Raw genomic sequence first — 57671 nt, 5'->3', positions numbered from 1 at the left:
GCGAATCGCCGTCGACGGCTAGAGCATGGGTCCACCATCAAACGATTGTTTTAGGGATTCATGATTCGAAACTACCTTTTTTAACAGAAGGACTGCAATACCTGGAGCAGCAAGGCTATCAATATATTGTTCGCAATTCAGGTGGTTTAGCAGTAGTTCTTGATGAAGGGGTATTAAATTTAACCCTCATTTTTCGAGAAATGGAAAGAAAAATAGATATTGATAGTGGCTATGACGCTATGTGGCAGCTCGTAAAGGAAATGTTTAAGGACTTCAATTGCAACATTGAAGCGCGGGAAATTACGGGTTCCTATTGTCCAGGAAGCTTTGATCTAAGCATCAATGGCCAAAAGTTCGCGGGTATATCGCAGCGTCGATTACGGAATGGCGTCGCTGTTCAAATTTATCTTTGTGTAAACGGGAGTGGGAGTGATCGGGCGAAGCTAATTGATAACTTCTATTCGATTGCTAAAAAAAACCAGCCTACGAAATTCACTTATCCTGACATAAATCCAGAGGTTATGGCTTCCTTATCGGAGCTGTTACAAGTAGAACTTTCAATTCAAGATGTGATGCTGAGGTTTTTGACGACTTTAAAAAATCATAGTGAACAAATTTCAGCAGGAATGTTAACATCCTATGAAATCACTTTATTTGATGGCTATTTTAAAAGAGTAGTGGAAAGAAATGCGAAAATGCTGAATATAGAATAGCTAAAAGGGACTGCCGTTAAATGGCAGTCCCTATTTTAAAGGATGTTGCTAAGTTTCTCTCTCCCAAAAAATGCTTTTCTATTTATTCAGCAACCTTTTCTAAATTACCATTTCGGTCCATTTTGAATTTAGTGGCTGGGCGTTCTTCTTCTTCAAAAAGAACTAGTTTTCTAGCGCGATTCATGATTTTCATTAATGTTTCGTAATCTTCTTGAACCATGTCTGTTTGCTGCTCTAATTCGTTCACTCTAGCTTCTAATTCGGCATTACGTTTGCGCAATTCTGCAATTTCTAATTGCAATCTTCCATTCTCACTTTTTAGGGCATCCCTTTGCAAATTGGATTGACCAATATTTTGCAAGAAGCTAATAACCCTATCCATTGTAAGAGTAGAAGAATCGCGAGGTTGTGGCATGTATTGTGGCTGTGTTACCTGCTTTGGTTGGCTAATTTGATACATAGGAACCTCGGTTGGTATGTTAACGTCCTCAGCTTCTACCATATTAAGCTCACCAATCTCAACCATTGTCTCTAATTCTTCTAAAGGAGTAACTGGAGGAGTATATAATAGTTTCTTCTTTCCGCCTTGATCCTTGCCAAGAATACGATTCTTTTGCTTGCGTTGCTTTTTAGAAAGGGATAAAGCCTTTTCATAACGGTGTCGAACTACTGCATTCCATCGAAAACCACAGGCTGCAGAAGTCCTGTTTAACTTGTCTCCTACTTCTTCGAAGGCGTTCAGCTGTGTGCTTCCTTCTCTAACATGCCTTAAAACCGTTTCTGCCAACAATAAATCATCTTCATCTGTCCATGCATCTTGTCTTACTTTCATTTTTTTCAACTCCCTAAATTTGTTAAAATTAATATCTTTCAAGAAACCCCTATTGTTAAATTGGTAATCTAGTGGGTTAACGATTTTTCACTCAAGGTTTCTTTAACTATAGTTTCAGCATCACCAAGTTTTTTAGCTTTTATACTAAGAAACTAAGTAATTTAGCAAATTAAGCAAAAAAACCAAGTCTTTTAGCTTTTATACTAGAAAAACGAAGTAATTTAGCAACTAAAGCTAAAAGACCAAGTTTTTTTGCCCTTATACTAAAAAACGAAGTAATTTAGCAAATTAAGCTAGTAGCCCTAAAAGGATAATAGATTTTTTTGAAAAGTGAGATTGGTATGTTGTTTTTTAGTTGGGTTGCAATGACTGGCGATAAGCGGTAAAATCAGCTTTAGCATGTACATTTATTCATGGAAAATTAGGTGCAGTGAATATATTTTTTAACCGAAAGGGTTGTAATAGAAATGGCAAACGAATTCCGTGTTTGCGATGACTGCCAGGCGGTCAATTTAAAAACACTTATCCCTCGTTTAGAAAAATTGGATCCAGATGCAAAGGTAGAGATTGGCTGTCAATCCTACTGTGGACCCGGACGTAAAAAGACGTTTGCATTTGTAAATAATCGTCCTGTCGCAGCGTTAACCGAAGAGGAACTGATCGAAAAGGTTCAAAAAAAGCTGAAATAACTCACCATAAATCACCTTTGTCTGAACTTGGATAGGTGATTTTTTTACTCTTAAAAAGTAGAAATTTGGCGAAATTTGGCTGTAATTAGCGAGGATTGTAGGTATAATAAGGATATAACTCACGAAGTGAAAGAGGGGAAAGGAATGGGATACGGGACAGAAAAGCTTATGGAAGAAAAGGTATTTAAAGATCCAGTGCATCGATATGTCCATGTTCGCGACCGGGTCATTTGGGATTTAGTCGGAACAAAAGAGTTCCAAAGACTGCGTCGAATTAAACAGCTTGGGACAACGTATCTTACCTTCCATGGAGCGGAGCATAGTCGCTTTAGTCATTCGCTAGGAGTTTATGAGATTATCCGTCGCATTATCGATGATGTATTTAAAGGGCGGCCTGAGTGGAATGAAGAGGAACGGTTAGTATCTTTATGTGCGGGACTTCTTCATGATCTTGGGCATGGTCCATTTTCACATAGCTTTGAGAAGGTATTTGATTTAGATCATGAAGAGTTTACACAAAAGATTATTTTAGGGGATACCGAGGTAAATGCGGTTCTAATGAAAGTAGGAGCTGATTTTCCGAAAAAGGTAGCCGAGGTTATCGCAAAGACGTATTCCAATAAACAGGTCGTCAGTTTGATATCGAGCCAAATTGATGCAGACCGAATGGATTACCTTCAGCGTGATGCCTATTATACGGGTGTTAGTTATGGGCATTTTGATATGGAGCGGATTTTACGTGTGATGCGGCCGCGTGAGGATCAGGTGGTTATTAAGCAGAGCGGCATGCATGCTGTTGAAGACTATATTATGAGCCGCTATCAAATGTATTGGCAAGTCTACTTCCATCCAGTTAGCCGCAGTGCCGAAGTGATTTTGACGAAAATTTTACACCGAGCAAAGCATTTGCACGAAAAATACTATTCTTTTAAACAACATCCAATTCATTTTTATTCTCTATTTGAGGATGAGACAACTCTTGAGGATTATTTAAAATTAGATGAATCGATTATTCTCTACTATTTCCAAATGTGGCAGGAGGAAGAGGATTCGATTTTAAGTGACCTTTGTCGTCGATTTATGAACCGTAATCTTTTCCAATATGTTGAATTTGACCCAGCAAAAGAGTATAAAAAAATGGCTGAGTTAAGTTTATTATTTAAAAAGGCTGGAATTGACCCAGACTATTATTTAGTCGTCGACTCCTCCTCTGATTTACCGTATGATTTTTACCGTCCAGGGGAAGAGGAAGAAAGGCTACCGATCCAACTTTTAATGAAAAATAACGAAATTCGTGAGCTTTCAAGAGAGTCAGCGATTGTGGATGCGATTTCTGGAAAAAGAAGAACGGACCATAAGCTCTATTTTCCTGCGGATTTCCTTTCTGACTATACTTCAAAGAAAAACGTCAAAAAACAAATTCAAGCTTTATTAGATAGATAACCTGTAATAATTGATGTGGGAGATGACGAGCATTGCTTAAGGATCACGCTAAACTTATGTACGCGATTGAAGCGACCGGGGAAATCACGGGGCGAAAGAAGCTTCAAAAAATTATCTACATTGCCAAAAAGCTATCGTTTCCATTCCAAGAAAGATTCCAATTTCATTTTTACGGCCCCTATTCAGAGGAGCTAACACTACGCGTCGAGGAGCTTAGTAATTTGGGCTTTGTCGAGGAAATTAGGGAGAAAAAGGGTGGATATTTTCAGTATCGTTATTCGTTAACAGATTCTGGGAAAGAGTTTTTAAGTTTAAATGAAGTTGAAATGCCTTGTTTGCCAGATTGTTTGTTGGATATGAATGAGCAGAATGCTAGATTCCTTGAGCTTGTGTCAACCGTGCTTTATTTTGAAAATCTGTCACGTGAAGAAGTGGCGGAGAAGGTTTTTACGCTTAAGAGTAAGCAGAAGTATACACTGGAAGAAATTTCGGATGCGTATTCTTATATTGAATCATTGAAGGAGAAAGCTAAGTCCTTGGTTTAGGGACTTAGCTTTTTTTAGTATTAAAAAGGAAATACTACAAATGAACGGCAAAGATAAAGTAGTTATTGTTTTCGTCGGAGTAGAGCTCGTCTACAGTTCATTCGGTTGATTGGGCTGCCTGCTCACTTTGTACCATATTTACATTCGAAAGCGCCTGTGTGATTTCATTGTTCGCTTGCTTGATTGCTTCTTGAGCAAGCAATGGATCAGAGGATGCTTTTTCTATTGCTTGACTTAACAGTGTTTGGCAAAGAGTAACGTTTGCTTTTGCTTGGTTTAGTTTGTTTACATCAATTTGTTGTGGCATGTAAATCACTCCTAAATGGTATTGAACTACCTACATATCATTAGCATATCGGTTGGAAATATGATTTGATAAATTATCCTTTTAAATAGGAAAAACCAGGCTATTGGCCTGGTCGATCATTATAAATTAGATTGGTAGCAATAATAAATTTTTTTGATCTTTACTCTTCGTCGCTTAATCTTTTTCCAGCAACAGCGTAGTGGTTTTTAGACATTTCTTCAATGAAAACAACAATTTTCTCAGCTGGTGCACCCGTTGTTTCACTTACAGCAGCAGTTACTTTTTCGGCTAGCGCCTTTTTTTGCTCTTCAGTACGGCCCTCAAGCATTTTTACGGTAACGTATGGCATAAATGGTTTCCCCCTTTGATTGAAATAGCGTATGTAAAACGAATACGCTTTCATGATTCTTTTTGTAGTCTTTCATATCTCGACAAAGAAATCAAGGTCAAAAATAGTACACCTTCTCTAAATTTCAATTCGGTCGAGATTTCATGTATACTTTATTTAAATAGCTATTAAAAGGAGCGCGATCGAGTTGGAAGGATTGCAAGGTTTAACAGGATTTTTAGCCTATCCATTGAATAAAATACCATTTGTCGCCATGACATTAATGATTGCCTTTACCCTTCATGAGTTTGCGCATGCCTATGTGGCTTACAAGTTCGGTGATGACACGGCCAAAAAGCAAGGGAGATTAACGCTAAATCCGATTCTGCATCTTGACCCTATTGGTACATTATTAATTTTTATTGTAGGGTTTGGATGGGCGAGGCCTGTTCCAGTAAACCGTTTTTTCTTTAAGAATCCGCGTCTTGCTGGAATCCTTGTTTCTATAGCAGGACCGTTGAGTAATCTATTGTTAGTTTTAATCGCCTTTTTGTTCTGGTACATTTGTATTGCCACTGGAATCGCCCAACAATTACCGTTAACGGTGATCGATTTTTTAAATATTTTTATCGACTTAAATCTTGTTCTATTCATATTTAACCTCTTGCCACTTCCTCCTTTAGATGGGTATCGCATCATCGAGGATTTAGCACCAAATCGAATTCGGGCAAGGATGACTCAATATGAAGCCTATGGATCGCTAATCTTTTTAATCTTAGTTTTAACGCCATTAGATAAATATACGATTACTCCCATTTTTCAAACAGTATTGCCGTTTGTCGCTAATGGAATCAATGAATTTTTTGCTCAAATTTTTAGTGTCTAAGGAAGGAGTTTTTTTATGGAAGAGAAAAAGAAAAAAGTTGGCTTTAATATCATTAAGAATGATTCGACAGATGGTCACGGTGGCTTTGGTGTCGGAACACTAAGTTTGAATAATGTTTCTCCTGTTATCATTGATGTAGAAGCGGGAACAGCCTCGATTGAAATTGGTGCAATGCATGCTCGTACAGATGTGGAAAAAGGAATTAAATTTTTACCAAATAAAGCAGAAGTACCGAATGGGAAGCCATACTGGCTAATTTGGGTGACGATTGACCGTCGAGAAGAAGGCCCTTATTATGCAGGTGTAACAGCCTGTGAGATGACGGTCGATCGCAGTATTCGTAGGGGATACAAGTCGCTTCCAGAGCATGTAAATAATTTAGATAAGTCGATTAAGCGTAAAATTATTGTGGAGCACATGGATGATGCTTCTAAAAAAGTTTTAGGAGAATTTTTGAAAAATCATAATGAAGAGATTTGGAATAATTCATCTGAAGAATTGAAAACTTCACTTAAAGTAGAATAATGAAAAAGTTTTTCTAGAAAAATATAAGTACTTGATGATTTCATTAAAAAAAAGTAAACTTAAAGCAGCATGGACTAAAATAAGTACATGTAGAACTAGGACACGAAAAGTCTCGGGAGTAGACACCCGAGGCTTTTCATTTTGTCTATTATCAAAATCCCCATAGTTTTTTATACCATGGTTTTTTCTTTTCTTTTTCCTTTGGTTTTTCTTTAATGATTGTATGATTTAGATGGTCTGTGCAATATTCAGTTGGCTCTGTACCTGTGACAAAATAGGTAAAGCGCTTGACTGGACAATCGGGAGAAGCAAGCTTTCCATTTGCCGGATTCAGATATACGCCTACGACACCTTCTTTAGGACGTTTAAAATTTTTAATGGGCTCGTCCTTTAGAGCGCCTTCCATAAATCTAAGCCAAATATTTTTGGCATACATTTTTTCCACTGTTCGTTCAATTGGTTTGCCCACATCATAGCCAGTCCAAACAGCTGAGACCAATTGAGGGGAAAACCCAACCATCCAGCTATCAGAATCAGTAGATCCCGATTTGCCAGCGTATGGTCTTGTCATATGATTAATTAATGTATTTCCTGTCACGCTTGTATAACCATTTAGTTTAGGGTCAAAGATGCCGCTTAGCATATTCGTCATGACAAACGCTTGTTTTGGATCAAGAACGGTTTCATTTTCGGTTTCATGCTTATAAATGACATCACCTTTATAGTTTTCGACGCGAGTAATGAAGACTGGCTCGACTTTTTTTCCACCATTAGCAAAATGGCTATAGGCATTCGCGATTTCAAGCACGCGAACTCCTGATGTTCCAAGGGCTAAGGATGGTACTTTAGCCATTTTGGATTGGATGCCAAAGCGTTTGACCGTGTCGACAAGCACTTCTTCGCCTAGAAAAAGATGTGTTTTAACGGCAATCACATTGTCCGAAACGGCTAGCGCTTGTGCGAGGGTAATTTCCTCGTTCGCATACAGACTGTTAAAGTTATGTGGCGAATAATCTGGTCGCTCATCCTGAAATTTAAAGGTAGTTGGCTCACTGCGCATCATGGTTGAAGGGGTAAACCCTTGTTCAAGTGCTGCATAATATAAAAGCGGCTTAATAGTTGAACCTGGATGACGAACCGCTTGAATGGATCGATTGAACGGACTTTTATCATAATCTCTGCCACCGACCATGGCTTTGACATGTCCATTTTTCGGATTCATCGCCACAAGTCCAACTTCAATTTCGGATTCTTTAGAAATCAACATAGCGACAGTCTCTTCGGCCACCTTCTGTTGCTCAGTATCGAGAGTGGTATAAACCTTTAAACCACCGAGTTCAATGGTGCGATCATCAATATTTAATTGGTTTTTTAAGGCGTTCCGAACCGCATCCTGATAATAAGGGGCGATTTCTTTTCTGGCATGTGGATATTTTCCAATAAATTTGAGTGGTTCTAATGCTGCTTTATTTGCCGTTTTTTTATCTATCATATCCTGTTCAACCATCATATTTAAGATGATTTTTTGACGTTGCTTCGCTTTTTCAATCGAAGCAAAAGGGGAATAAATGCTTGGACCCTTTGGAACGCCAGCTAATAATGTGGATTCTGCTAAGGTAAGTTGGTCTGCATCTTTTCCAAAAAAGTATTGGCTGGCTGCTTGAATACCGTAAGCACCGTGGCCATAATAGATTGTATTTAAATAACCTTCAAGTATTTCTTCCTTTGTGTAATTCATTTCGAGACGCATCGTGTAGAAGGCCTCCATTAATTTACGGCTCCATGTTTTATCATGAACAAGGTAGAGGTTCCGTGCGAATTGCTGGGTGATAGTACTAGCCCCTTGAACCTTCGCCAATGCCTTAATGTCAGCGAGAACGGCACCAGCAATCCGTTTATAATCAAACCCATTATGGTCATAAAATTTTCGGTCCTCAATTGCGACAGTGGCTTCCATTACAGGTTTTGCGATTTTGTCAGATGGAATCCAGTAGCGTTTTTGGCCATTATTACTTTCCCCAATGATGTTTCCATCAGCGGAATAGTAAAGGGTTGATTGAGGTATGGCAAGCGGTGGTGGCCCTAGTATTTTGGCGTAAATTAAGACACCTGCGATAAATAGAAACGCCAAAGTCAAACCAATCATACTGATAAAAAATAAGGCCCGCAAAACTTTAAGCGTCCTTCTAAACCGAGTATCCGTCATTAACTCCATAACATACCACCTCCATAGTAATAGTATGAAATATTTGGCAGAGTTTTAAACATTTACCGCACGAGAAAAATTTTTCTTGCATTTTCGTTGTGTTCCTTTATACTTTTCTTCGTGTTTGTATTTTTACAATTAGGGAAATATTATTGAAGATGGTTAAAATTCAATTAACAATAAAATTGCTTTTTTATTAGGAAAGGAAGAGGGAAAAATGAGCATTTGGTTTACAGAAAAACAGACAGAAAACTTTGGTATCACGATGAAAGTGAACCGTACTTTACATACAGAGCAAACTGATTTTCAAAAGTTAGATATGGTGGAAACAGCAGAATGGGGTAATATGCTTCTATTAGATGACATGGTTATGACATCTGAAGTCGATGAGTTTGTCTATCATGAAATGGTTGCACATATTCCTTTATTTACGCATCCAAATCCTGAAAATGTATTAGTTGTTGGTGGTGGAGACGGTGGCGTTATCCGTGAAGTGTTAAAGCACCCTAGCGTGAAAAAGGCGACTTTAGTAGATATCGACGGAAAAGTAATCGAGTACTCTAAAAAATTCTTACCTTCCATCGCTGGAATGCTAGACGATCCGCGTGTAGATGTACAAGTGGATGACGGCTTCATGCACATCGCTAATAGCGAAAATGAGTATGACGTAATTATGGTTGATTCTACTGAGCCTGTTGGACCAGCGGTTAACCTATTTACAAAAGGCTTTTATGCTGGAATCGCGAAAGCGTTAAAAGAAGATGGAATTTTCGTTGCGCAATCGGACAACCCTTGGTTCAAAGCGGATTTAATTCGTCAGGTTCAAAAGGATGTTAAAGAAATCTTCAATATTACGAAGCTTTATATTGCCAACATTCCAACGTATCCAAGTGGCATGTGGGCATTCACATTAGGTTCTAAAAAGCATGACCCGCTTCAAGTAAGCGAAGAGCGTTTCCATGAAATTGATACTAAGTACTATACAAAAGAGCTTCACAATGCAGCTTTTGTTTTACCGAAGTTTGTGAAGGATTTAGTGGAGTAATTAATTGGTTAGAAAATAAAGGGAGTCACTTTTTGATAAAAGTGGCTCCGCTTTTCGTAAATAAATACATAAAAGTGAGGGAATTTACATGCGTTTTGATGAAGCCTACTCAGGTAATGTTTTTATAAAAAGCTTTCCAAACTATGAAGAAAGCCAAGCGGTTCTTTACGGAATGCCAATGGATTGGACAGTGAGCTACCGTCCTGGTTCACGTTTCGGCCCTGCTAGAATTCGTGAGGTATCGATTGGTCTTGAAGAGTACAGCGCGTACTTAGATCGTGAGCTAGAAGAAGTGAAATATTTTGATGCTGGCGATATTCCATTACCATTCGGAAATCCACAAAAGAGCATCGATATGATTGAAGATTATGTAGATAAAATTCTAGCAGATGGCAAGTTTCCACTTGGAATGGGTGGGGAGCATTTAGTTTCTTGGCCTGTTATGAAAGCTGTTTATAAAAAATACCCTAATTTAGCGATTATCCATATGGACGCTCATACCGATCTTCGTGAAAACTACGAAGGCGAGCCGTTATCACATTCTACTCCAATTCGTAAAATCGCGGAGTTAATTGGACCTAGCAATGTATATTCATTTGGGATTCGTTCTGGAATGAAGGAAGAATTTGAGTGGGCTAAAAAGGTCGGCATGCACATTTCTAAATTTGATGTCCACCAACCATTAAAAGAAATTCTACCGACATTAGCAGGGCGTCCTGTGTATGTAACAATTGATATCGACGTATTAGACCCAGCACATGCACCTGGAACAGGTACAGTGGATGCGGGTGGAATTACCTCAAGAGAGTTATTGGCTTCTATTCATGAAATTGCCAAGTCAGACGTAAACGTAGTCGGAGCTGACCTAGTAGAAGTCGCACCAATCTACGACAACTCCGAACAAACAGCCAACACAGCAAGCAAACTCATCCGTGAAATGATCCTTGGCTGGGTAAAATAATAAATTGCTTTAACGCTTTAATGTACCCGGGGACAGTCCCCGGGTGCGTTAATACGTTAAAGGGATGGGGGACAGTCCCCATGTGCTTTAATGTGGTGAAGGGTGTGGTTTTTGGATGGGGCGTGTGGTGGCACTTGAGATGCCGGTTAAGGTTGTGGTGCGGACGACGATTTCGCAGGGGGATGAGTCGGAAGTTTTTGAGTTGGTGACTTTTGGTCGCTTTTTTCATAAGGGGAGTGCTTTTTATCTTTTTTATGAGGAAGAGCTGGATGTGGGGAAAATCAAGACTTCTGTTAAGTTTTCTGATGAAGATGCAGTCATTATCCGCAGCGGTGCGGTGAATATGCGTCTTGCTTTTCATCTAAATCATCAAATGAAGGGTCATTACGAAACACCTTATGGTACGATGGATACGATGACAGATACGAAGAACCTAACCCATCAGCAAACGAGTGGCAAAGAGGGGAAGCTCAATCTTCTATATGACTTTAGACTTCAAGAGGACCATGCTGGTACATACCAATTAGAAATTAGCTATAAGAAGGAGGGAACCGCAAATGAACATAGTTGAGCAAGTCCAAAATAAATTAAAGCAAGAAATCAAGGACGCCGTTATAAAAGCACAGCTTGCCACAGAGGACCAAATTCCTGATGTGATTTTGGAAACTCCGAAGGATAAGTCGCATGGCGATTATTCGACGAATATGGCGATGCAGCTTGCACGCGTGGCGAAAAAGGCCCCGAGAATGGTGGCAGAAGCACTAATTGAACACTTCGATGTTACGAAAGCATCAATTGAAAAGTTGGAAATCGCGGGTCCTGGCTTTATTAATTTTTATATGAATAACCGTTATTTAACGGATCTGATTCCGGCTGTATTAGAAGCAGGCGAGAAGTACGGCGAAACAACAGTTGGAGAAGACCAAAAAATCCAAGTCGAGTTCGTGTCGGCGAATCCAACTGGTGACCTTCATTTAGGACATGCTCGTGGGGCAGCGGTCGGGGATTCTCTATGCAATGTTCTAGCCAAAGCGGGCTATGATGTGAGCCGTGAATATTACATAAATGATGCGGGAAACCAGATTAACAACCTAGCTCGCTCTGTTGAAGCGCGTTATTTTCAAGCATTAGGCCTTGATCGTGAAATGCCGGAGGACGGCTACCACGGTGAAGACATCATTGGTATTGGGAAAAAGCTCGCAGAAGAATTCGGTAAAAAGTATGTGGAAGTGGATGAGCAGGAGCGTTTCGACTTTTTCCGTGAATACGGATTAAAGTATGAAATGGCAAAACTGAAGCAAGACTTAGAGGATTTCCGAGTGGGCTTTGATGTGTGGTACTCTGAAACATCTCTTTATCAGAATGGAAAAATTGAAACGGCCCTTGCGGCTCTAAAAGAAAATGGCCATATTTTCGAAGAGGGTGGAGCAACTTGGTTCCGTTCTACTGAGCTTGGTGATGATAAAGATCGTGTTTTAATTAAAAATGATGGCTCATTCACGTATTTGCTGCCGGATGTTGCCTACCATAAGGACAAGCTAGAGCGCGGTTTTGAAAAGCTGATCAACATTTGGGGTGCGGACCATCATGGCTACATTCCACGTATGAAAGCAGCCATCCAGGCGTTAGGTTATGAGCGTGATGCGTTAGAGGTTGAAATCATCCAGCTTGTTCATTTGTATAAAGATGGCGAGAAAATGAAGATGAGTAAGCGGACAGGTAAGGCTGTCACGATGCGCGATTTAGTGGATGAGGTGGGGCTTGATGCGGTTCGTTACTTCTTTGCAATGAGAAGTGCGGATACACATATGGACTTTGACCTTGATTTGGCTGTTTCACAATCGAATGAAAATCCGGTATTTTATGCTCAGTATGCCCATGCGCGGATTTGTAGCATTTTGCGTTCAGGAGAAGAGCAAGGGTATACATTCGAGCAGCAAGCTGATTTCTCCATGATCGAAACGGAAAAGGAAATCGATGTCTTGAAAAAGCTTGGCGAATTCCCACTAGCGGTTGGTGAAGCGGCTGTGAAGCGGATGCCACATCGAATTACTAATTATATTTTTGAATTAGCAACGGCTTTCCATAGCTTCTATAATGCCGATAAAGTATTGGATGCAGAAAATCCTGAGCGTACGAAGGCACGCCTGAGGCTCATTAAGGCTGTACAAATTACCTTAAAGAATGCATTAGCCTTAATCGGAGTTTCAGCACCGGAAAAGATGTAATTTTGGTCCCCTTTTTAAGGGGATTTTTCTTTTTTAAGGCTCTTTTCGTAAATCTTGTTGCTAATCATATAAAAAATAAGCGAATAAAACAAAGATTCTTGCACACTAAACTTAAAAAACAGACGAAAAGATGCCACGAAACCTTATTGAGTACGGGTGAAACATTGTTTCGAAAAAACCACAATTTTTGCGAAAATAGCTTTTTAAGATAGGCATAAAGTTCCACTAAAAACAAATAATAGGTTATGAAGTTTTTTAGGAGGAATGAAGGATGAATGTCGGTCGCGCAAAGGAAATTCTTGAGTCGATGGACATGGTGAATGTGACGTACGATGGTACGCCTGTGATCATTCAAAATGTCGATGAAAAAACAAAAATGGCTAGAATTTATTCGAGAGTAAAGCCTGATGATGAGCTTGATGTACCTGTGTTGAACTTAATTGAGGAATAAAAAAATGGATGGTGCCAGTAAAGGTACCATCCTTATTTTTATTCACAAAAGAAAACCCGATTTTCTAAAGGTTGACGAGGAATAAGGGAGAAAAGTGCTCCTTTTTTGGCACCTTCTATTTAATTTCGACTGTTCCACCACTAATACGCTTCACTCCGCGAATCTTACTAATATCAGCAATCAATTGGAGCATGGCCATGTCCTTCTTTTTTGCTTCAATCATAAAATCAACATCCACCTTTAATTCCTTAAGAGCTCCAATTAACGGCATCAGAAATTCGACATCAACAAAATCGGCATGGGACCTGAACGCCTTTTCCGATTTAGGGGAGGACACATGGATTTTTGGCGGAAGGCTAGTTTTTTCCCAGGTAGCAACTGTTCTTGAAAGAATTTCCGGTAACAATAATTCTCCAAGGTTGGCCATATGATGATGGTAATCAAAGACGAATCGGATGGATTCCTTTTCACAGGCTAGTAGCGTTTCATCGGCATTATAGGTTTTATCGTCATTTTCTAGGGTCATGACTTCTTTAATTGGAGCGGGAAGCTTTTTTAAATTTTGATGAAAACGTTGAATTGTTTCCACTTTATCTCCATAAGCTCCGCCTATATGGATGTTCAAGGCTGAGTTTTCTTCTGCACCCATCGCTTCAAGCATCCGATAGTGATACTCCATATCAATAACCGCATTATCGGTTATTTTATCTTTAGGAGAAGTGAACAATGTAAATTGATTGGGGTGAAAGCTTACCCGTAAATGATTCCCGCGAATAATGTCCCCAAGCTCCTGCCATTCTTTTTGAAAGGGTGTAACAAAGTCCCACATCACTTCAGGATGGGTCGCAAGGGGAACAATTGAGCTGGACAATCGATACAATTCGATTTCATGGGCGATATTGTATAAAAGCATTCGGCGAGTGCTTTTTATATTTTCAGCGGTCAGCTCTAGTAGTTTTGCTGATTGCTCCTTCTTACTTAATTGCTGATAACGGGTAAAAGTGATTGTTCTTGAAGGTGAAGCCTCCCAAAGACTGATGGCAGTAGAAACATAGCCAAATCGGATTTTCATCGGTATGCTCCTTCTTTATAAGGTTGTTTTCGCTAAGATTGTTGTTTTTCAAACTAAGTTTAAACCCGTATTTATTAAGGCTTCGGGGCATCTTTTCGTCATTGTCTTAAGAATTTATGTGCTGTATTTTTGTTTTGTTTGTTTTTTCAGTAGCAATAGCAACAAAGTTTACGAAAAGAGCCTTTATTTAAAATTCGAAAAAATCGATGCAAGCTTTTCTTTCGTGCTGCGCCAGAGATTCGGTTTCGTTAGCTCTTCTAATGAGAGAAGCTTAGAGTCCTTTATATCCTTTTCTATCGTTTCTTTTGCGAGTTGGATAAAATTTTTATCGTACATATAACAGTTGATTTCATAGTTCAAAAAGAAGCTCCGTTTATCAAAATTGGCGGTTCCAATATCACAAACTCGGTCATCAATCAAGAGTGTTTTAGCATGGTAAAATCCTTTACTAAATTGATAAACTTGCACCTTTTCCTTTAATAACCTTCGAAGGTAAGGGAAGGATGCTTCTTGAACGAGTATATGATCGGCATTTTTGGGTACTAGTATTTTGATGGCTACACCTCTTTTTATAGCCTTGAGTAAAGCATGAAAGATTTTCGGACTCGGAATAAAGTAGGGGGTGCCAATCATAATGGTTTCCTTCGCTGAAGAAATCAGATTCAAAAACGTATTTTCCTGTATGGTTGCTTCAGCTGGAATAATTTCATGCTCTATTGGACCAGGTTCCGTTTCAGGAAAATAAGCTTTATTTTGAAGTAGATTGATTTTCGTATTTTTATGCCAATTCGTTAATAACTCTTTTTGAAGGTCTATAATCCCCTCACCCTTAATTTTTAGCTGATAATCCCGCCACGGACTAAGCTTTTCATCCTTATTGACGTATTCCTTACCAATATTATAGCCACCAATATAACCAACTTTCCCATCGATAACGGTCGTTTTTCGATGATTTCGGACTTGGGAGGTGTAAAACAGAAAAGGAAGTCTTGGCACTTGAGAGAAGGTGAACTGCCCGCCAGCTTCTTTTAACTTTTTAATTATTTTTCGGTCGACACTAAAGCTGCCTAGCCAATCAAGCATTAAGCGAACCTCAACACCTTCTTTTGCTTTTTGCATGAGAATATTGAAAAATTCCTTACTAAAAGAGTCATTTTTTGCAATATAAAAAAGGATATGAATGTGCTTCCTTGCCCTTTTTAGTTCATCAAAATAATCCTTAAACAATAGTTCTCCATCCGTGAAAATTTCTATGTGACTATGCCGTTTTGGAGCATGTGGGGGGTAGAGTGTTTTCAGATGATTTCGTCTGCCAAGGTGATAGTCTAAAGTCAGCCATAGCAGGATAAGAAATAGTATTCCAAACAAGCCAAATGTGAAATTCAAAAGAATCTGCTCCTCCATGGTTGAATTTTTAAGATAACAACAGTATTCCCGCATTCTAACAAAAATATTGAAAATAAATGGTTGACTGAATGCTCATTCACCATATAATTATAAGTAGGTGTATTATTCAGAAGATTTAATTGGTTGGAAATTTTTTGACCAATTCAGAAAAGTGGAAGTGGCTAGCACGCTTGCGCTAGACACAAGAATATTCAACTGGGGGAGGAGATTTTAGCATGTTACTTTGGGTAAACATCATTGCGTTCTTATTTGTAACCGCTTACGCACTGAGCTTATTTGTTTACGTTGTGAAAACAAGATTCGAATTTATAAGGCTTGGTAAAAAAGTAGAATTTGATAATCGTGTAAAAGAAAGACTCGAGAAAGTATGGGTCAATGTTTTTGGTCAGAAAAAGCTACTTAAAGATAAAAAAAGTGGAATCATTCACGTTATGTTTTTTTATGGCTTTATCCTCGTTCAATTTGGTGCGATTGATTTTATTTGGAAAGGGCTGAAGCCGGGGTCACATTTGCCTTTAGGTCCGTTGTATTCAGGCTTTACGTTTTTTCAAGAAATCGTTACGTTAATGATTTTGGTGGCAGTTGTTTGGGCCTTCCACCGTCGTTATATGGAAAAATTAGTCCGCTTGAAGCGCGGATTTAAAAATGGGTTAGTGCTGTTATTTATCGGAGGCTTAATGCTTTCGGTGTTAGTTGGTAATGGAATGGGAATCATTTGGCATGGTCATGAAGGAACTTGGACAGAGCCGATTGCCTCACTGATAGCTGGGGCGTTTGGTGGCATTGGTGAAACTGCTTCTGTGGTGATTTTTTATATAGCATGGTGGATTCATTTGTTATTCCTACTAGCGTTTTTAGTCTACGTGCCACAATCAAAGCATGCTCACTTAATAGCTGGGCCAGTGAATGTTTATTTTAATCGTTTGGAAAATCCAGGGAAACTAAAGAAAATCGACTTCGAAGATGAAACTCAAGAAACCTTTGGCGTTGGAAAAATTGAAGACTTTACTCAGCATCAATTGATTGATTTATATGCATGTGTAGAGTGTGGACGTTGTACGAATATGTGTCCAGCAACAGGAACGGGAAAAATGCTTTCGCCAATGGATTTAATTGTGAAGTTGCGTGATCACTTAACGAATCATGGGGCAGCTATAACGCAAAAGCAGCCATGGGTTCCGACGTTTGCTTTTAGCGGTACAAAAGGGAATCAAATTGCGTTAGCGGCAGCGGGTGCTGGAGCGCAGGAATCAGCGGCTGGGTTAGCGTATAGCCCGAGCTTAATTGGCGAAGTCATTACCGAAGAGGAAATTTGGGCTTGTACGACTTGCCGTAACTGTGAGGACCAATGTCCAGTTATGAATGAGCATGTTGATAAAATTATTGACCTGCGCCGTTATTTAGTTTTAACAGAAGGAAAAATGGATGCAGATGCGCAGCGTGCGATGACGAATATTGAGCGTCAAGGAAATCCTTGGGGCCTAAATCGTAAAGAACGCGAAAACTGGCGTGAGGAACGTCCAGACGTGACAGTGAAGACTGTGAAGGAAATGAAAAAAGCTGGCGAAGAGTTTGAGTACCTATTCTGGGTTGGTTCAATGGGGTCTTACGACAACCGCAGCCAAAAAATCGCGTTATCATTCGCGAAGCTGATGAATGAAGCAGGCGTGACGTTTGCAATTTTAGGAAACAAAGAAAAGAACTCAGGCGATACACCACGTCGTTTAGGAAACGAATTCTTATTCCAAGAATTAGCGACGAAAAATATCGAAGAGTTTGTCGATGCAGGGGTGACGAAAATCGTCACGATTGACCCGCATGCTTATAATATCTTCAAAAATGAATATCCTGACTTTGGCTTAACCGCTGAGGTTTATCATCATACGGAAATACTTTATGAGCTAGTGAGAGATGGAAAGTTAAAACCTCAATATGAGGTGAATGAAACGATAACATTCCATGATTCTTGCTACTTAGGACGCTACAACGACGTTTACGATCCGCCACGCGAAATATTGAAGGCCATTCCGGGTGTGAAGCTTGTTGAAATGGAACGTAACCGTGAAACGGGTATGTGCTGTGGCGCCGGTGGTGGACTAATGTGGATGGAGGAAGAAACAGGCAACCGCATTAACGTCACCAGAACCGAACAGGCAATCGCCGTGAATCCATCCATCATCAGCTCAGGCTGTCCATACTGCCTAACGATGCTATCAGACGGAACGAAAGCAAAAGAAGTCGAAGAAAAAATCAGCACCTACGACGTAGCCGAAATCCTAGAAAAAGCAATAATCGGCAATGAAGAAAAAGAAACTTTAGTACATTAAAGCACCGGGGGACAGTCCCCGGTTGCGTTAATACGTTAATGTGTTGGGGGACTGTCCCCCAGTGCTTTAATGGGGTAAAGGGACGAACATAAATCAAGGGGGATTCTGAATTCTCTTTTTCTTACCTATCATCTTGAGCGAGCGTTCAGTCGCTTGTACCTACATCTTAGACACTTCATAACGAATTCTTCAATCCGTAATTTGCGTTAGGCGATTAAATTGGAAAAGTCGGCGATTAAATCAATGTTTTAGGCGATTAAAACCATCAAATCGGCGATTAAACGTGACATTTAGGCGATTAAACCGAAATCATACACTTAAAAACGTGCAAAAACAAATAAAGGAGAGGTTCAAATGGGGAAAACCGTTATTATTGCAGGGGCAAGAACACCTTTTGGTAAGTTTGGCGGAGGATTAAGCCATTTAACAGCATCTGAATTGGGCGGAATTGCCGTTAAGGAAGCGCTGCAAAGAGCTGGCGTTCAACACGAACAAGTTGATGAGCTTATTTTAGGCTCCGTGCTTCAAGGCGGCCAAGGACAAATTCCATCTCGTCAAGCAGCGCGTCATGCTGAGCTACCATGGAGTGTTAAAACGGAAACCATCAATAAAGTTTGTGCTTCCGGGATGCGCAGTGTAACGCTTGCTGATCAAATCATCCGTGCTGGTGACGAAGAAGTCATCGTGGCAGGTGGAATGGAATCGATGAGCAATGCGCCGTATTTTATGCAAAAGGCTCGCTTCGGACTTCGCATGGGGGATGCAGTGGTGAAGGACTTAATGCTTCACGATGGATTAAGCTGCTGTTTTACAGGTGTGCATATGGGAACGTACGGCAATGGAACCGCTGCAGAATTAGAATTATCTCGCGAACAACAGGATCAATGGGCGTTTAGAAGCCATGAGAAAGCGATTGCAGCGATCGAGGGTGGGATTTTTGCAGAAGAGATTATCCCAGTTACCGTTCCTCAAAAACGTGGGGAGCCAATCGTTATCGGACATGATGAATCACCTCGTAAAGACACTTCCTATGAAAAGTTAGCTAAATTAGCACCGGTATTTGGTTCTGAAGGGACCATTACAGCTGGCAATGCCCCTGGAATTAACGACGGTGCGGCAGCTTTAGTATTGATGAGTGAGGACCGTGCAAAACAGGAAGGTAAAGAACCATTTGCTTACATTATCGGTCATGCAGAAATTGGGATTGCGGCAAAGGATTTTCCGAAGACCCCTGGTTTAGTAATAAATGAACTCTTAAAAAAGACAGGGAAAACGGTGGAGGAAGTAGATTTATTTGAAATTAATGAAGCCTTCGCAGCCGTGACGTTAGCAAGTGAAAAAATTGCTGGCTTGGACCCTGAGAAAATCAACGTTAACGGTGGAGCGATTGCATTAGGTCATCCAATTGGAGCAAGTGGAGCAAGAATTATCTTAACGCTAATGTATGAATTAAAACGACGTGGCGGCGGAATCGGCGTAGCAGCCATCTGCAGCGGTGGCGGCCAAGGCGACGCCATTATGATCGAAGTACCAAAGCAATAAAAGAAAATTCCCTTTAACACGTTAAAGCAGTGGGGGATAGTCCCCCATCCAAGTAGAGCGTTAATTAGCTAAAGTATTTTAGGAGGGTTTATAGAATGATTATCCAAAAGGTTATGGTGATTGGGGCTGGGCAGATGGGTTCTGGGATTGCTCAGGTTTGTGCGCAGGCGGGTTATGAGGTTGTTTTGAATGATTTGAAGGATGAGTTTGTGGATAGAGGATTACATGTCATCAGAAAAAACCTTTCTCGCCAAGTGGAGAAGGAACGGATGACGGTGGAAGAAATGAATACGGTGTTGGATCGCTTAACAGCTTCAACGGAGTTAACAGATGCGAAGGATGTTGATTTAGTCATTGAAGCAGCAATTGAAAACATGGAGATTAAAGCCAAGTTATTTGCTCAATTAGATGAAATCGCACCACGCGAAGCAATTTTAGCATCAAACACTTCATCATTGCCGATTACGGAAATTGCGGCTGCAACGAAGCGTCCAGAGAAGGTAATTGGCATGCATTTCATGAATCCAGTTCCAGTGATGAAGCTAGTCGAAATCATCCGCGGATTAGCAACATCTGATGAAGTTTACCAGGCTATTGAAGATATGACGAAAACATTGAAAAAGGTTCCAGTAGAGGTGAACGATTTCCCTGGATTTGTCTCCAACCGCATTTTAATGCCGATGATCAATGAGGCGATTTATACCCTTTATGAAGGTGTTGCAACAAAAGAGGCGATTGATGATGTCATGAAGCTTGGAATGAACCATCCTATGGGTCCACTTACATTAGCTGATTTTATCGGTTTAGATACGTGTTTATATATTATGGAAACGCTTCATGAAGGCTTCGGAGATACAAAATACCGTCCGTGTCCACTTTTAAGAAAGTACGTAAAAGCAGGTTGGTTAGGGAAGAAAACGGGCCGCGGATTCTATCAATACAGCTAAGATACTCACAAACTAAAGAAGGAGGTTTTTGATATGGATCTCCGTTTTACGGAAGAACAAGAAATGATGCGTAAGATGGTCCGTGATTTTGCGACAGCTGAAATTGCCCCTTTTGTTGAAAAAATGGAGCAGGGAGAGTTCCCAAGAGCAATTTTAAAAAAGATGGGTGAGCTCGGCTTAATGGGTATTCCTGTACCTGAGGAACTTGGCGGATCTGAAATGGATTTCATGTCTTACATTATTGCGATAAATGAGCTTTCTAGAGTAAGTGCAACAGTTGGGGTCATTTTATCCGTCCATACATCAGTAGGAACGAATCCAATACTTTACTTCGGTACAGAAGAACAGAAGAGAAGGTTTGTTCCGAAGTTAGCGAGTGGTGAATATTTAGGTGCCTTTTGCTTAACTGAGCCGGGTGCAGGTTCTGATGCAGGGAGTTTAAAAACAAAAGCTGTTCGTAAAGGTGATGAATACGTACTGAACGGGTCAAAGGTGTTCATTACAAACGGTGGCGAAGCAGATGTGTACATTGTGTTTGCCTCTACAAACCCGGAAGCAGGAACAAAGGGCATTTCTTGCTTTATCGTTGAAAAAGGGACTCCAGGACTTGTCATCGGAAAAGATGAAAAGAAAATGGGGCTTCATGGCTCAAGAACAGTCCAATTAACCTTTGAGGATATGAAAGTGCCAGCTGCTAATTTGCTAGGAGCTGAGGGTGAAGGATTTAAAATTGCGATGGCGAATTTAGAGGTTGGTCGAATTGGGATTGCCGCCCAAGCACTAGGTATTGCTGAAGCGGCATTAGAAGCGGCTGCAGGTTATGCGCGAGAGCGTGTGCAATTTGGCAAGCCGATAGCTGCCCAACAAGGGATTTCCTTTAAGCTTGCAGATATGGCTACAAGTGTAGAAGCTGCTAGATTGCTAGTTTATCGGGCAGCCGAGCTACGAATGAAAGGCTTAAAATGTGGAAAAGAAGCATCGATGGCAAAGCTTTTTGCTTCCCACACAGCAGTCGAAGTGACAACCGAAGCAATCCAAGTATTCGGCGGCTACGGCTACACTGAAGACTACCCAGTAGAACGCTACTTCCGCGATGCGAAAGTAACCGAAATCTACGAAGGAACAAGCGAGATTCAAAGAATTGTAATTAGTAAGCAGTTATAAGGATTTTATAGCTAGTAACGAATTGAAATGGATGGGTGCAGTGAACTGGTGCTATAGCGCTTTAAAGCGCCGGGGGACTGTCCCCCATCCCTTTAAAGTGATAAAGAATGAGGGGGATTTTAATATGATGTTTCAATTGACGGAAGAGCATGAAATGATTCGTAAGATGGTGCGTGATTTTGCACGAAATGAGGTGGCTCCTACTGCTGGAGAGCGTGATGAAGAGGAACGCTTTGATCGTGAGATTTTTGATAAGATGGCGGAGCTTGGTTTAACAGGGATTCCTTGGCCAGAAGAATACGGTGGAATTGGTAGCGATTATTTAGCCTATTGTATCGCTGTTGAAGAGCTTTCACGTGTTTGTGCTTCCACTGGGGTAACGCTTTCTGCGCACACATCTTTAGCAGGTTGGCCGATTTTCAAATTTGGAAATGAAGAGCAAAAGCAAAAATACCTACGTCCGATGGCGGAAGGCTCTAAAATCGGTGGTTACGGTTTAACGGAGCCAGGAAGTGGTTCTGATGCAGGTGGTATGAGAACGTCGGCACGTCTTGAGGGAGACCATTACGTATTGAATGGCTCGAAAATTTTTATCACAAACGGTGGGATTGCGGATATCTATGTTGTATTTGCGCTAACAGACCCAACTTCCAAACAAAAGGGCACAACAGCCTTCATTATTGAAGCGGATATGCCAGGCTTCTCGGTAGGGAAAAAAGAGAAAAAGCTAGGCATTCGTTCATCACCAACAACGGAAATTATTTTTGAAGATTGCAAGGTTCCGGTTGCCAACCGTCTTGGCGAAGAGGGCGAAGGCTTTAAAATTGCGATGATGACGCTGGATGGCGGACGTAATGGGATTGCGGCTCAAGCTGTTGGAATTGCACAAGGAGCATTAGACGCAGCGGTTGATTATGCAAAAGAGCGTGTTCAATTCGGTAAGCCAATCGCAGCACAACAGGGAATTTCTTTTAAACTTGCAGATATGGCAACGGGCGTTGAAGCGGCAAGACTATTAACTTACCAAGCAGCATGGCGCGAATCTGTCGGCCTTCCATATGGTAAGGAATCAGCCATGTCTAAGCTATTTGCTGGTGATACGGCAATGAAGGTGACAACAGAAGCGGTTCAGGTTTTCGGTGGCTATGGCTATACGAAGGACTATCCGGTTGAGCGTATGATGCGTGATGCAAAAATCACTCAAATTTACGAGGGAACGCAAGAGATTCAACGTTTAGTTATTGGACGTATGTTGACGAAGTAAGGGAAGTTGTTTTCGAGCTTGCTAGAAAAAACCTTACGGAATGATGGGGGTCAGTCTACTTCAGTGGTCTGGCCCTTGATTAAAGGGGATGACAAAGGCGGTCGAAAAAATGAAAAAACGAGAAGTACAGGCGTCGGTGAAGGATGAACGTTTAGTCAGAAAACGTCGGACTGAAATGATCAAAGGGGCAGTAAATCTCTTTATCGAAAAAGGTTTCCATCGCACCACGACTCGCGAAATTGCCAAAGCCTCAGGGTTTAGCATCGGTACACTTTATGAATATATTCGGACGAAAGAGGATGTCCTCTACCTCGTTTGTGATAGTATCTATGACCAAGTTCGCGAAAGACTCCAAAGTGATCTTGATAATAATACAGGCACGATTGAAAGCCTAAAACTCGCCATCAGTCACTATTTTCGAGTGGTGGATGAGATGCAGGATGAGGTTCTAGTTATGTATCAAGAGGTTAAGTCATTGTCGAAGGACGCTCTGCCTTATGTGCTTAGAAAAGAGTTAGAAATGGTTGCGATGTTTGAAACCGTGATTAAAAGATGTGTTGAAAACAAGGAACTTGAGTTATCTGAAAAACAAATCAAAATGATTGCCCACAATATTTTTGTCCAAGGACAAATGTGGGGATTCCGCCGCTGGGCACTTCATAAGCTGTATACACTTGATGAGTATATTGAGTTGCAAACAGATTTGTTATTGGTTGGGATTAGGAAGTAGGGGGCGAGAGGGTCCACGCGTGCCCGGAATTGCCGAAAAGGGGTGAGGACGCGTACGCAAGAAACTCTCGCGAACGCGAAACCAGTCCAAAAGGGTGAGGACGTGTACGCAAGAAGCTCTCGCGAACGCGAAACCAGTCCAAAAGGTTGAAGACGCGTACGCAAGAAGCTCTCGCGAACGCGAAACCAGTCCAAAAGGTTGAAGACGCGTACGCGAAACCAGTCCAAAAGGGTGAAAACGTGTACGCAAGAAGCTCTCGCGAACGCGAAACCAGTCCAAAAGGGTGAAGATGCGTACGCAAGAAGCTCTCGCGAACGCGAAACCAGTCCAGAGGGGTGAGGACGCGTACGCAAGAAACTCTCACGTGCCTAAAAGCATAGCATTTTACAAAAAAAACAAGGGGGATGAGAATAAAAATGAATACGACTACAGTTTACAAGCCGAAGCACCACATTCGTTTTGTGACGGCTTCTAGTCTTTTCGATGGGCATGATGCTTCGATTAATATTATGCGCCGAATTCTACAGGCAAGCGGTGCGGAAGTGATTCATCTTGGGCATAATCGCTCGGTTGAGGAAGTAGTGAATGCGGCAATTCAAGAGGACGTTCAAGGGATTGCGATTTCTTCCTACCAAGGCGGACATGTCGAATATTTCAAATATATGTATGACCTTCTAAAAGAACGCGGCGCTAACCATATCCGCATTTATGGCGGCGGCGGTGGCGTCATCATTCCAAAGGAAATCAAGGAGCTTCACGAGTACGGGATTGCGCGGATTTTTTCACCAGAAGATGGGCGTCAGCACGGGCTTCAAGGCATGATCGATATGATGATCAAGGATTGCGATTTCGCGACAATCACTCCTGAAACAGTGCCGAGTGAATTGAGCAGTCTTTCAACAAATGATGTTAACACTATTGCAAAATTAATTACGTTGGCAGAGCACCAAGTAGATCGTGACCATGAGGCGGCAGCAGCGGTTGAATCGGTTATGGAAAAAGTGAAGTCACTGACGAACCAAGTCCCGGTTGTTGGAATCACCGGTACAGGTGGAGCTGGAAAAAGCTCGTTAACGGATGAGCTGATTCGACGTTTTATTAATGAAATTCCTGATAAAAAGGTAGCCATTTTATCCGTGGATCCGACGAAACAAAAAACGGGCGGAGCGTTACTTGGTGACCGTATCCGTATGAACGCAATCTTTAACCCGCGCGTGTACATGAGAAGCTTGGCGACACGTAACTCAAGAAGTGAGCTTTCTCTTGCTATTAAGGATGCAATTAGTGTTGTGAAGGCGGCGGGCTTCGATTTAATCGTTGTTGAAACGAGCGGTATCGGTCAAGGAGACGCTGAGATAACAGAAATTTGTGATGTGTCACTTTACGTGATGACAAGCGAATTCGGTGCACCATCTCAGCTTGAAAAAATCGATATGCTTGATTTTGCTGACTTAATTGTCATTAATAAATTTGAACGAAAAGGCTCTGAGGATGCTCAGCGTCAGGTTCAAAAGCAATATCAGCGTTCACGTATGCTTTTTGAGAAAGAATTCTCAGAAATGCCAGTGTACGGAACGATTGCAAGTCAATTTAATGATCCGGGAACGAACTCCCTATTCGCAGCATTAATTGATACGATCAACGCGAAATCCAACACAGACTGGACGACTACTTTTGCTAAAAATGCACGCGTTGAAAAACAAAATGTCATCATTCCGAATGACCGTCGTTATTACTTGAGAGAAATTTCAGATACGGTTCGTACGTATCATAAAAAAGCAGAAGAGCAAGTTGGTTTTGCGCGCAAGCTGTTCCAATTAGAGGGAGCCATTAATGCGGTAAAAGATCAGCCAGAAATCGCTGCAGCTCTTGAAAAAATTAAAGTAGAAACGCAAAGCAAATTAACCGCTGAAACGGCAAAAATTTTACAAGGCTGGGAAAAAACAAAAGCGGCTTATGCGGCAGATCAATTTGTCACACGCATTCGTGATAAAGAAATCATCACAGCGTTAAAATCAAAGAGCTTGTCTGGTCTAGATATTCCAAAGGTGGCTCTTCCAAAATACAAGGATTATGGCGAAATCATCCGTTGGGTATACGCTGAAAACGTCCCAGGTGAATTCCCGTATACAGCAGGGGTGTTCCCGTTCAAGCGTGAGGGAGAAGATCCAAAGCGTCAGTTTGCTGGGGAAGGAACTCCGGAGCGTACAAATCGTCGTTTCCATTACCTGTCGAAGGATGATTCAGCAAAACGTTTAAGTACAGCGTTTGATTCGGTTACTTTATATGGGGAGGACCCCGATTATCGCCCGGATATTTATGGGAAAGTCGGCGAAAGTGGGGTCAGCATTTGTACGTTAGATGATATGAAAAAGCTATATGCTGGCTTTGATTTATGTCACCCATCGACGTCAGTGTCGATGACGATTAATGGACCAGCGCCAATCATTTTAGCGATGTTCATGAATACAGCGATTGAGCAGCAGGTTGAAAAGAAAGAAGCAGAGCTTGGCCGCGTATTAACGTTTGAAGAGTTTATGGAAGTTAAGGCATTTACTCTGAAGACAGTTCGCGGAACCGTTCAAGCGGATATTTTAAAAGAAGACCAAGGACAAAATACGTGTATTTTCTCTACGGAATTTGCATTGCGGATGATGGGAGATATTCAGCAGTATTTCATTGACCAACAAGTTCGTAATTATTATTCGGTTTCGATTTCGGGTTATCATATCGCAGAAGCAGGTGCAAATCCGATTTCACAATTAGCGTTCACGTTAGCAAATGGGTTCACGTATGTGGAATATTACTTAAGCCGTGGCATGAATATTGATGACTTTGCACCAAATTTATCATTCTTCTTCTCGAACGGTTTAGACCCGGAATATACGGTTATCGGCCGTGTCGCTCGTCGTATTTGGGCAACAGTTATGCGTAATAAGTACGGTGCGAACGATCGCAGTCAGAAGCTGAAGTATCATATTCAAACTTCAGGGCGTTCACTACATGCCCAGGAAATTGATTTCAACGATATTCGTACGACGTTACAGGCGTTAATGGCGTTGCAGGATAACTGTAATTCACTGCATACAAATGCGTATGATGAAGCGATAACCACTCCAACGGAGGAATCCGTTCGCCGTGCGATGGCGATTCAGATGATCATTACGAAGGAGCATGGGTTAACGAAGAATGAAAACCCTCTTCAAGGCTCTTTCATTGTCGAGGAGTTAACGGATTTAGTAGAGGAAATGGTGTTGCAGGAGTTTGAACGTATGGATGATCGTGGTGGCGTCCTTGGTTCAATGGAAACACAATACCAACGCGGGAAAATTCAAGATGAATCCATGCATTATGAAATGAAAAAGCATACAGGTGAACTTCCAATCATTGGCGTAAATACGTATTTGAATCCAAATCCTCCATCTGAAGAAGATATTGATTCAATGGAAATCGCTAGAGCCACAAAGGAAGAAAAAGAACTACAAATCAACAACTTACGCGAATTCCAAGCGCGTAATCAAGAACAAACAGCCGAAGCCCTAAAGCGTTTAAAAACAGCAGCCATCAGTGGAGGCAACATCTTCGCTGAACTAATGGAAACCGTAAAAGTAGCCAGCCTCGGCCAAATCACCCGAGCCCTATACGAAGTCGGCGGCCAGTATAGAAGGAACATGTAAATAGTTTAATACATTAAAGCAGTGGGGGACAGTCCCTCACTGCTTTAACACATTAAAGCACATGGGGACTGTCCCCCAGCCCTTTAAAGCGGTAAAGTGAGTGTTTTTTGTCGAGTGAAAATTTTGGGAGAGTTATTTAATTTGGTTGGATATCTATTATAATCATAGGTAGATATGTAAATTTGACGAGCTAGGGTGCAGCTTATGAAGAGGATAATAGGGCGGATTTTATTATTTGCGGCGATAATAGTATCTGTTGGAGGAATGAATTTCCTCTATCAAAAACAACTAGGTTCAATCTCCTTTTTAATTTTATCGATTGTTTTTTTTATTCTAGGTTTTAGATTGTTGAAGAAACGGCAATAAATGATGATATGTCGATTTTTTCAGTTTTTAAAAATAGCAAATTAGTTATGAAAAGAGCTTCAGTTAAAACTAGCATAAACCGGAAGAATTTGTTTATAATGAAGAGTATGAATCTAAGGGGTTTATTTATTCATGCCCATAGAGTTTTAGAAAGGAAGTGCGGATATTGTCTTTGGCTCAATTCACTAAACAAGAACTAGTTGATATGTCTCTAGTTGATATGGCTTATGCCATCATTGAAAGTAATAACAAGCAAACAGTGGCATTTACAGAAATAATGGATATTATTGTTGCAGCTACTGGGAAATCCCAAAGTGAAGTTAGAGCGAAAATTGCTCAATTTTATACAGATATGAATATAGATGGTCGCTTCCTTTGCATGGGGGACAACCGCTGGGGGTTACGCAGCTGGTACCCAGTTGAGCAAGCAGAAGAAGATACAATTACGCAAATTAAGCCTAAGAAGGCAAAGAAGAAAAAGCTTAAAGATGAAGACGATGATTATGAAGATGACGATCTAGATTACGATGATCTGGATGAATTCGAAGACGATGATCTTCTTGATGATGAAGAAGAAATCTTCGATGAAATTGATGAAGATGAAGATCTTCTCGAAGACGATGAAGAGCTAATTGATGAAGACGAAGAACTTATTGATGAAATCGATGTAGTCGATGATGAGCTTGTTGACGATGAGGAAGAAGAGGAAGATGACCTAACTTTAGATGAAGAGGATGACGACCTGTAAAGGTAATATTCTGATTATTTAAATGGGTCTAAGTGTGAAAAACTACCCTTGACTTTTGAAATCATGGAATGTAGAATCTTTTTTGGGCTCCTTTTAAAAGGAACGGCAAACAAACAGTAATAAACGCTCCCATTCATTTAAAAATGGGGGCGTTTTTTTATTTTTTCAATACCCCTTTCATAGAAGGTTGAAAAAACGTAAACCTTAAGACTAAGCAAAAGTATGTGCATATAAAAAAGAGGGGGATAAACACGATGACAAAGTATCTGTTCGTAACAGGCGGTGTAGTTTCATCATTAGGTAAAGGAATTACAGCCGCATCACTAGGGAGATTATTAAAGAATCGCGGTTTAAAAGTGACGATTCAAAAATTAGACCCTTATATTAACGTCGACCCAGGGACAATGAGTCCTTACCAACATGGAGAAGTATTTGTGACTGATGATGGCGCAGAAACGGATCTAGACTTAGGTCACTATGAACGTTTTATTGATATTAATTTAAATAAGTTTAGCAATGTGACGACAGGTAAAATCTACTCGACAGTTTTGAAAAAAGAAAGACGTGGGGATTATCTAGGGGCAACCGTACAGGTTATTCCGCACATTACGAATGAAATTAAAGAAAAAGTATTCCGTGCAGGGCGTGAAACACATGCTGATGTCGTCATTACTGAAATTGGTGGAACAGTTGGGGACATCGAGTCACTTCCATTTTTAGAAGCGATTCGTCAGATCAAGAGTGATGTGGGTCGTGACAATGTGATGTATGTTCATTGCTCGCTCATCCCGTATTTAAAAGCGGCTGGGGAAATGAAAACAAAGCCAACACAGCATAGTGTAAAAGAATTACGCAGCCTAGGGATTCAGCCAGATGTGATTGTCGTGCGTACGGAAATGCCAGTTTCACAGGATATGAAGGATAAGCTTGCCCTATTCTGTGATATCCCTGCGAATGCGGTCATCGAGTGCCCAGATGCAGATACATTATATGCAATCCCATTGATTCTACAAGAACAGAATTTCGATCAAATTGTGTGTGACCATTTAAAATTAAACACGAAACCAGCTGATATGACAGCGTGGGTAGCATTGCTTGATAAAGTGAGAAATCTGTCTAATAAAACAACTATCGCGCTTGTCGGAAAGTATGTGGAATTACAGGATGCCTACATTTCTGTTGTTGAAGCATTAAAGCATGCGGGCTTTGCTTTTGATGCTGATATTGACATCAAATGGATTAATGCAGAAGAAGTGAATGAAGAAAACGTTCAAGAGCTTTTGTCTGATGTCGACGGAATCCTTGTCCCAGGTGGCTTTGGTGACCGGGGAGTGGAAGGTAAAATTTTAGCAACGCAATTTGCACGTGAACAAAAGGTTCCTTTCTTAGGTATTTGTTTAGGAATGCAATTAGCTACAGTGGAATATGCTCGTAATGTGCTAGGTCTTAAAGGTGCACACTCTGCTGAACTTGATCCAAATACACCGTACCCAATCATTGACCTTTTACCAGAACAAAAGGACATCGAGGACCTTGGTGGGACGCTTCGCCTTGGATTACAGCCTTGTAAGATTGAAGAAGGTACAAAGGTTTATGCGGCTTACGAAGATGAAGTAATCTATGAGCGTCATCGTCATCGTTATGAGTTCAACAATGAATACCGTCAAGCGATGGAGGAAAAAGGCTTTATCTTCTCTGGGACAAGTCCTGATGGCCGTTTAGTCGAAACGATTGAGCTTCATGATCATCCATGGTTTGTGGCATCACAATTCCATCCAGAGTTCACGTCAAGACCAAATCGTCCGCAGCCATTGTTCCGTGATTTTGTCGAAGCTTCGTTAAAAGAAAGAAAATAATTTTTGAAAAATTAATGCCCCAGTTCATTATGAATTGGGGCATTAGCTTTATCGTTCTTCTTCATATTCAGCTAAAATTTCATCGAAAGTGAATTTTAATCCGTAATATACAAATAATGCAGCCATGCTTGATGGTAATCCGTAGCGATTCCCAACTTCATCTGGCAATAATCCTTTTGATAGCTGCAGATTCATGGTTACATCAGCTAAATCAAACAAATCTTCAGTGTCAGCTGCCATTTTAGTAGAAATGGCTACGAATGGAACACCAATTTCCTGCAGCTTTTTCCCACACTCAATCGCTTCCAAATCAGTGGAGTAACGGGAAATGATAATCGCTCGGTCGGATTCTTGAATATCTGTTAGGTCATTTGGAAAACTTTTAGCATAACGTAACGGTTCAGCACCGATTGTTGCTTCTAATACAACAGCTTCCATTTCTTTATGGCCGAATAGAAAAATGGAACCATCGCTGACGGCAGCTTGAGCAATGAGACGGGCGGCGTCTTCAAAGGCAAATTCCTCTTTATCTTGTATTCTTTTAAACAACCCTGTTAGCTGGGTTGAAAACATTTTTAACATAATGCTCCTCCTAAGGTGAAAATCGACACATTTAAAAAATAAGAAATTTCGGCTACGAAAATTGTCCAGCGCAAGCTGCCCAGCGGCTAGTGGATTTCACACTCCTCCCTACGTTAAGTCAACATCGAATCGCAAAAAACGCGATTCGTGTTTCCTTTATCTCAGTCGAAGTGCTCCAATCCATACGCCGCTAAACGGGCGCTTACGCTTTTCTTAGTATAAGTTTTTTATCGGAAAATGGCAAAAGACCGTGAATAATGACGCAAATTGTCAGAATGTATTTTGATAAAGAAAGAAGGAGAAATAGAGGATGTAGTCGAAAGTATACTAGGGGAAAATTGTAGTAAAAAATTTACATTTTTAAAAATTTCTAAACTAAGTTAGGGGCGGAAGCATGAAAGAAAAAATCTTAATCGTTGATGATCAGTTTGGGATTAGAATTTTATTAAACGAGGTTTTTCAAAAAGAAGGTTATAATACCTTCCAAGCCGCTAATGGTGTTCAGGCACTTGACATTGTGAAACAGCATTCGCCTGATTTAGTATTACTTGATATGAAAATTCCAGGTATGGATGGCATTGAAATTTTAAAAAGAATGAAGGTTATTGACCCTGAAATCCGTGTGATTATTATGACGGCTTATGGTGAGTTAGATATGATCCAAGAGGCGAAGGATTTAGGTGCTCGCACTCATTTTGCGAAACCATTTGATATTGATGATATCCGTGCAGCTGTAAGAGAACACCTTCCGACAATTAAATCATAACTGTTTGCAAGAGACTTTTCTTGCATGAATGAATGATTCCGCTTTCATTATGACATTTTAAAAAACTGCATTAGATTAATGGTAATTCCTAACTCTATTTGGTATGATACTTATGGATTTCAAATGTCTATTCTTTGTTAAGAACTTGTACATAACCGTAATAAATAAGGGAAAACCTAACTTGAAGTTCTTTCTAAAGAAAGCTAACGAGGAGGAAAAAGAATGCCTTTAGTTTCAATGACAGAAATGCTTAAAAAAGCCAATGCAGAAGGATATGCAGTAGGTCAATTTAACTTAAATAACCTAGAATTTACGCAAGCGATTCTTCAAGCGGCAGAAGCTGAAAAGTCACCAGTTATCCTTGGGGTATCTGAAGGTGCTGCACGTTATATGGGTGGATTCTTCACTGTTGTGAAAATGGTTGAAGGTCTTTTACATGATTATAAAATTACCGTTCCTGTTGCGATTCACTTAGACCATGGTTCTAGCTATGAGAAATGTGTGGAAGCAATTGATGCAGGATTTACGTCTGTTATGATTGATGCTTCTCACGGCACTTTTGAAGACAACGTAGCAACAACTTCTAAAGTGGTTGAGTACGCTCATGCAAAAGGTGTTTCCGTAGAGGCTGAGCTTGGAATTGTTGGCGGTCAAGAAGACGATGTAGTGGCTGACGGCGTTATTTATGCTGATCCACAAGAGTGCGTGGAGCTTGTGAAGCGTACTGGAATTGACTGTTTAGCTCCTGCTTTAGGTTCTGTTCATGGCCCTTACAAAGGTGAGCCAAACTTAGGATTTAAAGAAATGGAAGAAATTGGCAAGTCTACTGGTGTACCTTTAGTACTTCACGGCGGAACTGGGATTCCTACTAAGGATATCCAGAAAGCTGTTTCATTAGGTACTGCAAAAATTAACGTTAATACAGAAAACCAAATCGCTTCAGCGAAAACAGTTCGTGAAGTATTAGCAGCAAAACCAAACGAATACGATCCACGTAAATACTTAGGGCCAGCACGTGACGCCATTAAAGAAACGGTTATTGGTAAAATGCGTGAATTTGGTTCTTCTAATAAAGCTTAAAAGCGGAGGTATTTTGATAAAAAACCATCAAAATACTAGGTGGCTTGCCACCGCAGCTAGATACCAATACTATTTTTAAAATTACCCCTGAAACCGCCTTTACAGTAAGGGCGGTTTCAGTTCTTTTTTCGTACTTGACGAATAGTGTCGAAATTTGCAGATGAAAGCGGAGGATTTATAGATGAAATTTTTTATTGATACAGCCAATATGGAAGAAATTCGCGAAGCACATGCTCTAGGAATTATTGCTGGAGTGACAACAAATCCATCTTTAGTGGCAAAAGAAAAAGGGATTTCTTTTCACGATCGCTTAAAAGAAATTTGTGAACTTGTAAATGGCTCTGTTAGTGGAGAAGTCATTGCTCTTGATGCAGAAGGCATGATTAGAGAAGGAAGAGAGCTAGCGGCCATTCACTCAAACATTACCGTTAAATTACCAATGACTCCAGATGGATTAAAAGCCGTTTCGGTTTTATCAAAGGAAGGAATTAAAACGAACGTAACTTTAATTTTTAGTGCAAACCAAGCATTAATGGCTGCAAGGGCGGGTGCTACGTACGTTTCTCCATTTATCGGAAGATTAGATGATATTGGTACGAATGGTCTTGATTTAATTTCTACGATTGCCGAAATCTTTGCGATTCATGGAATTGAATCAGAAATCATTGCGGCATCGATTCGTCATCCACAGCACGTGACAGATGCTGCCTTAAGAGGGGCGCATATTGCAACATGCCCATACAAAGTCATCACACAACTATTTAATCATCCATTAACAGCTGCAGGAATCGATGCATTCTTAGCTGACTGGAGCACACGTACAGAAAAGTAAACTATCTAACTCTGAAAGTTGTCCAGCGCAAGCGGCCCAGCGTCTAGTGGACTTCACTCTCCTTCCCTACGATAAGTCAACATCGAATCGCCAAAAACGCGATTCGTGTTTCCTTTATCTCAGTCAAGAGAGCTCCAGTCCATACGACGCTAAACGGGCGGCTTGCGCTTTTCTTATAGCACTGCCCATTTATTAGGACTATTTTCATATTTTAAAAAAATTTTCGTTTTGATACATGAAAAGTTTTTTTTGGTGTACACTAATTAAAAAAAGGCTGTCGGAATCTGTCTATCGGTGTTGGTATAATATACCAGTAGGCGATTCAGACGAACTTTTTTAACTTATTACTGTATGGCTTAGAAAGGAGTCGAACATGGAAAAGCTAAAAATCGCAGGCGGTTACCCATTAAAAGGAACAGTTCGAATTAGCGGGGCAAAAAATAGTGCAGTTGCGCTGATCCCGGCAACTATTTTAGCGGACTCTCCTGTTTCTATTGAAGGCTTACCAGATATCTCTGATGTACAAATTTTGAAAGCGCTTCTAGAGGAAATTGGTGGAACCGTTAATTTTTCTAATAATGAGATGACCGTCGATCCATCCTCGATGATTTCGATGCCACTACCGAATGGGAAAGTAAAAAAACTTCGTGCTTCCTATTATTTAATGGGTGCGATGCTCGGTCGGTTTAAAAAAGCGGTCATTGGTTTGCCTGGTGGCTGTCACCTTGGCCCAAGACCGATTGATCAGCATATTAAAGGCTTTGAAGCATTAGGAGCTAAAATTACAAACGAGCAAGGCGCTATTTATTTGCGTGCAGATGAGCTTCGTGGTGCACGAATTTATCTGGATGTCGTGAGTGTTGGCGCTACGATTAATATTATGCTAGCAGCCGTTCGAGCTAAAGGTCGAACGATTATTGAGAATGCCGCAAAAGAACCAGAAATTATTGATGTTGCCACCCTTTTATCGAATATGGGAGCTAAAATTAAAGGTGCAGGAACCGATATCATTCGCATAGACGGAGTGGACCACTTACACGGATGTCGCCACACGATTATTCCGGACCGAATTGAAGCTGGAACGTATATGATTCTAGCGGCCGCAGTCGGTGAAGGAATTTTGATTGATAATGTCATCTCCCATCACTTAGAAAGCTTAATTGCTAAGCTAAGAGAAATGGGAGTACATATTAAAGTGAATGACGATCAAGTATATATCGATGGGTCAAGCAAATTAAAGGCAGTCGATGTCAAAACGCTTGTTTATCCAGGCTTTCCGACGGACCTACAGCAGCCGATGACCACGCTGTTAACAAGAGCTGAAGGGTCAGGATTAGTAACGGATACCATTTATAGTGCCCGTTTTAAACATATTGATGAATTAAGACGGATGAACGCCAACATTAAAGTCGAAGGTCGTTCGGCGATAATTAATGGACCAATCCAGCTTCAAGGGGCAAAGGTGAAAGCAAGTGACTTACGTGCTGGTGCAGCTCTAGTGATTGCTGGCCTTATGGCAGAAGGAATTACAGAAGTAACAGGACTGGAGCATATTGACCGTGGCTATAGTAATTTAGTTGAAAAGCTAAACGGCCTAGGTGCAACGATATGGCGCGAGGATTTAACAAAGGAAGAAATCGAACAGCTTAAGAATGCGTAATTTTTGAAAAAAAATAGCCAGCTTTCATAGGGGAATTTTTTAAAAAATAGAAATTGTGTTTCAACAAGGGGAAGGAAGGTATCAAATGGAAAGAAGCTTATCGATGGAGCTCGTACGTGTTACAGAGGCGGCTGCGCTTGCATCCGCTCGTTGGATGGGTCGTGGATTAAAGGATGAGGCAGATGGTGCTGCAACGTCTGCGATGCGCGATGTATTCGATACAGTCCCAATGAAAGGGACCGTTGTAATTGGCGAAGGCGAGATGGATGAAGCGCCAATGTTATACATTGGTGAAAAGTTAGGAACTGGATATGGCCAACGTGTCGATGTCGCGGTTGACCCACTTGAAGGAACGAATATTGTCGCATCTGGGGGCTGGAATGCGTTAGCTGTTTTAGCCGTTGCGGACCATGGCAATTTACTTCATGCACCTGATATGTATATGGATAAAATTGCTGTAGGACCAGAAGCAGTCGGGCAAATCGATATCAACGCTTCCGTTCTAGATAATTTAAAGGCTGTAGCTCGTGCAAAAAATAAAGACATTGAAGACGTCGTGGCAACCGTTTTAAATCGTGATCGCCATAGTCATATTGTTGCACAGCTTCGTGAAGCAGGCGCACGCATTAAATTGATTAACGACGGTGACGTTGCTGGAGCCATTAATACAGCATTTGATTTTACAGGTGTTGATATTTTATTCGGATCAGGTGGAGCACCTGAAGGCGTTATCGCTGCGGTAGCCCTTAAATGTCTTGGAGGAGAAATCCAAGGAAAGCTCTTACCACAAAATGATGCCGAATTAGCGCGCTGTATTAAAATGGGTCTAGACGTGAATCGTGTATTACGTATGGAAGATTTAGTACGTGGGGACGACGCAATTTTTGCTGCAACCGGCGTAACCGATGGCGAACTTTTAAAAGGTGTTCAATTTAAAGGTGCCTACGGATCCACTCATTCATTAGTTATGAGAGCAAAATCAGGAACAGTCCGCTTTGTAGATGGACGTCATAGCTTGAAAAATAAGCCTAATTTTATAGTGAAATAAAAAGAAAAGATGAAGCGGCTAGCCGCAAGAGCTGGACAATACCCTTTCAATAGTTAGCTCCTGCCTTTTTATGAATGGTAGGAGCTACCTATTTAACTCTCCTAAAGTTAAACTCCCAAATAGCAGTTGATTATTTCCAGTAAAAAAGGGTAAAATATATATGGTTTGTCTACTACATTCGTTTTCTCTTCTTAAACTTCAAAATATCTTCTAGTATGATCTTTCCGATTTTTCTTTTTTTATGGAGGAAATATACTGCAAAATAGAAAGGCTTAAAGCGTTTCGGACGCTTTGGCGGCAAATAAATAAAGAGTGGTGTCATGATGGATTTAACTATATCAAGCTTAGAAAACATGAAGCTCAAGGAACTATATGAGCTTGCGAAGGAATACAAGGTTTCCTACTACAGCAAATTAACGAAAAAAGAGCTAATTTTTGCCATTTTAAAAGCACGGGCAGAACAACAAGGATACTTTTTTATGGAAGGTGTTCTTGAGATTATTCAGTCAGAAGGCTTCGGCTTCCTCAGACCAATAAATTACTCCCCTAGCTCACAAGATATTTACATTTCAGCATCGCAAATCCGTCGCTTTGATTTACGTAATGGTGACAAAGTTTCCGGTAAGGTTCGACCACCAAAAGAAAACGAGCGTTATTTTGGACTATTACACGTGGAAGCCGTTAACGGTGATGATCCAGAATCGGCAAAGGAACGTGTTCACTTTCCAGCTTTAACAGCCCTATACCCAGATCGTCAAATGCTACTTGAAACAACTACTAAAAATATCTCAACTCGAATTATGGATTTAATTGCCCCAGTTGGTTTCGGTCAACGTGGTCTAATTGTTGCGCCTCCAAAAGCAGGTAAAACCATGCTCATTAAAGAGATTGCTAATGCGATTACAACGAATCATCCAGAGGTTGAATTGATTGTTCTGTTAATCGATGAGCGTCCAGAGGAAGTAACGGATATCGAACGTTCCGTTGCTGGTGATGTGGTCAGTTCTACATTTGATGAAGTACCAGAAAATCATATTAAGGTCTCGGAGCTTGTGCTAGAAAGAGCCATGCGTCTTGTGGAGCATAAGCGTGATGTTGTTATTTTGATGGATAGTATTACTCGTCTAGCGCGTGCTTATAACTTAGTTATACCGCCAAGTGGTCGTACTCTTTCAGGGGGGATTGACCCGGCAGCCTTCCACCGTCCGAAGCGATTCTTTGGGGCAGCCCGTAATATTGAAGAAGGCGGAAGCTTAACGATTTTAGCAACGGCATTAGTCGAAACGGGTTCTCGTATGGATGACGTTATTTACGAAGAATTTAAAGGAACAGGGAACATGGAGCTTCACTTAGACCGTGCACTTGCTGAACGCCGTATCTTCCCTGCTCTAGACATCCGTCGTTCTGGAACGCGTAAAGAAGAGCTATTAATTCCAAAAATTCATCTGGACAAGCTATGGGCCATCCGCAAATCGATGTCGGATTCTCCAGATTTCGCCGAAAAATTCCTACGCAAGTTAAAAACAACAAAGTCGAATGAGGAATTTTACGCGGCAATTGGGGAAGAATTAAAATCAAAACGAACATAGGTTTAAGGAATCAATATCCAATTTAAATCGGATATTGCAAAACCCAATCTTGCTTGTTATAATGTTAACAGTGTGTTTTTGAAAAAATGGTACAGGTATCCTGTATCCATATATAACTCTGTTTCGAAAGACTCAGGGCAAAAAGGAGATGAAAAGAATGAAAGCAGGAATTCATCCTAACTATAATAAAACAGTGGTAACTTGTGCTTGTGGTAACACGTTTGAATCTGGTTCTGTTAAAAAAGAGATCCGTATTGAAACTTGTTCTGAGTGCCATCCATTCTATACTGGACGTCAAAAGTTTGCTGAAGCTGGTGGACGTGTTGACAAGTTCAACAAGAAATACGGCATGAAAGCTCAACAATAATTATCAAAACAGGCAAGGAGGAAATTGCTTCTTGCCTGTTTTTTTATTCGCTTAAGATAGATAAAATACTTACTTATTGACACAAAATAATTTTATATAGATATTTTTTCAAGCAAGAAAGGAGAGGCCGCTAGTGTATGTTATGAAGCAAAGTGGTTGGGTCGAGGTAATCTGTGGAAGTATGTTTTCGGGAAAATCGGAAGAGCTCATTCGCCGAGTAAGACGAACACAGTTTGCTAAGCAAAGTATTGTAGTCTTTAAACCTCAATTAGATAACCGTTATGCAGAAGAAGCGATTGTATCCCACAATGGTGTTTCTTTTATGGCAACTCCCATTTCCCGTTCGTCGGAAATTTTTCAATATGTAAATGATGAAACGGATGTCATTGCCATTGATGAAGTCCAATTCTTTGATGAAGAAATCACTGATGTGGTACAGCAGCTTGCGAATAGCGGATACCGTGTGATTTGTGCAGGTTTAGACCAAGATTTCCGAGGCGAGCCTTTTGGGCCAATGCCAGCTATTATGGCGGTTGCCGAGCTTGTGACAAAGCTTCAAGCTGTTTGTGCAGTTTGTGGATCACCAGCCAGCAGAACACAAAGATTAATAAACGGTCGCCCTGCATCCTATCATGACCCAATTATTCTTGTAGGGGCTTCAGAAGCATACGAACCGCGTTGTCGCCACCACCACGAGGTGCCCAAAACACCAAGTGAACTAATGAGCGCAGTTGAAACGGTCAGCTCTAATTCGTAAAAGATAGAAAACTGTCAATTCTTTAAGAGTTGGCGGTTTTTTTATTTAAACTTTATTTTCTAAACTAAATTTACTATGTAATAACTACTTCATTTCTTGGGGAAACTTAAGGATGGAGGTGGATTCCTTGAAAAAAGGTAATATTTTTGTGTTATTCATGCTAATCACCGCTACCCTTGGTGGCTGTAATAATTATCTTGGCAATAAAGATGTCGGTCAGTATGATAACAAAAACAGTACAGAATTGCTGAAGGTTGGTAATGATACCAATAATCGTAATAGGGATCATGGAATGGACCAGGATGAGATCACTGATCAAAATCCGAACTTTTTAAATTTAAATACGGATAACGAAACCCATGTTAACAACATCGGAGTTGCAATCCAACAAGTAAGAGACGTCATTGGAGCAAACCATACATTCAAGGCTGGCCCCATTTGGCAGAATGGGAATGATATGCACGTCACCGTATATACAGATCGCAATCTAACCGAACAACAAGAAAAACAAGCAAGAAAGCAACTAGAGAGAGAACTAATCAAAGCACTACCATCCTACCGTACCCATTTAAACATCAAAAATCGGTGATATTTTAACACACTAAAGCACTGAGGGACAGTCCCTCAGTGCTTTAGTGTGTTAAAATTTTGGAAAAAATATGTACTGGATAGGATTTGGCTTTGACCTTGGTTTTCTCCTATACTATAATTATAATGTTATGCCCATACTAGGGGTAAAAGATAGAGGTGAAGGACTTTGTTTGATCGTTTACAGTCAGTAGAGGACCGCTATGAAAGATTAAATGAGCTTTTAAGTGATCCAGAAATCATAAATAATAATAATAAGCTTCGCGAATACTCTAAGGAACAATCTGATATAAGTGATACAGTGCAAGCTTATCGAGAGTATAAAGAAACAAAAGAGCAGCTGAAGGATGCAAAAGTGATGCTCGATGAAAAGCTTGATCCTGAAATGCGCGAAATGGTAAAAGAAGAAGTGAGCGAGCTTCAAAGCCAACTCGATGAAATCGAAGCACGCTTGAAAATCCTTTTAGTTCCAAAGGATCCGAACGATGATAAAAACGTTATCATGGAAGTTCGCGGAGCAGCTGGTGGAGATGAAGCCGCGCTATTCGCTGGAACGTTATTCCGTATGTACAGCCGTTATGCAGAAGCACAAGGCTGGAAAATCGATATAATGGATGCGAACCCGACTGGATTGGGTGGCTACAAGGAAATTATTTTTATGATTAATGGAACGGGTGCGTTCTCTAAATTAAAGTATGAGAGCGGTGCCCACCGTGTTCAGCGTGTACCTGAAACAGAATCTAGTGGACGTATTCATACTTCTACGGCAACCGTTGTTTGCTTGCCAGAAGCAGAAGAAGTAGAAGTAGAAATCCATGATAAGGATATTCGTTTCGATGCGTTTGCATCAAGTGGCGCAGGCGGTCAGTCCGTTAACACGACGATGTCAGCTGTTCGTTTAACGCATATTCCAACTGGGATCGTTGTTTCCTGTCAGGATGAAAAATCGCAGCATAAAAATAAAGACAAGGCAATGAAGGTTTTACGTGCACGTGTTTACGATAAATTCCAACAAGAAGCACAGGCTGAATTTGATTCCGTACGTAAATCAGCTGTTGGTACAGGTGACCGTTCTGAACGTATTCGTACGTACAATTTCCCGCAAAACCGTGTGACCGATCACCGAATCGGCTTAACGATTCAAAAGCTTGATCAAATCATCGAAGGTAAGCTCGATGAAATTATCGATGCATTAGTTGTCGAGGAGCAATCAAGTAAGCTTGATTCAGCATCTGATGATTTCTAAAAAAGTGTATGAGGCCCTTGCATGGGCTTCTTCTTTTTTAATCGAAAAAGGTCGGGATGAGAATGCGGGAGAAATCATCCTGCGCCAATTAGCGGGAATGTCGCGTGCGCAGTTGTTTGCCAATATGCGAGATGAGTTGGATGAGGACATTTGGCTAGAGTTCGAGAAGTTTGTGCTGCATCATGGTGAAGGAGTGCCGATTCAATATTTGCTTGGGTTTGAGGAGTTTTATGGCCGGCGGTTTGCTGTTTCACCTGCTGTGTTGATTCCACGTCCAGAGACGGAAGAGTTAGTTTATGGGGCGTTGGAGCGGGTGAAGCGGATGTTTGCTGGTGATTCTGTCCTCCAATTTTTAGATGTTGGAACGGGCAGCGGTGCAATCGGTGTGACGATGAAGCTTGAGAAACCAGCTTTACGTGTAACTCTTTCGGATTTATCGGAGGTAGCCTTGTCGGTGGCTCTTGAGAATGCGTTGGTTTTGGGTGCAGATGTTGAGTTCGTTCATGGTGACCTATTAAAACCGTTCATAACATCGGGTGAGAGGTTTGATGTCATACTTTCCAATCCACCATATATTCCAGAAAGTGACCGTTCTTGGATGTCGGTAGTCGTAAAAGATCATGAGCCAGAAAGCTCCTTGTTTGCGGGCGTGGATGGGCTCGATTTATACCGCCGTTTTATGGTCGAGCTACCTTTAGTGGTTCGCGAGCGGGCATTAGTTGGCTTTGAAGTCGGTGCTGGCCAAGGAGAAACAGTGGCTGGCATGCTGCGGTCAGCGTTTCCGGGTGCTTTTGTCGAAGTGGTGAATGATATAAATGGCAAGGATCGCATGGTGTTTGCGGAAATAGGGAAGTAAATGCGTGAGACTACCTCTTTTGGGGGTGGTCTATTTTTTTTATAAAAATTAAGAGGTAACATAGAAGTTTTCTTTTGGATATTAGCGTGAGGTTGTGACGAAAATGTGAAAAAGTCGGAATAATCGTGAAAGCGGTCGGAAAAAATGACGAAACAGTCGGAAAAAAACCCTGAACGGTCGGAATTATCCAGACAATAGTCGGAAAAAATGAAAGCTACCTCTTTTTAGGAGGAACATTTCCTGCAAACACTTAGCTTAATGCCAAAAGGTTTGTTCAAAGGCTATGTTTTAGAAAAATAGACGAGGAAAAAAATAGTTTCCTAGATTTTTTCAAAATGCTAGTTTAAGAATCCGACTTTCTGTCCACAATGAGGATAGGAAAGGGTTGGTGGCAAACATGAAACTTAAAATGAAATCTTTAGGAATCGCCTATATATTAATTCTAGTAATCGGTACAATCGTAAGCTTATACATACCTAAAAATGAAGTGACAGCTAGTGAATCAATCGTTATCCCGAAAGAAGCGATTCGCTTACGAATTCTGGCAAATAGTGATTTAGACGCGGATCAAGCGTTAAAAAGACTAGTTCGTGATGAAGTAAATGCAAACATCACAACGTGGGTACAGGAATTAACAAATATTAATCATGCGAGAGATTTACTTCAATCCAAGCAACCTGAGATTCAAAAAATAGCTGAAGAAGTTGTAAAAAGAGAAGGCTCCAATCAGTTTGTTAATGTCGAGTTTGGGAAGGTTCAATTTCCAACCAAATTATATGGTCAATTTTTATACCCAGCTGGTGAATACGAAGCGATTCTCATCACATTAGGTGAAGGGAAAGGGGCTAACTGGTGGTGTGTGTTATTCCCGCCATTGTGCTTCCTAGATTTTTCAAACGGGTTAGCGGTTAGCGATGGTTTTGAAGAGCAACGAGTGGTTGAACCTGCTGCGGTTGAGGCAACTACTGAAGTAGAAAGCCCACAACCGATTGTGGAAGTAACGCCTACTCCTCAAAAAGAAGTAACTGAAGTAATCCAGGTAGAAGAAACAGTTGCAAGGGAAAAAGTAGTCAACGAACCTACAATTGCTACCGAAACGAAAGTTGAAACACAACCAAAGCAAGAACCAGTTTATGTTGCAGAAGCTGAGGAAAAAGTAGAAGTGAGATTTTTCCTTAAAGAAATGTGGCTTAAGCTGTTCTAAATAGATATTCTCGATAAATCGACGGGCCCCCCTCCCGTCGATTTTAATTTGTAAGGATCTATTTTACAAAAATATAGAAGAAATCTAGTTCTACTTTTTCTACTCTATCATATTCATAAAACTAGAAGCATCAAATGAGCGATGGAATCGCTAGAATATGGGGTGGAAAAGTGGAAACAATAATCAGAATGGCGACAGAGCAGGATTTGCCAAATTTAGTGGATTTTTTAGAAAAGGCGAACTTAGGAACAGAGGGTGTAAAGGAAACGGTTGAATATTTTCTTCTGATGGAGGATGAGAGTGGTAGATTACGAGCAACCATTGGAGTCGAACCGTTTGGAGAAAATGGGCTTTTGCGCTCATTAGTCATTACCGCTGGGATGAAGGAAAATGAGATTCTCACATTGTTCGAGCAAATTCTACGATTAACAAAGGAAAAGAATATCTCTAGCTTGTTTTTAGCGACGAATAAACAGACTTCTGTACCGTTTTTTCAGATGCTTGGGTTTTCCACAATCGAAGAAGAGGAATTGCCAAAGGATTTATTCAAATCTGAACATATTAAAAACATCTTAACTGTGGATAACTCAGTATTTTTGAAATTCCAGATGTAATTTGTGGATATATCTGAAAAGTTATCCACGGAAACGGTGTTTTTATCCACAAAATGTGGATAAAAACTTGTGTTCGCATTTATTTTCTTTTATACTTGCAAACATGAATAGGCGAAAAAAGTCGGAATTATGTAGATTTCTGTCGTTTACTTGCAAGTAATTAGAAGGTGGATTTTATATGGATACAAAACGTTGGAAAGTGGATAAGTTTGTGGGTAAATTGGTAGATTATCCACAGGTAAAGGAAGCAGCACAGCTTTTACGCCAAAATGAGGTCGTAGCTTTCCCGACAGAGACCGTTTATGGGCTTGGTGGGAATGCGGAAAACGATAAAGCTGTGGAAAAAATTTTTCAAGCAAAGGGTCGGCCAAGCGATAATCCACTGATTATCCACATTGCTCACAAGGAGCAGCTGTCGGACTTTGTCGAAAAGGTGCCTGAAAAAGCGCTCCTGTTAATGGATGCGTTTTGGCCAGGGCCGCTGACGATTATTTTTCAAAAAAAAGACGGAGCCTTATCGGAAAAAGCGAGTGCCGGGCTTAAGACGGTTGCGGTTAGAATTCCGGATCATCCGTTGGCGTTGGCGGTGTTAGAGGCATGTGGGCTACCAATTGCTGCACCGAGTGCGAACAAATCTGGTCGTCCAAGTCCTACAAAGGGTGAGCATGTGTTGGAGGATTTGGATGGGAAGGTTAGCGGGATTTTGGATGGCGGGCCAACGGGTGTCGGAGTCGAATCGACAGTGATTGATTGCACCGAGGAGGTTCCTGTCATTTTGCGTCCAGGTGGAATTACGAAAGAGCAAATCGAGGCGGTTGTTGGTTCAGTGAGGTTGGACGCAGCTTTAACTGACCAGACAAGTGCGCCAAGATCGCCAGGGATGAAGTATCAGCACTATGCTCCTGATGCGCCGTTGTTTTTGGTGAATGGCTCAAAGAAATTTTTCGACGAGTTAATTCGGGAAAAACGACAAGAAGGGCTGCGGGTTGGGGTGTTAACGACAGCTGAACAGGTTGGTGCTTATGATGCGGATGTTGTTTTAGCTTGTGGAAAACGCGAAGAGCTAGAGACAGTGGCAACTGCCCTTTATCAGAGCTTGCGTACTTTTAATGAGAAGAAAGTGGATATTATTTTCAGTGAAATGTTCCCGAATGAGGGTGTTGGTCAGGCGATTATGAATCGTTTGGAAAAAGCAGCAGGGCATCGGGTGATTGTGGAATAGAATAGGCGAAAACGTAGTCCTCCAGAAGTTAGTTTGGAGGGCTTTTTTTGAGTTGTGAGGTTTACTCCAGACTTTTAATTCTAAAATCCCTTGGACGTGCATATCTTGAATTAGCAAGTCCAAGGGGGCGAAAGTAGATATGACAGCAGTTGCAGGCGAGTTGTTGACACTTATTTTAATGGCTTTTGCATTAGGCATGGATGCCTTTTCGGTGGGCCTTGGAATGGGAATGTTCAACCTTCGATTAAGACAAATCTTTAAAATTGGCATCACGATTGGAATTTTTCATGTTTGGATGCCATTACTCGGGATGATTGCCGGAAAATTCTTGTCTAATCAATTTGGGACAATTGCTACATACATTGGTGGGGGATTGTTACTTGTACTAGGTGTGCAAATGATTTGGTCGAGCTTTAAAAAAGAGGACAGCTCGGTAATTACGCCGGTTGGGTTTGGACTAATGGTTTTTGCGTTTAGCGTGAGTTTAGATAGCTTTTCGGTGGGACTAACACTCGGAATCTACCAGGCAAAAACGGTACTAGTCCTCATGTGCTTCGGAGTCGCCGCCACCATCTTAACCTGGTGCGGTCTACTAGTCGGCCGCAAAGTCCAAAACTTCATCGGACCATACAGCGAAGCCCTAGGCGGCAGCATCCTACTCGCCTTCGGCCTCAAACTACTGCTTTAACACAGCACCGCACCGGGGGACAGTCCCCCGGCGCTTTTGTGCGTTAAAGGAGTCGGGGACTGTCCCCCGATGCTTTACTGCGTTAACGGAATGCGGGACAGTCCCCGACTGCTTTAAAGTGGTGATGTGCAATTGTGTAAATGTGCATATTGGTTTGTTTTATTTTATAATGGGGGAAGGATATGGAGAAGGAGGAGGGGGCTGCTTTGGTGGTGCGTGTTTTGTTTGTTTGTACGGGGAATACTTGCCGTAGTCCGATGGCGGAGGCGATTTTGAGGAGTAAGCAGTGGCCGAATGTGGAGGTGAGGTCGGCAGGTGTTTATGCGATGGATGGGATGCAGGCTTCTAGACATGCGCAGTCGGTTTTATCCGAAAATGGAATCGACCACGAGCATTGTTCACGTATGTTAACGGGGCAAGATGTTGACTGGGCTACTCACATATTCACAATGACAGCAACTCATCGAAATACGATTTTGCATAATTTCCCTCAGGCTAGTGGGAAAACCTTCACCTTAAAGGAATTCGCTGGCGATGGCGGGCTAGATGTGTTTGACCCTTATGGTGGAAATAAAGATGTCTATCGGGATACTTTTCACGATTTAGTCGCATCAATAGATAAACTAATTGAGAAACTAAAAGAAAAATAGAGGAGGTAATTTTAAAATGAAAGTCGCTATTGCTTCAGATCATGGTGGATTAAAGATTCGCGAAGAAATTAAAGGTTTATTAAAGGATATGGGTATCGAATTTGAGGATTTCGGATGTGATTGCGAAACGTCTGTTGATTACCCTGATTACGCATTGCCAGTGGCACAAAAGGTAGCCAACGGTGAATTTGATCGTGGAATTTTAATCTGTGGAACGGGAATTGGCATGAGTATCGCTGCCAATAAGGTGAAGGGGATTCGCTGTGCACTTGCCCATGATACCTTTAGTGCAAGAGCAACTCGCCAGCATAATGACACCAATATTTTAGCGATGGGTGAACGCGTCATTGGCCCAGGACTTGCTCGTGATATTGCGAAAATCTGGCTCACAACGGAATTTGAAGGCGGTCGTCATGCTACCCGTGTTGGCAAAATTACCGACATTGAAGAAAACAACCTATAAGGGGGAAGCAACTTGTCTCAATCAATCGAAGTTTGGGCACAAAATTTGCAGACCATCTTAGATGAATTTTTAGAACAGACAACTTTATCGAAAAAAAATATCCTCGTGATTGGCTGCAGCACGAGTGAGGTTATCGGGAAGAAAATCGGCACAGCAGGATCGCTTGAGGTGGCTGAAATGATTTTTCAAAAGCTTCAAGCGCTAAGAGAAAAAACGGGAGTCCAATTGGCTTTTCAATGCTGTGAGCATTTAAACCGAGCACTTGTCGTGGAAAGATCGACGTTAGAGGAAAAAGGCTTAGAAGAAGTAGCTGTCGTACCCGCTCGAAGCGCTGGGGGAGCGATGGCCACTTTTGCGTACGAGCATTTTCAAAACCCTGTCGTCGTTGAGTTTATTAAAGCGGATGCGGGTATTGATATTGGCGATACGTTAATTGGGATGCATATGAAGCATGTGGCTGTTCCAGTTCGGACTTCAGTGAAATTGATTGGGGAGGCGCATGTGACTTTAGCGAAGATGCGACCGAAATTAATTGGTGGAGCAAGGGCTGTTTATGAGAAAAAGAGTGAGAATAATAGCTGTACATAAGATTTTGAGAGCGTTCTGAGTAAATCATCTTCCATCCAGTGACTTACTTCCTTCTTTAAATAAGAGATTCATGTTAAAATAGTATTGGCAATTTTCGAAAAATAGCTACAATAAATACATAATACAAAGGGGGATAAACATGAAGCATTTAGAACAACAAGATCCGGAACTTTATGCATCGATTCAGAAAGAACTTGGTAGACAGCGTGGAAACATCGAGTTGATCGCTTCCGAAAACTTTGTTAGTGAAGCGGTAATGGAGGCACAAGGCTCTGTTTTAACAAACAAGTATGCAGAAGGCTACCCAGGCAAACGTTATTATGGTGGCTGTGAGTTCGTCGATGTGACGGAGAATTTAGCTAGAGATCGCGCAAAGAAAATCTTTGGGGCAGAGCATGCGAATGTCCAACCACATTCTGGCGCTCAAGCAAATATGGCCGTTTATTTCACGATCTTAGAGCAAGGCGATACCGTTCTAGGGATGAACCTTTCCCACGGCGGTCATTTAACACATGGTAGCCCTGTTAACTTCAGTGGAATTCAATATAACTTTGTGGAATATGGTGTCGATGAAGTGACACATCGTATTAATTATGAAGATGTTCGTGCAAAAGCGGTTGAACATAAGCCGAAATTAATCGTAGCCGGTGCTAGTGCTTACCCTCGTGCGATTGATTTTGCTAAGTTCCGTGAGATCGCTGATGAAGTTGGCGCATATTTAATGGTCGATATGGCGCATATTGCTGGTCTAGTTGCAGCAGGTATACATATGAATCCAGTTCCATATGCTGACTTCGTAACGTCCACTACACATAAAACCCTTCGTGGACCACGCGGTGGATTAATTCTTTGTAAAGAAGAATGGGCAAAGAAAATTGATAAATCGATTTTCCCTGGAATCCAAGGTGGACCATTAATGCACGTGATTTCAGCGAAAGCAGTAGCATTTGGTGAAGCACTTCAAGATGATTTTAAAGACTATGCGAAAAAAGTCGTCGAGAATGCCCACCATTTAGCTGAAGGTCTGAAAAAAGAAGGCATTCAACTTGTTTCAGATGGTACGGACAACCACTTATTGTTGGTAGACACACGTAGCTTAAACTTAACTGGTAAAGTTGCGGAAAAGGTACTGGATGAGGTTGGAATTACCGTTAATAAAAATACGATTCCATTTGACCCAGCAAGCCCATTCGTGACAAGTGGAATCCGCATCGGAACCGCTGCCGTTACATCACGTGGCTTCGGCGTAGAAGAAATGGAAGCTATCGCTTCAATTATTGCTGACACGTTGAAAAACCACGAAGACGAAGCAACATTGGAAAAATCAAAACAGCGTGTAGCTGACTTAACGAGCAAATTTACTTTATATCCAGAGAAATAATAAAAGTGGTCTGTCCTTAATTTGAGGGCAGACTTTTTTTGGTCTATTTCCCGTCAATTTAGAAACTATATTTGTATTTTTGGGGTTGGTTTGGTTGGTTACCGGGGTTTTGTTGTAAAAGGGTTTAAATGTATGCGATTTTAACTCGAATTAGCTTCGCGAGGGTTGGGTCCTATAAATGCAATGATCATCCCATTTAGCAATTTTGATAAGTAAGTAATTCGTTTATTGGGGATTATGAAAGAAGGAGGCAATGAGATGAAATAATATACGTACATCCAAAATTACGTTACCGCGTTAAATTACTTGGGGACTGTCCCTCAATCCTTCACCGCATAACCGTACCGGGGGACAGTCCCCATGTACTTTAAAGTGTAAAAGCGTAGCTCTTTGGAGTTTGTAGTTGAACTGCTGGGAGTTTTTTTGTAGAATTAGACGAAGTGTGTGGTTCGTATTTTTTGATACATATATTGGCAGGTTGACACAAATTCTATTATTGGATAAAAGAAAAGGGGCGATGACAGTGGCGAAGGTTTATGTTTTTGATCATCCATTGATTCAACACAAGCTTACATACATCCGCGACAAACATACGGGGACAAAGGAGTTCCGCGAACTTGTTGATGAAGTTGCAACTTTGATGGCTTTTGAAATCACTCGTGATATGACATTAGAGGACATTACGATTGAAACTCCTGTAAGCGAAACGAAATCAAAGGTACTATCTGGTAAAAAGCTAGGCATTATCCCGATTCTACGTGCTGGAATTGGTATGGTAGACGGAGTTTTAAAATTAATTCCAGCTGCAAAGGTTGGTCATATTGGATTATATCGTGACCCAGAAACTCTATTGCCGGTTGAATATTATGTGAAGCTTCCAAGCGATGTCGAGGAAAGAGAATTCATTGTTGTCGATCCAATGTTGGCAACAGGTGGTTCCGCAATTGCTGCGATTCATTCATTAAAAAGTCGTGGCGCGAAGCATATCAAATTTATGTGTTTAATTGCAGCACCTGAAGGGGTAGCGGCTGTTGAGCAAGCTCACCCAGATGTGGATATTTATATCGCTGCTTTAGATGAAAAGTTAAACGAACATGGTTATATTGTTCCTGGACTTGGGGATGCTGGTGACCGTTTGTTTGGTACAAAGTAGAATAAAATGATTCAAGCGGTTTGTCATAATTGGCAAGCCGCTTAAACTACATAAAGAGGTGTTCGTTTTGGAGAGACCGATTAAAGTCATGACCATTTTTGGGACAAGACCTGAAGCGATTAAAATGGCTCCACTTGTTTTGGAATTAAATAAGCATCCCGAGCATTTTGAATCGATTGTGACCGTTACGGCGCAGCATCGTCAAATGCTTGACCAAGTATTACATATTTTTGAAATCACCCCAGATTATGACTTGAATATTATGAAGGACCGCCAAACGTTGATCGACGTAACAACGCGTGGGCTTGAAGGTTTGGATAAAGTGATGAAGGACGTAAAGCCTGATATCGTTCTCGTTCATGGTGATACATCTACAACTTTCATTGGGAGCTTAGCGGCTTATTATAATCAAATTGTCGTCGGTCATGTCGAAGCAGGTTTACGCACGTGGAATAAATATTCACCATTCCCTGAGGAAATGAACCGCCAGCTTACAGGTGTGCTAGCCGATTTGCATTTTTCTCCAACTGCTATGTCAGCTGAAAATCTACTAAAAGAAAACAAGCAAAATGAAAACATTTTTATTACAGGAAATACGGCAATTGATGCGCTTAAAACGACTGTAAAGAATGAATATCAACATGAGGTTCTTGATAAAATTGGTACCGACCGCCTGATCCTATTAACCGCACATCGTCGCGAAAATTTAGGCGAGCCTATGCGCAATATGTTCCGTGCAATTAAACGAATTGTGGAAGAGCAACCAGATGTGCAGGTTGTTTATCCTGTTCACCTTAACCCGGTCGTTCGTGAAATCGCTGCAGAAATTTTGGGCGATGACCCTCGCATTCAGTTAATTGAACCATTAGATGTGATTGACTTCCACAACTTTGCATCTCGTGCTTATTTAATTTTAACCGATTCCGGCGGAGTGCAAGAAGAAGCGCCATCCCTTGGGGTTCCTGTATTAGTGCTTCGTGACACAACCGAGCGCCCAGAAGGAATTGCTGCTGGTACGTTGAAGCTTGCGGGTGTCGATGAAGAAACGATTTACTCGATGGCAACGGAATTGCTTACTGACCGCAATGCCTATGAAAAAATGGCGAAAGCGGCTAACCCGTATGGGGACGGGAATGCTTCGAAACGAATTTGTGAAGCAATTCGCTATTACTTTAAGCAGCTGGACGAGCGTCCTGAGGAGTATATGTAAACAATGTGAGTGCATGGCATCATCTTGGATGGTGACATGCGCTTTTTTTAGTACCATCAAAACTCCCCAAAACTAACAAAACAAAGCAAATCGCACAATTTCATCTTCTCCCGCATACTCTCCCACTCCAAAACACAAACTGAAAGGTAAAAAGAGGGGGTATTTGGGTGAAGCGGATTATTATTTTGACGGCTATCGTCATGTTTATTTTTCAAACAAATACGATGAGTGGAAGTCGACTCATTCATCCTCCCATCCCAAAGGAGGCGTTCGATTCAGAGCAGGTAGCAATTATTTTATTAAAAAAGAACCTCCCACACTCTGACATCGTAAAGCTGTTACAGCCGAACTCTGATTTGAAATTAAGATACATATTTACTGAGGTTCTCCAAGGTTTTTCTGTAAAAGGTCCAAAAAATCAAATTGAAAAGCTTCGGGGACATCACGAAATTATTAACATATCGCAGGTGCAAACTTACAAAGTGGAGGAGCAACCGGCACATTGGAAGAGAAAGTCCGAAACATCAGAAGCTCCACCGTCCCAACGCTACAACCCAAACGGTCCCGAAAACATCAAGCTGATTGGTGGAGAGAAAGTAAGAGGGATTTTCGATAAAAATGATAACCGCCTGACGGGTAGAGGGGTAACGGTTGGAGTAATTGATACAGGGGTCGATTATTCTCACCCTGACTTAAGCAAAAACTATGGTGGGGGTCACGATTTAGTCGATAATGACAAGGATCCAATGGAAACAAAAGCACAGCAAGGGACACCGACTTTACATGGTACGCATGTGGCGGGAATTATTGCGGCAAACGGAAAGATGAAGGGGGTTGCGCCTGAGGCTAAAATCATTGCGTATCGGGCGCTTGGTCCCGGCGGCAGTGGAACGACGGAGCAAGTACTTGCGGCTATCGACCAAGCAGCTAAAGATAAAGTGGATATCGTTAATCTTTCACTTGGGAACTCGATCAATGGTCCGGACTTACCGATTAGTTTGGCGCTCAATAAATTAACAGACCTAGGAATTGTAGCCGTAACCTCTTCAGGGAATTCAGGACCTAATAAATGGACAGTTGGCTCACCAGGAACCGCCTCGAAAGCAATCTCGGTTGGGGCCTCTACTCCTAATCTGAAAATTCCGTATATTATAATAGAAGGAAGTCGGGAAAAAATTCGCCTCGAGCCGATGGTTGGGGCAGATCGATGGGTGCAGGACAGATCTCAGGAGATTGCTTACGGCGGGATTGGGAAAAAGGATCAACTGACGAATGTGAACGGGAAAATTGCGTTAATCCAGCGAGGCGAATTAACGTTTACCGAAAAAGCGATTCACGCGCAGCAAGCGGGGGCGGTTGGCGTCATTATTTTTAACAATACCGAAGGAAGCTTTGTTGGAAACCTTCAAGTCGATGTCGGTCTCCCGGTAGCCTCTATTTCGAAAAAGGCTGGAGATCAAATCGTTCGCCAGCTCGAAAAAAGTCCGCAGCATATTCGGATTATTGAAGAAACAGAACAGGATGTGTTAGCACCATTTAGCTCGAGAGGTCCGGTGACGAGAACTTGGGAAATCAAACCTGATATTCTGGCTCCTGGGGTAGCAATTCAAAGTACGGTTCCAGGTGGATATTTGTCGTTACAAGGGACAAGTATGGCGGCACCTCATGTGGCAGGAGCTTGTGCTCTCATTAAACAAGCGCATCCAGAGTGGTCACCATTACAAATTAAAGCCGCCATCATGAATCATGCGCTTCCTATTCAGTCAACGAGTGGTGTTCAATACCGAACCTACGAACAAGGTGCTGGTCGCATTCAGATGGAGGAGGCCGTTAAAGCGGAATCGCTCATTTCACCAGGCTCGTTGCAATTTGGAAAATTCGCCATAAAAGATCACAATCATGAGCATCTCGCTAAGCTAAAAGTAGAAAATGTGAGCAGCAAAACGGTGAAGTACAGCTTTGATATTCCAAAAAAAATAAACGGCATGAATTGGCACTTGCCGATGTCCTTCACACTAAAACCAGGAGAGGCACGACAAGTCCAAATACAGCTTGAGGTGGACCCGACTACTTTTTCAGAAAAAATCCAAGACGGATTCCTTTATGTAAATGCCAACTCGCAAAAAATTCACATACCGTTTATTTATGTATTAGAGGAACCAGATTACCCAAGAGTGATGGGCTTTGAAATCGCTCGCGGTGATAATGGAGAGACATTAAGATATCAGGTGTATTTACCAGGAGGGGCAGATGAATTTGGAATTGCCTTATTCAATCCTGAGGATTATCGATTTATCGGATATTTGGATTCGGGGAGGAACATAGGGAAGGGGTATTTGGAAAAAGAGATCTCGTTAAAGGCGGTACCCAATAGTGGGGTTTATGTGGCGAAAATTTTTGCAAAGAAGGCAGGTAAAGAAGATATGGTCGAAATGATGCTGGATATTCAAAAAGGGGAGGGCTCTAATTTTAAGCGGAGAAAAGTGGGGATGTAAAGGAGATAGTAGTGGTAAAAAACAGTTGGGAAATCCCCTAGGAAATTGGGTTCAAAACGTGGGAAATAACGTGAATAGATTGTGAACATTTTCACTGCAAATGGATTGACATTGACAATTGCCTATTGTATGCTTACTTAGGGCATAAAATGTTAGGGTTTTCATAAACTTATGCAACCATATTTCCCACGTTTGCATAATCATTTTAAAGTACCTCTTGGCCCAATTTCTCATTCTCAAAAAGTTAGGGTGTGTGAAGGATGAACCAACACAATCGCCGCCCGTACAAAGCAATGGCTCTAATGTCCGCTATAACTGCACAGCTAGTCGGCTCTATTCTATTTGGTATTTTTGTAGGCAGATGGCTAGACGATTATTTCGGAACAGTCCCCCTTTTTTTAATTATAGGTTTACTGTTCGGACTAAGTGCTGGAGTTTATGCCATGCTACGCCTAATCCAACACTTCTCAGGAGATTAATCAATTATGCCAGAAATAAAGGCGATGTATCAGCGTCAACGCAAATACATATTTTTACTGTTATCGGTTTATGTACTCGGCTGGGGTTTTACCGATTACAAGGCCGTCTTTTTAGGGCTAATTTTTGGAACAAGCCTTAGCTTGTTTAATCTCTGGTTAATGGTAAGGAAATCTGAAAAATTTGAGAATGCTGTTTTACAAGGGAAGAAGGTTCGTTCGCTCGGTACATTTTCAAGATTTGCAACAGCAGCATTTGCTGTGATTGTTGTGCTTGAGTATCCAGACGACCTCCATCTCATCAGTACTGTTTTGGGATTAATGACATCCTATATCGTCATTATGATAGATTTTTTTAAACAATCTTTTCATTTACGTAACTAGCGGGGAAGAGAGGTGAATACTGTTGCATCACGGAGCTTATTTGAAAGAGTTTTTAGGCTTAACATTTAATCTAGGAAATGTCTTAATGATTACAATTGCAAGTTTGATTGTGTTCATTATTGCCGTTCTATCCACTCGAACATTAGCAATGAAACCGACTGGAATTCAAAACTTTTTTGAATGGATTATGGATTTTGTCAAAAACATGATTAATAGCACGATGGATTGGAAAGACGGGGGAAGATTCCACGTACTAGGAATTACATTGTTAATGTATATTTTTGTTTCCAATATGCTAGGTCTACCGTTTTCTGTCGTTGTTGACGGAAACTTGCTGTGGAAATCACCAACAGCAGACCCAACCATCACATTAACATTAGCAGTTATGGTTGTCGGCTTATCACATTATTATGGTGTAAAGCTTAAGGGTGCAAGCGCATACGGTAAAGAGTTTTTTAAACCGATGTCGTTCATGTTCCCATTGAAAATTATTGAAGAATTCGCAAATACCTTAACGTTAGGACTTCGTCTTTACGGTAATATTTATGCGGGGGAAATCCTACTAACACTTCTTGCAGGAAGTCTTGCAACTGGTGTAGGTGGACATTTAGCCGCAGCGCTACCAATGTTAGTTTGGCAAGGATTCTCAGTCTTTGTTGGCGCAATCCAAGCATTTATTTTCACGATGTTAACAATGGTATATTTGGCACATAAAGTGAGCCAAGACCATTAATATAAACCCTGTTCATTCTATGAACAAAAAAATAAAACAATATTTTTATACATTTTAAGGAGGAAACAAAAAATGGGTCTTATAGCAGCAGCAATTGCAATCGGTTTAGCCGCACTAGGTGCAGGTATTGGTAACGGTCTTATCGTATCTAAAACAGTTGAAGGTATCGCTCGTCAACCAGAAGCTCGTGGTATGCTTCAAACTACAATGTTCATCGGGGTTGCGTTAGTTGAGGCGATTCCTATCATCGCGGTTGTTATCGCGTTCATGGTTCAAGGTCAATAATTTTTCCTTTTCACAAATGGCGAAGCCTCTCTATTAGAAACTTCGCCATTGCTTTATGTCCATTATTATAAGAAAAGCGCAAGCGCCCGTTTAGCGGCGTATGGACTGGAGCTCTCCTGACTGAGATAAAGGAAACACGAATCGCGTTTTTTGTGATTCGATGTTGACTTATCGTAGGGAACGCGAGTGAAGTCCACTAGACGCTGGGCGCTGGAGCTGGACAATTTTCAAAGTTCAAAATTTATACATTCTTAAACTTTAAAAATTAATCAAGATTGATATAAAAGCCCCCGAATTAATGGAGAAAGGCTTAATAGCTTTCACCTTTAAATGAGGGAATGACTCTTGAAGGGAGTGAACGAAAGAGTGTTAACAAGCCATTTTGTATTAGGCGCAGCTGAGACTGCACACAGTGGAATTAATGGCGGGGACATTGTGTTCCAGCTTGTTATGTTCATTATCTTGTTAGCATTGCTTAAGAAGTTCGCATGGGGTCCATTAATGGGCATCATGAAACAACGTGAAGAGCATATAGCAGGCGAAATCAATGCGGCTGAACAAAGCCGTCAAGAAACAAGCAAGCTACTAGCTGAGCAACGCGAACTATTAAAGCAAGCTCGTCAAGAAGGACAAGAATTAATTGAAAATGCTAGAAAGCAAGGCGACATTCAAAAAGAAGAAATTATCGTTGCGGCTCGTGCTGAGTCAGAGCGTATAAAAGAATCTGCTAAGAATGAAATCGAACAGCATAAACAACAAGCCGTTGCTGCTATTCGTGAACAAGTTGCTTCATTATCTGTATTAATTGCTTCTAAAGTAATTGAAAAAGAATTAAACGCAGCGGATCAAGAAAAGCTGATCTCTGAATATATTCAAGAGGCGGGAGAAGGCCGATGAGCAATAGCACCGTAGCAAAACGCTATGCGTTGGCTCTCTTCCAATTATCGAAGGAAAACAATCTTCTGGATCAAATGGAAGAAGAACTTCGTGTAGTTAAAAATGTAGTAACGAGTTCAAAAGATTTAAATGCCGTTTTAAAGTCTCCTAAAGTAACGATTGAGAAGAAAAAGGAGATTGTAAAGGGGTCATTTGCAACATTTAATCCTTTAGTATTAAACACATTAATGATTTTAATTGACCGCCACCGCGAAGATCAAATTGCGGATGTAGTAGATCGTTTTGTCGATTTAGCTAATGATGAGCGTGGGATTGCTGAAGCGAAAGTTTACAGCATTCGTCCGTTAACGGCTGAAGAAACAAATGCTCTTTCCGCTACATTTGCCGCGAAGGTTGGGAAAAAATCACTTCGTATAGAAAATATTGTTGATACTGATATTCTAGGTGGCATTAAGCTACGTATCGGTAATCGCATTTTTGACGGCAGCTTACGTGGTAAGCTAGACCGTTTAGAACGTAATTTGTTAGTTTAGATTCTGAAAGATAGGGGTGAAACTCATGAGCATCAATGCTGAAGAAATTAGTGCGCTGATAAAAAAGCAAATCGAAAACTATCAGTCTGAAATTCAAGTGAGTGATGTAGGTACGGTTATCCAAGTCGGTGACGGTATCGCTCGTGCTCATGGCCTCGACAATGTCATGGCTGGAGAACTTGTTGAATTTTCAAATGGCGTTATGGGTATGGCACAAAACCTGGAAGAAAATAACGTCGGTATTATTATCCTTGGTCCTTTCACTGATATTAAAGAAGGTGACGAAGTTCGTCGTACAGGTCGTATCATGGAGGTTCCAGTTGGTCCTGAGTTAATCGGACGTGTTGTGAACTCTCTAGGACAACCAGTTGATGGAATGGGTCCAATCAATACAACAAAAACTCGTCCAATCGAAGCACTTGCACCAGGTGTAATGGCTCGTAAATCCGTTCATGAACCACTTCAAACTGGTATCAAGGCGATTGACGCGCTAGTGCCAATCGGACGTGGACAACGTGAGTTAATTATCGGTGACCGTCAAACAGGTAAAACATCTGTTGCGATCGATACAATCTTAAACCAAAAAGACCAAAACATGGTTTGTATTTATGTAGCCATCGGTCAAAAAGAATCTACTGTACGTAACGCAGTAGAAATGTTACGTAGAAATGGTGCACTAGAGTACACAATTGTTGTAACAGCATCAGCTTCTCAACCAGCTCCAATGCTATTCTTAGCACCATATGCTGGGGTAACAATGGGTGAAGAATTCATGTACGATGGCAAGCACGTTCTTGTTGTATATGATGACTTAACAAAACAAGCTGCGGCTTACCGTGAGCTTTCACTATTATTACGCCGTCCTCCAGGTCGTGAAGCATATCCAGGGGATGTATTCTATCTACACAGCCGTTTGTTAGAGCGCGCAGCAAAAGTTAGTGATGCATTAGGTGCTGGTTCAATCACTGCACTTCCATTCATCGAAACTCAAGCTGGTGACGTTTCTGCATACATTCCAACAAACGTTATCTCTATTACTGATGGACAGATCTTCTTACAATCTGA

Annotated in this window: 57 protein-coding genes (2 of these 57 running past the window's edge); 50 read left to right on the top strand and 7 right to left on the bottom strand. The window is 41.2% G+C overall.

Features of this window, described 5'->3' with window-relative positions; translation table 11 throughout:
• Positions 1 to 713: the 3' portion of an octanoyl-[GcvH]:protein N-octanoyltransferase gene (lipL, locus tag LRP83_RS02075; RefSeq protein ID WP_230495004.1), read on the top strand. Its footprint begins 130 nt before the window's first position; only the last 713 of its 843 coding nucleotides appear in the window; its start codon lies beyond the left edge, outside the window; it ends in the stop codon at positions 711 to 713.
• A gap of 82 nt (positions 714 to 795) precedes the next feature.
• Here lipL and LRP83_RS02070 read toward each other — a convergent pair whose 3' ends face one another.
• On the bottom strand, positions 796 to 1545 hold the full coding sequence (locus LRP83_RS02070) for an RsfA family transcriptional regulator (protein ID WP_230495003.1): 750 nt from the start codon (positions 1543 to 1545) through the stop codon (positions 796 to 798).
• Between the two features lie 467 nt (positions 1546 to 2012).
• Here LRP83_RS02070 and LRP83_RS02065 point away from each other — a divergent pair, with 467 nt between their 5' ends.
• From LRP83_RS02065 to LRP83_RS02055, 3 genes are all read left to right on the top strand, one after another.
• Positions 2013 to 2234: a YuzB family protein gene (locus tag LRP83_RS02065; protein ID WP_230495002.1), complete on the top strand. Its 222-nt coding sequence runs from the start codon at positions 2013 to 2015 to the stop codon at positions 2232 to 2234.
• Positions 2235 to 2378: 144 nt separating this feature from the next.
• Positions 2379 to 3677: an HD domain-containing protein gene (locus LRP83_RS02060; RefSeq protein WP_230495001.1), complete on the top strand. Its 1299-nt coding sequence runs from the start codon at positions 2379 to 2381 to the stop codon at positions 3675 to 3677.
• A gap of 32 nt (positions 3678 to 3709) precedes the next feature.
• Positions 3710 to 4222 (top strand): YwgA family protein, encoded by a 513-nt coding sequence (locus tag LRP83_RS02055; RefSeq protein WP_230495000.1) that lies wholly within the window; start codon positions 3710 to 3712, stop codon positions 4220 to 4222.
• A gap of 97 nt (positions 4223 to 4319) precedes the next feature.
• Here LRP83_RS02055 and LRP83_RS02050 read toward each other — a convergent pair whose 3' ends face one another.
• Together LRP83_RS02050 and thmT are read right to left on the bottom strand one after the other, a co-directional pair.
• Positions 4320 to 4529, bottom strand: a complete 210-nt coding sequence (locus tag LRP83_RS02050; RefSeq protein WP_230494999.1) for a hypothetical protein — start codon at positions 4527 to 4529, stop codon at positions 4320 to 4322.
• A 160-nt stretch (positions 4530 to 4689) separates the two neighbouring features.
• Positions 4690 to 4932 (bottom strand): 2-hydroxymuconate tautomerase, encoded by a 243-nt coding sequence (gene thmT, locus LRP83_RS02045; RefSeq protein ID WP_290369476.1) that lies wholly within the window; start codon positions 4930 to 4932, stop codon positions 4690 to 4692.
• 199 nt (positions 4933 to 5131) lie between these two features.
• Between thmT and LRP83_RS02040 the strand changes: the two genes are divergently transcribed.
• Both LRP83_RS02040 and LRP83_RS02035 read left to right on the top strand, forming a co-directional pair.
• Entirely contained in the window at positions 5132 to 5743 is a 612-nt protein-coding gene (locus LRP83_RS02040) for a site-2 protease family protein (protein WP_230495089.1), read from the top strand.
• A 15-nt stretch (positions 5744 to 5758) separates the two neighbouring features.
• Positions 5759 to 6268 (top strand): YwhD family protein, encoded by a 510-nt coding sequence (locus LRP83_RS02035; RefSeq protein ID WP_230494997.1) that lies wholly within the window; start codon positions 5759 to 5761, stop codon positions 6266 to 6268.
• 151 nt (positions 6269 to 6419) lie between these two features.
• On the opposite strand, the gene LRP83_RS02030 is transcribed toward LRP83_RS02035, so the two are convergent.
• A complete protein-coding gene (locus LRP83_RS02030) occupies positions 6420 to 8483 on the bottom strand; it encodes a transglycosylase domain-containing protein (RefSeq protein WP_230494996.1) in 2064 nt (687 codons plus the stop codon).
• A 208-nt stretch (positions 8484 to 8691) separates the two neighbouring features.
• Here LRP83_RS02030 and speE point away from each other — a divergent pair, with 208 nt between their 5' ends.
• The 5 genes from speE to LRP83_RS02005 all read left to right on the top strand — a co-directional run bounded on the left by speE (position 8692) and on the right by LRP83_RS02005 (position 13159).
• Entirely contained in the window at positions 8692 to 9519 is an 828-nt protein-coding gene (gene speE / locus LRP83_RS02025) for a spermidine synthase (RefSeq protein ID WP_230494995.1), read from the top strand.
• A gap of 88 nt (positions 9520 to 9607) precedes the next feature.
• Complete coding sequence (gene speB / locus LRP83_RS02020; RefSeq protein WP_230494994.1) at positions 9608 to 10480, top strand: agmatinase; 873 nt, start codon at positions 9608 to 9610, stop codon at positions 10478 to 10480.
• 115 nt (positions 10481 to 10595) lie between these two features.
• A complete protein-coding gene (locus LRP83_RS02015) occupies positions 10596 to 11051 on the top strand; it encodes a YwiB family protein (RefSeq protein WP_230494993.1) in 456 nt (151 codons plus the stop codon).
• Entirely contained in the window at positions 11038 to 12708 is a 1671-nt protein-coding gene (gene argS, locus LRP83_RS02010; protein WP_230494992.1) for an arginine--tRNA ligase, read from the top strand. Before LRP83_RS02015 ends, argS begins: the two co-directional genes overlap by 14 nt.
• A gap of 271 nt (positions 12709 to 12979) precedes the next feature.
• On the top strand, positions 12980 to 13159 hold the full coding sequence (locus LRP83_RS02005; protein WP_230494991.1) for an H-type small acid-soluble spore protein: 180 nt from the start codon (positions 12980 to 12982) through the stop codon (positions 13157 to 13159).
• Between the two features lie 115 nt (positions 13160 to 13274).
• Here LRP83_RS02005 and uvsE read toward each other — a convergent pair whose 3' ends face one another.
• Both uvsE and cls read right to left on the bottom strand, forming a co-directional pair.
• Positions 13275 to 14231 carry a UV DNA damage repair endonuclease UvsE gene (gene uvsE, locus LRP83_RS02000; RefSeq protein WP_230494990.1) on the bottom strand — a complete coding sequence of 319 codons (957 nt, stop codon included), beginning with the start codon at positions 14229 to 14231 and terminating at the stop codon, positions 13275 to 13277.
• Positions 14232 to 14414: 183 nt separating this feature from the next.
• The gene (gene cls / locus LRP83_RS01995; protein WP_230494989.1) at positions 14415 to 15617 is read right to left on the bottom strand and encodes a cardiolipin synthase; all 1203 of its coding nucleotides are present in this window, start codon (positions 15615 to 15617) and stop codon (positions 14415 to 14417) included.
• A 236-nt stretch (positions 15618 to 15853) separates the two neighbouring features.
• On the opposite strand from cls, the gene LRP83_RS01990 reads away from it, so the two are divergent.
• The 10 genes from LRP83_RS01990 (at position 15854) to pyrG (ending at position 30259) form a co-directional block, all read left to right on the top strand.
• Complete coding sequence (locus tag LRP83_RS01990) at positions 15854 to 17965, top strand: 4Fe-4S dicluster domain-containing protein (RefSeq protein WP_230494988.1); 2112 nt, start codon at positions 15854 to 15856, stop codon at positions 17963 to 17965.
• A gap of 354 nt (positions 17966 to 18319) precedes the next feature.
• On the top strand, positions 18320 to 19507 hold the full coding sequence (locus LRP83_RS01985; RefSeq protein ID WP_230494987.1) for an acetyl-CoA C-acetyltransferase: 1188 nt from the start codon (positions 18320 to 18322) through the stop codon (positions 19505 to 19507).
• A 95-nt stretch (positions 19508 to 19602) separates the two neighbouring features.
• Positions 19603 to 20454 carry a 3-hydroxybutyryl-CoA dehydrogenase gene (locus tag LRP83_RS01980; protein ID WP_230494986.1) on the top strand — a complete coding sequence of 284 codons (852 nt, stop codon included), beginning with the start codon at positions 19603 to 19605 and terminating at the stop codon, positions 20452 to 20454.
• Between the two features lie 33 nt (positions 20455 to 20487).
• Positions 20488 to 21618: an acyl-CoA dehydrogenase gene (locus LRP83_RS01975; protein WP_230494985.1), complete on the top strand. Its 1131-nt coding sequence runs from the start codon at positions 20488 to 20490 to the stop codon at positions 21616 to 21618.
• A gap of 124 nt (positions 21619 to 21742) precedes the next feature.
• Positions 21743 to 22882: an acyl-CoA dehydrogenase gene (locus tag LRP83_RS01970; protein ID WP_230494984.1), complete on the top strand. Its 1140-nt coding sequence runs from the start codon at positions 21743 to 21745 to the stop codon at positions 22880 to 22882.
• Between the two features lie 109 nt (positions 22883 to 22991).
• Complete coding sequence (locus LRP83_RS01965; RefSeq protein WP_230494983.1) at positions 22992 to 23612, top strand: TetR/AcrR family transcriptional regulator; 621 nt, start codon at positions 22992 to 22994, stop codon at positions 23610 to 23612.
• A gap of 416 nt (positions 23613 to 24028) precedes the next feature.
• Positions 24029 to 27289 carry a fused isobutyryl-CoA mutase/GTPase IcmF gene (gene icmF, locus LRP83_RS01960; RefSeq protein ID WP_230494982.1) on the top strand — a complete coding sequence of 1087 codons (3261 nt, stop codon included), beginning with the start codon at positions 24029 to 24031 and terminating at the stop codon, positions 27287 to 27289.
• 204 nt (positions 27290 to 27493) lie between these two features.
• A complete protein-coding gene (locus LRP83_RS01955; protein ID WP_230494981.1) occupies positions 27494 to 27655 on the top strand; it encodes a hypothetical protein in 162 nt (53 codons plus the stop codon).
• A 157-nt stretch (positions 27656 to 27812) separates the two neighbouring features.
• Positions 27813 to 28403: a DNA-directed RNA polymerase subunit delta gene (rpoE, locus tag LRP83_RS01950; protein ID WP_435531316.1), complete on the top strand. Its 591-nt coding sequence runs from the start codon at positions 27813 to 27815 to the stop codon at positions 28401 to 28403.
• A gap of 254 nt (positions 28404 to 28657) precedes the next feature.
• Positions 28658 to 30259: a CTP synthase gene (pyrG, locus tag LRP83_RS01945; protein WP_230494979.1), complete on the top strand. Its 1602-nt coding sequence runs from the start codon at positions 28658 to 28660 to the stop codon at positions 30257 to 30259.
• Positions 30260 to 30307: 48 nt separating this feature from the next.
• Here the strand turns inward: pyrG and LRP83_RS01940 are convergent, their stop codons facing one another.
• Positions 30308 to 30841 carry a DUF2529 domain-containing protein gene (locus LRP83_RS01940; RefSeq protein ID WP_230494978.1) on the bottom strand — a complete coding sequence of 178 codons (534 nt, stop codon included), beginning with the start codon at positions 30839 to 30841 and terminating at the stop codon, positions 30308 to 30310.
• A 394-nt stretch (positions 30842 to 31235) separates the two neighbouring features.
• Between LRP83_RS01940 and LRP83_RS01935 the strand changes: the two genes are divergently transcribed.
• The 29 genes from LRP83_RS01935 to atpA form a co-directional block, all read left to right on the top strand.
• Positions 31236 to 31607, top strand: coding sequence for a response regulator (locus tag LRP83_RS01935; protein ID WP_230494977.1), 372 nt, complete (start codon positions 31236 to 31238; stop codon positions 31605 to 31607).
• Between the two features lie 222 nt (positions 31608 to 31829).
• Positions 31830 to 32687 carry a class II fructose-bisphosphate aldolase gene (locus LRP83_RS01930; RefSeq protein ID WP_230494976.1) on the top strand — a complete coding sequence of 286 codons (858 nt, stop codon included), beginning with the start codon at positions 31830 to 31832 and terminating at the stop codon, positions 32685 to 32687.
• A gap of 181 nt (positions 32688 to 32868) precedes the next feature.
• Positions 32869 to 33519 carry a fructose-6-phosphate aldolase gene (gene fsa, locus LRP83_RS01925; protein ID WP_230494975.1) on the top strand — a complete coding sequence of 217 codons (651 nt, stop codon included), beginning with the start codon at positions 32869 to 32871 and terminating at the stop codon, positions 33517 to 33519.
• Positions 33520 to 33892: 373 nt separating this feature from the next.
• Positions 33893 to 35179 (top strand): UDP-N-acetylglucosamine 1-carboxyvinyltransferase, encoded by a 1287-nt coding sequence (murA, locus tag LRP83_RS01920; protein WP_230494974.1) that lies wholly within the window; start codon positions 33893 to 33895, stop codon positions 35177 to 35179.
• A gap of 85 nt (positions 35180 to 35264) precedes the next feature.
• A complete protein-coding gene (glpX, locus tag LRP83_RS01915) occupies positions 35265 to 36227 on the top strand; it encodes a class II fructose-bisphosphatase (protein WP_230494973.1) in 963 nt (320 codons plus the stop codon).
• Positions 36228 to 36550: 323 nt separating this feature from the next.
• Positions 36551 to 37816, top strand: a complete 1266-nt coding sequence (rho, locus tag LRP83_RS01910) for a transcription termination factor Rho (protein WP_230495088.1) — start codon at positions 36551 to 36553, stop codon at positions 37814 to 37816.
• A gap of 157 nt (positions 37817 to 37973) precedes the next feature.
• Complete coding sequence (rpmE, locus tag LRP83_RS01905) at positions 37974 to 38183, top strand: 50S ribosomal protein L31 (RefSeq protein ID WP_230494972.1); 210 nt, start codon at positions 37974 to 37976, stop codon at positions 38181 to 38183.
• Positions 38184 to 38316: 133 nt separating this feature from the next.
• Complete coding sequence (locus LRP83_RS01900; RefSeq protein WP_230494971.1) at positions 38317 to 38940, top strand: thymidine kinase; 624 nt, start codon at positions 38317 to 38319, stop codon at positions 38938 to 38940.
• 127 nt (positions 38941 to 39067) lie between these two features.
• Entirely contained in the window at positions 39068 to 39529 is a 462-nt protein-coding gene (locus LRP83_RS01895; protein WP_230494970.1) for a hypothetical protein, read from the top strand.
• 168 nt (positions 39530 to 39697) lie between these two features.
• Positions 39698 to 40774 (top strand): peptide chain release factor 1, encoded by a 1077-nt coding sequence (gene prfA / locus LRP83_RS01890; protein WP_230494969.1) that lies wholly within the window; start codon positions 39698 to 39700, stop codon positions 40772 to 40774.
• Positions 40764 to 41630, top strand: coding sequence for a peptide chain release factor N(5)-glutamine methyltransferase (prmC, locus tag LRP83_RS01885; RefSeq protein WP_230495087.1), 867 nt, complete (start codon positions 40764 to 40766; stop codon positions 41628 to 41630). Before prfA ends, prmC begins: the two co-directional genes overlap by 11 nt.
• Before the next feature lie 397 nt (positions 41631 to 42027).
• Positions 42028 to 42834 carry a stage II sporulation protein R gene (gene spoIIR, locus LRP83_RS01880; protein WP_230494968.1) on the top strand — a complete coding sequence of 269 codons (807 nt, stop codon included), beginning with the start codon at positions 42028 to 42030 and terminating at the stop codon, positions 42832 to 42834.
• 170 nt (positions 42835 to 43004) lie between these two features.
• Positions 43005 to 43448, top strand: a complete 444-nt coding sequence (locus tag LRP83_RS01875) for a GNAT family N-acetyltransferase (protein ID WP_230494967.1) — start codon at positions 43005 to 43007, stop codon at positions 43446 to 43448.
• A gap of 178 nt (positions 43449 to 43626) precedes the next feature.
• Entirely contained in the window at positions 43627 to 44670 is a 1044-nt protein-coding gene (locus LRP83_RS01870; protein ID WP_230494966.1) for an L-threonylcarbamoyladenylate synthase, read from the top strand.
• A gap of 139 nt (positions 44671 to 44809) precedes the next feature.
• Entirely contained in the window at positions 44810 to 45358 is a 549-nt protein-coding gene (locus tag LRP83_RS01865) for a manganese efflux pump MntP (protein ID WP_230494965.1), read from the top strand.
• Between the two features lie 182 nt (positions 45359 to 45540).
• A complete protein-coding gene (locus tag LRP83_RS01860; protein ID WP_230494964.1) occupies positions 45541 to 46008 on the top strand; it encodes a low molecular weight protein arginine phosphatase in 468 nt (155 codons plus the stop codon).
• Positions 46009 to 46024: 16 nt separating this feature from the next.
• Positions 46025 to 46471 carry a ribose 5-phosphate isomerase B gene (gene rpiB / locus LRP83_RS01855; RefSeq protein WP_230494963.1) on the top strand — a complete coding sequence of 149 codons (447 nt, stop codon included), beginning with the start codon at positions 46025 to 46027 and terminating at the stop codon, positions 46469 to 46471.
• Between the two features lie 12 nt (positions 46472 to 46483).
• The gene (locus LRP83_RS01850) at positions 46484 to 47059 is read left to right on the top strand and encodes a TIGR01440 family protein (protein ID WP_230494962.1); all 576 of its coding nucleotides are present in this window, start codon (positions 46484 to 46486) and stop codon (positions 47057 to 47059) included.
• Between the two features lie 139 nt (positions 47060 to 47198).
• Positions 47199 to 48440 (top strand): serine hydroxymethyltransferase, encoded by a 1242-nt coding sequence (glyA, locus tag LRP83_RS01845; protein WP_230494961.1) that lies wholly within the window; start codon positions 47199 to 47201, stop codon positions 48438 to 48440.
• A gap of 523 nt (positions 48441 to 48963) precedes the next feature.
• Complete coding sequence (upp, locus tag LRP83_RS01840) at positions 48964 to 49593, top strand: uracil phosphoribosyltransferase (RefSeq protein WP_230495086.1); 630 nt, start codon at positions 48964 to 48966, stop codon at positions 49591 to 49593.
• 67 nt (positions 49594 to 49660) lie between these two features.
• Positions 49661 to 50803, top strand: coding sequence for a non-hydrolyzing UDP-N-acetylglucosamine 2-epimerase (wecB, locus tag LRP83_RS01835; RefSeq protein WP_290369475.1), 1143 nt, complete (start codon positions 49661 to 49663; stop codon positions 50801 to 50803).
• 167 nt (positions 50804 to 50970) lie between these two features.
• Complete coding sequence (locus LRP83_RS01830; RefSeq protein WP_290369474.1) at positions 50971 to 53298, top strand: S8 family serine peptidase; 2328 nt, start codon at positions 50971 to 50973, stop codon at positions 53296 to 53298.
• Positions 53299 to 53558: 260 nt separating this feature from the next.
• The gene (locus LRP83_RS01825; protein WP_230494960.1) at positions 53559 to 53777 is read left to right on the top strand and encodes an AtpZ/AtpI family protein; all 219 of its coding nucleotides are present in this window, start codon (positions 53559 to 53561) and stop codon (positions 53775 to 53777) included.
• A gap of 6 nt (positions 53778 to 53783) precedes the next feature.
• Positions 53784 to 54158, top strand: a complete 375-nt coding sequence (locus LRP83_RS01820) for an ATP synthase subunit I (protein WP_230494959.1) — start codon at positions 53784 to 53786, stop codon at positions 54156 to 54158.
• A gap of 22 nt (positions 54159 to 54180) precedes the next feature.
• A complete protein-coding gene (atpB, locus tag LRP83_RS01815) occupies positions 54181 to 54891 on the top strand; it encodes a F0F1 ATP synthase subunit A (protein ID WP_230494958.1) in 711 nt (236 codons plus the stop codon).
• Positions 54892 to 54963: 72 nt separating this feature from the next.
• Entirely contained in the window at positions 54964 to 55176 is a 213-nt protein-coding gene (gene atpE / locus LRP83_RS01810) for a F0F1 ATP synthase subunit C (protein WP_059171849.1), read from the top strand.
• Between the two features lie 366 nt (positions 55177 to 55542).
• Entirely contained in the window at positions 55543 to 56073 is a 531-nt protein-coding gene (gene atpF, locus LRP83_RS01805; protein ID WP_230495083.1) for a F0F1 ATP synthase subunit B, read from the top strand.
• Entirely contained in the window at positions 56070 to 56606 is a 537-nt protein-coding gene (locus LRP83_RS01800; RefSeq protein ID WP_230494957.1) for a F0F1 ATP synthase subunit delta, read from the top strand. Before atpF ends, LRP83_RS01800 begins: the two co-directional genes overlap by 4 nt.
• Positions 56607 to 56631: 25 nt before the next feature.
• Positions 56632 to 57671, top strand: the 5' portion of a protein-coding gene (gene atpA / locus LRP83_RS01795) for a F0F1 ATP synthase subunit alpha (protein ID WP_230494956.1). The gene runs 469 nt beyond the window's last position; the window shows 1040 of its 1509 coding nt (coding positions 1–1040); it begins with the start codon at positions 56632 to 56634; the stop codon falls past the right edge of the window.

The sequence above is a fragment of the Pseudoneobacillus rhizosphaerae genome (genome assembly GCF_917563885.1).
Taxonomy (GTDB): Bacteria; Bacillota; Bacilli; order Bacillales; family Cytobacillaceae; genus Pseudoneobacillus; species Pseudoneobacillus rhizosphaerae.
This window is presented reverse-complemented; position numbering and strand designations above follow the sequence as displayed.

Bases quoted from the DNA above. Each gene is read 5' to 3' on its own strand.
- LRP83_RS02070 (WP_230495003.1), bottom strand. From the start codon at position 1,545: ATGAAAGTAAGACAAGATGCATGGACAGATGAAGATGATTTATTGTTG.
- LRP83_RS02065 (WP_230495002.1), top strand. From the start codon at position 2,013: ATGGCAAACGAATTCCGTGTTTGCGATGACTGCCAGGCGGTCAATTTA.
- LRP83_RS02060 (WP_230495001.1), top strand. From the start codon at position 2,379: ATGGGATACGGGACAGAAAAGCTTATGGAAGAAAAGGTATTTAAAGAT.
- LRP83_RS02050 (WP_230494999.1), bottom strand. From the start codon at position 4,529: ATGCCACAACAAATTGATGTAAACAAACTAAACCAAGCAAAAGCAAAC.
- thmT (WP_290369476.1), bottom strand. From the start codon at position 4,932: ATGAAAGCGTATTCGTTTTACATACGCTATTTCAATCAAAGGGGGAAA.
- LRP83_RS02040 (WP_230495089.1), top strand. From the start codon at position 5,132: ATGACATTAATGATTGCCTTTACCCTTCATGAGTTTGCGCATGCCTAT.
- LRP83_RS02035 (WP_230494997.1), top strand. From the start codon at position 5,759: ATGGAAGAGAAAAAGAAAAAAGTTGGCTTTAATATCATTAAGAATGAT.
- LRP83_RS02030 (WP_230494996.1), bottom strand. From the start codon at position 8,483: ATGGAGTTAATGACGGATACTCGGTTTAGAAGGACGCTTAAAGTTTTG.
- speE (WP_230494995.1), top strand. From the start codon at position 8,692: ATGAGCATTTGGTTTACAGAAAAACAGACAGAAAACTTTGGTATCACG.
- speB (WP_230494994.1), top strand. From the start codon at position 9,608: ATGCGTTTTGATGAAGCCTACTCAGGTAATGTTTTTATAAAAAGCTTT.
- LRP83_RS02015 (WP_230494993.1), top strand. From the start codon at position 10,596: ATGGGGCGTGTGGTGGCACTTGAGATGCCGGTTAAGGTTGTGGTGCGG.
- argS (WP_230494992.1), top strand. From the start codon at position 11,038: ATGAACATAGTTGAGCAAGTCCAAAATAAATTAAAGCAAGAAATCAAG.
- LRP83_RS02005 (WP_230494991.1), top strand. From the start codon at position 12,980: ATGAATGTCGGTCGCGCAAAGGAAATTCTTGAGTCGATGGACATGGTG.
- uvsE (WP_230494990.1), bottom strand. From the start codon at position 14,231: ATGAAAATCCGATTTGGCTATGTTTCTACTGCCATCAGTCTTTGGGAG.
- LRP83_RS01990 (WP_230494988.1), top strand. From the start codon at position 15,854: ATGTTACTTTGGGTAAACATCATTGCGTTCTTATTTGTAACCGCTTAC.
- LRP83_RS01985 (WP_230494987.1), top strand. From the start codon at position 18,320: ATGGGGAAAACCGTTATTATTGCAGGGGCAAGAACACCTTTTGGTAAG.
- LRP83_RS01980 (WP_230494986.1), top strand. From the start codon at position 19,603: ATGATTATCCAAAAGGTTATGGTGATTGGGGCTGGGCAGATGGGTTCT.
- LRP83_RS01975 (WP_230494985.1), top strand. From the start codon at position 20,488: ATGGATCTCCGTTTTACGGAAGAACAAGAAATGATGCGTAAGATGGTC.
- LRP83_RS01970 (WP_230494984.1), top strand. From the start codon at position 21,743: ATGATGTTTCAATTGACGGAAGAGCATGAAATGATTCGTAAGATGGTG.
- LRP83_RS01965 (WP_230494983.1), top strand. From the start codon at position 22,992: ATGAAAAAACGAGAAGTACAGGCGTCGGTGAAGGATGAACGTTTAGTC.
- icmF (WP_230494982.1), top strand. From the start codon at position 24,029: ATGAATACGACTACAGTTTACAAGCCGAAGCACCACATTCGTTTTGTG.
- LRP83_RS01955 (WP_230494981.1), top strand. From the start codon at position 27,494: ATGAAGAGGATAATAGGGCGGATTTTATTATTTGCGGCGATAATAGTA.
- pyrG (WP_230494979.1), top strand. From the start codon at position 28,658: ATGACAAAGTATCTGTTCGTAACAGGCGGTGTAGTTTCATCATTAGGT.
- LRP83_RS01940 (WP_230494978.1), bottom strand. From the start codon at position 30,841: ATGTTAAAAATGTTTTCAACCCAGCTAACAGGGTTGTTTAAAAGAATA.
- LRP83_RS01935 (WP_230494977.1), top strand. From the start codon at position 31,236: ATGAAAGAAAAAATCTTAATCGTTGATGATCAGTTTGGGATTAGAATT.
- LRP83_RS01930 (WP_230494976.1), top strand. From the start codon at position 31,830: ATGCCTTTAGTTTCAATGACAGAAATGCTTAAAAAAGCCAATGCAGAA.
- fsa (WP_230494975.1), top strand. From the start codon at position 32,869: ATGAAATTTTTTATTGATACAGCCAATATGGAAGAAATTCGCGAAGCA.
- murA (WP_230494974.1), top strand. From the start codon at position 33,893: ATGGAAAAGCTAAAAATCGCAGGCGGTTACCCATTAAAAGGAACAGTT.
- glpX (WP_230494973.1), top strand. From the start codon at position 35,265: ATGGAAAGAAGCTTATCGATGGAGCTCGTACGTGTTACAGAGGCGGCT.
- rho (WP_230495088.1), top strand. From the start codon at position 36,551: ATGGATTTAACTATATCAAGCTTAGAAAACATGAAGCTCAAGGAACTA.
- rpmE (WP_230494972.1), top strand. From the start codon at position 37,974: ATGAAAGCAGGAATTCATCCTAACTATAATAAAACAGTGGTAACTTGT.
- prmC (WP_230495087.1), top strand. From the start codon at position 40,764: ATGATTTCTAAAAAAGTGTATGAGGCCCTTGCATGGGCTTCTTCTTTT.
- spoIIR (WP_230494968.1), top strand. From the start codon at position 42,028: ATGAAACTTAAAATGAAATCTTTAGGAATCGCCTATATATTAATTCTA.
- LRP83_RS01870 (WP_230494966.1), top strand. From the start codon at position 43,627: ATGGATACAAAACGTTGGAAAGTGGATAAGTTTGTGGGTAAATTGGTA.
- LRP83_RS01865 (WP_230494965.1), top strand. From the start codon at position 44,810: ATGACAGCAGTTGCAGGCGAGTTGTTGACACTTATTTTAATGGCTTTT.
- LRP83_RS01860 (WP_230494964.1), top strand. From the start codon at position 45,541: ATGGAGAAGGAGGAGGGGGCTGCTTTGGTGGTGCGTGTTTTGTTTGTT.
- rpiB (WP_230494963.1), top strand. From the start codon at position 46,025: ATGAAAGTCGCTATTGCTTCAGATCATGGTGGATTAAAGATTCGCGAA.
- glyA (WP_230494961.1), top strand. From the start codon at position 47,199: ATGAAGCATTTAGAACAACAAGATCCGGAACTTTATGCATCGATTCAG.
- LRP83_RS01825 (WP_230494960.1), top strand. From the start codon at position 53,559: ATGAACCAACACAATCGCCGCCCGTACAAAGCAATGGCTCTAATGTCC.
- LRP83_RS01820 (WP_230494959.1), top strand. From the start codon at position 53,784: ATGCCAGAAATAAAGGCGATGTATCAGCGTCAACGCAAATACATATTT.
- atpE (WP_059171849.1), top strand. From the start codon at position 54,964: ATGGGTCTTATAGCAGCAGCAATTGCAATCGGTTTAGCCGCACTAGGT.
- LRP83_RS01800 (WP_230494957.1), top strand. From the start codon at position 56,070: ATGAGCAATAGCACCGTAGCAAAACGCTATGCGTTGGCTCTCTTCCAA.